This window comes from Streptomyces sp. NPDC104367 (genome assembly GCF_055583825.1).
In genome coordinates this window covers 55764-112291 of sequence record NZ_JBVJND010000016.1, presented here as the reverse complement: position 1 = coordinate 112291, position 56528 = coordinate 55764, and the positions used below count along the sequence as shown (strand labels likewise).

Genomic DNA, 56528 nt, shown 5'->3' with positions numbered 1-56528 from the left:
CCTGCTGCTGACCGACCGCCTCGCGTCCTCGATCCTCCAGTACGTCGGCCACGAGGAGAACGTCCGCGCGATCATGCGCCACCCGGTCCACACGGGCGGCTCGGACGGCATCCTGCACGGCGCGAAACCCCACCCCCGGGCCTACGGCACGTTCCCGCACTACCTCGGCCACTACGTACGGGAGCTGGGCGTCCTCTCCCTGGAGGAGTGCGTGGCCCACCTCACCTCCCGCCCCGCGGCCCGGCTGCGCCTGCCGGACCGCGGACTCGTGCGCGAGGGCCACCGGGCCGACCTCGTCCTCCTCGACCCGCTGACGGTGGCGGCGGGCTCGACCTTCGAGGAACCCCGTCGCCCGCCGGCCGGCATCCCGCACGTCCTGATCGACGGCCGCTTCGTCATCGAGGACGGCCGCAGAACGGACGTACTGGCGGGACGGGCGGTACGCAGAGCATCCCCCTAGGGGCGCCCGCCGCCCCTTACGGCTTGGGCAGCGTGCACGCGCTCGCGCCGAGGTTCAGCACGTTGCCCGTGGTGAAGCACGCCGGGATGTTGTACGTCTCCTCGGCGTAGTTGATGCCCTGCCGGACGGTGACGTTGCCGCTCTCGTCGACCTCGCACGGGTTGTCGACGGTGCACCGCTCGCCGTCCTCGTTGCCCGTGTTGTTGACGGCGACGACCAGACCCGTGCTGGTGTCGATGACCGGCGACCCCGACGTCCCCCCGATCGTGTCGCACGCGGAGGTGTAGCGGACCGAGTCCTTCCAGGTCCAGTCGCCCTCCTTCAGCCGGTACACGAACCCGTCGATGTTGCAGCTGTAGGTCGTCTTCCAGTAGCCGGAGACGACCTTGATGGCGGTGCCGGCGGTCGGGTGCGTGTCGCTGAGGGTGAGCGGGCTGATGCCGTAGGAGCTGTTGATCGCGGCGTACGTCGTGGTGGTGCGGTAGATCGTGACGTCCGTGTCGGTCATCGTGGAGTAGACGACCTGGTTGGCGCGGAGCGTGGCGACGCGCGTGCCGGACGCGTTCAGCAGGCCGAAGGTGCGGCTGGAGGACTGGCCGGTGATGACCTCGCCGGGGTCGGGGAAGCCGGTCTCCAGGCAGTGGCCGTTGGTCAGCACCAGCGCCGGGTCGGTGTCCGCGGAGTTCGGGAAGCGGATGACGGAACCGGAGCAGTTGCTGAGCGAGACCGTGCCCGCGTAGTTCACGGTCACCGCGGCCGCGGCCGCCTCGGCCCGGGGTGCGGCGACCGCCGGTGCCACGCCGACCCCGGTGATGGCCAGGGAGGCGAGCGCGGCGACGAGAGGCTTGTTCATGTGGGGGTCCCCTCTATGCGACGAGGTGACCGGAGATCTTCCGGCCACCCGTTGATTTGTCATGTGCATTGTGAGGGGAGCGGGACGGCTGGGCAAGGAGTTGTTTCAGGACGGGCGTTGGCGCGTTTCAGCGGCCCCGGCCGCCGCCGCGCCCGCGCCCCCACCCGTGCCCGTCGAACGAGGCGCTCACGGAGGGGGCGGCCGTGGTGGCGGCCGTGGAGGGCGTCGCACCGGCGCCGCGCGTGGCATCGGCGTCCGGCGAGGCGCTCGCCGCGGACGCCGACGGCGAGGCCGACGCCGAGGACCCGGCCGCGGAGACCCCGCCGGCCGACGCGGCACCGCCCGCCGACGGCGTCGCCACGGTCGCCGGCACGGCCTTCGACGCGGCCGCGGAGGCGGAGGCGCCGCCCGCGCCTCCCTCGGTCACCGGCGCCGACGCCTCGCCGGCCGTCTGCCGGGTACGGTCCTGGCCGCCCTGGGTGTCGTCGGGCGAGGAGGAGAAGGCGAAGCCGGCGATCAGCGCGGCGGCGGACGCGGCACCGACCGCCCCCACGGCGACCGCCACCTGCTTCGAACGCCGGCCCCCCGCACCCCGCGCGGCCCGCCGCCGCCCCGCCCGCCCGACCCCCGCCTCCGGCCCGCCCGGCACATCCGGCACGGCCGGCCCGCCCGGCACATCCGACACGGCCGGCACGCCCGGCACGATCCGGGGCAGCTCACGCGTCTCGTCGTACGCGTTGAGCCAGCCGTGCGCGGACGCCGGATCCCGGTACTCCTCGTACGCGGGGGCCGGTCCGCCCCGGGCCTGGTAGACGCTGGGCGCCCCGGTCTCTTCCTCGGCAGGTCTCGGCATGAACGCGGATTCTAAGGAGGGAAGGGGCCCACGAGACAGCTACCGGCGATAACAGGTCAAACCATCGGGACACTCCGAGTCTCACGTGGTGGAAAACACCGCCCGTCGGGCGTTATCGCACCGTAAGCTCACCGACATGCAGGTGATCCAGTCGACCAAGCTCGCCAATGTCTGTTACGAGATCCGGGGGCCGGTTCTCGAGGAGGCGATGCGGCTTGAGGCGGCGGGGCACCGCATCCTCAAGCTGAACACCGGGAACCCCGCCGCCTTCGGCTTCGAGTGCCCGCCGGAGATCCTGGAGGACGTGCTCCGCAACGTCTCCACGGCGCACGGCTACGGCGACGCGAAGGGTCTGCTGGCCGCCCGCCGCGCGGTCGTCATGCACAACCAGACCATAGGGATCGAGACCGACGTCGAGCACGTCTTCATCGGCAACGGCGTCTCCGAGCTGATCGTGATGGCGATGCAGGGGCTGCTCGACGACGGCGACGAGGTGCTCGTCCCCGCCCCGGACTACCCGCTGTGGACGGCGGCGGTCTCGCTCTCCGGCGGTACGGCGGTGCACTACCGCTGCGACGAGCAGGCGGACTGGATGCCCGACCTCGCCGACATCGAGCGCAAGGTCACCGACCGCACCAAGGCGATCGTCGTCATCAACCCGAACAACCCGACGGGCGCGGTGTACGACGAGGCGATGCTGCGCGGGCTGACCGACATCGCCCGCCGCCACAACCTGCTGGTCTGCTCGGACGAGATCTACGACAAGATCCTCTACGACGGCGCCACGCACACGCCGACCGCCTCCGTCGCCCCGGACCTGCTCACCCTCACCTTCAACGGCATGTCCAAGGCCTACCGGGTGGCCGGCTACCGGGTCGGCTGGATGTCCGTCTCCGGCCCCCGCGCGCACGCCGACTCCTACATCGAGGGACTGACGATCCTCGCGAACATGCGGCTGTGCGCGAACATGCCCGGCCAGCACGGGGTCGTGGCCGCGCTCAGCGGGCGCCAGTCGATCAACGACCTGGTGCTGCCGGGCGGCCGGCTCAAGGAGCAGGTGGACCTCGCCTACGACCTGCTCACCCAGATCCCGGGCGTGAGCTGTGTCCGGCCCAAGGGCGCGCTCTACCTCTTCCCGCGCCTGGACCCGCAGGTCTTCAAGATCAAGGACGACCGGCAGATGGTCCTGGACCTGCTCCGGCAGGAGAAGATCATGGTCGTCCAGGGCAGCGGCTTCAACTGGCCGGAGCCGGACCACTTCCGGGTGGTGACACTGCCGACGGTCGGCGACCTGCGGGACGCGATCACCCGGATCGGACGGTTCCTGGACGGGTACGGCCAGCCATAGGTAGCCGCCGGGCCACCGTCCGTGAACGCGGTCAACTTTAGACGAGATCTAAGCTAGGATGGCTTCCTGTCACGCACAGGAGGCCATCTCCCATGTACGAACCGATCCGCACCCCTTCTTCCCGCAAGGGGTCAGTCCACAGCACGATGGCCGGCAAGCCCTCCGACTTCCCCCACCGATCGCGCGAGGAGGAGCTGGACATCCAGCTCGCCGGACACCTCGCTGCGCTGCTGGCCGTCACCGACGAACTGCGCGCCCTCACGCCGTCCACCGACCTCGACGCCGCCGCGACCCGGCTGGTCGAGCAGGTGAGCCGGCTGCGGGGCGGGCGTACGCCGGTCCGCACGTCACTGACGGCGGTCCGGCAGCCGGCCGCGCTCCACGAGCGTGCCCACACGCTCGCCGGCCGCGCGCTGGTCGTCGCGGCGTCCCGCGCGGACACCGCGGCGGCGATCCTCGCGGCGGAGCGGATGGACGCCCACGCGTCGGCCACGGAACTCACCACGGCCGGCTGACCCGCCACCTCCAGGAACGGCCCCGGAACGAACCAGGAACGGCCCCGGTCCGCGCTCCCGCAGCGAAGCACGGACCGGGTTGCCATTCCCGGGCCCGGCCCGGCCGCTCCCCGGTCGGGCCCGGGCCCCGCTCCGGCCTCGCCCGGCTCCACCCCAGGGCCCGCCCGGCCCCACCCAGGTCCCACCCCGCAGGCACCAAGCCGCCCCACCCAGGCCCCGCCCCGCCCCGCGTTGTGATCCGGGACGTCCACTTCACTCCCCGTTCACCCGGGTCACCCAGGAACGTGGGGTTCCGCGAGCACGCTGCCCGACGTGAGACGTATCGCTGGAATCGTCCTCGCGGTGCTGCTGATCGGTGGCGTGGTGGCCGCCGTCGTCGCAGGCCGTGACGGGGATGACAAGGGCACGGCAACGAAGACCGTGCGTGGTGTGATCGGTTCGGAGAAGTCGGACTTCTTCGCCGATCCCGATGTGGTGAAGGCCCTCGCCGCCAGGGGCTACACCGTGAAGACGGAGGCATCGGGGTCCTGGGCCATGGAGGACCTGGACCTGAAGGGGTACGATTTCGCGTTCCCTTCGAGCCAGGCCCCGGCCGACGCGCTGGCCGCGAAGTACCACGCCCGCCAGCCGCTCCCCCGGCCCTTCTACTCGCCGCTCGTCGTCGTGGCCCACCGCAGCGCGGCCGACGTGCTCGCGGCGAACGGCCTCGCCGTCCTCGACGGCACGACCAGGGCCAAGGGCAAGGGCACCCTGAAGATGTCCGCCTACCTGGACGCCGCCCGGCACGACCGGACCTGGCAGCAGCTCAAGGGGGCCAAGGCGCACGGGGAGTTGTCCGGGACGCTGTACATCACCAGCACCGACCCGCGGACCTCCAACTCCGGCGCCCTGTACCTGGCCGCCGCCTCCTACGTCGCCAACGGCGGCGAGGTCGTGTCGAGCGACGCGGACGTGGCGCGCACCGCACCGCTGCTGCACCGGCTGGTCAGTGTCCAGGGCGCCCAGCAGCCCAGCAGCGACGCGGTGTTCCGGGACTTCATCAGCGGTGCCGGCAACCCGCTGGTCTTCCTCTACGAGTCGCAGGTGGTCTCGCTGCTCGCCGAACAGCACGGCGCCGCCGACGACCTCGTGGTGCTCTACCCGGACACCACGGTCACCAGCGACCACACGGTCGTCCCGCTCACCGACGCGGGCCGTGCGCTCGGTGAACTCCTCGGCACCGACCCGGCGTTGCGCAGGCTCGCGGTCAGGCACGGGTTCCGCCCGCAGGGCGACTCCGCCGAGTTCGTCAAGGCCACGGCCGACCGGGCCGGCTACCTCAACCAGACACTGACCGGCGTCCGGCAGGCGCCCGTGCCCACCTCCGCGGTGCTGCACGAGATGGCCCGCCGGGCGCGCGGCTGACCGGGGGGATTCCTGTGAACAGCAGCTTCGACGAGATAAGTCCGCGCGGTCACGAACCGACGCTCAGCGGTGACGACGTCTTCACGCTCACCCCGCCCGAGGCCGTCGCACCCGTGCCGCGGGAGAAGGCCGGCGGGCTCGTGCCGGTCGACGACAGCGTCCGTACGGACATGGCGCGCAAGGCCGCCGGCTACGTCGAGGGGCTCGCCGCCCTGGACGCGCGGTCGCCGGAGTTCGCGAGCAAGGTCGGCGAGATCACCGGCCTCGGCGCGGGCGAGATGCGCACCGCCACCGCCCAGTCCAACCGCATGCTGGAGCGGGCCGTGCGCAGCCTGCCCGACAAGGGCGGCGACGCGCAGGCCAAGGTGGCGGGGTCGCTGGTCGAGCTGCGCCGGGTCGTGGAGGACCTGGACCCGCGCGACCTGCCGACGGGCAGGGGACGCAGGTTCCTGTCCCGGCTGCCCGGTGGCAACAGACTTCGCGACCAGGTCGCCAAGTACGCTTCCGCACAGGGCACGTTGAACAGGATCGTCGGGTCGCTGCGCGGCGGCCAGGACGAACTGCGGCGCGACAACGCCGCGTTGCAGACCGAGCGGGTGCGCCTGTGGGAGACCATGGGCAAGCTCCAGGAGTACGTGGTGCTCACCCAGGCCCTGGACACCGCCGTCGAGGGGCACATCACCCGGCTCCCGGACCCCCAGGAGGCCGACGCGCTCCGCGCCGACGTGCTCTTCCCGGTCCGGCAGAAGCACCAGGACCTGCTGACCCAGCTCGCGGTGTCCGCGCAGGGCTACCTCGCGATGGACGTCGTACGCCGCAACAACGACGAGCTGATCAAGGGGGTGGAGCGCGCCGCCACCACCACCGTGTCGGCGCTGCGGATATCGGTGATGCTGGCCTCCGCGCTCGACACCCAGAAGAAGGTCGTCGAGCAGGTCGACGCGTTGCGCGGGACGACCGAGGAGCTGATCCGGGGCAACGCCGAGATGCTCGCCACGCAGAGCGGGGAGATCCAGCGCATCGCCGCCGACCCGGCCGTCGGCGCCGAGACGCTGCGCTCCGCGTTCCAGCAGATCTACCGCGCCCTGGACGCGATCGACACCTACAAGGTCCAGGCGACCGAGGCGATGGCCGGCACCGTGCGGTCCCTGACCGACGAGCTCCAGCAGGCCGGTGCCTACCTGGAGCGCAGCCGCGCGAAGGGCGCGCTGGAGGGCGGCCAGGCATGAGAGGACGTGTGCTCCCGCTCCTGCTGGCCACGGCCGCTGTGCTCACCGCCTGCACGGGCGGGCAGGACCACGGCGGCGGCGTCCCGACGCCCGGCGTCGCCGGATCCGCCGAACCGGGCACCCTGCGGGTGCTCGCCTCCTCCGAACTCAGCGACATGACGGTCGTGTTCGACCGGATCCGCGAGGACACCGGGATCACGGTCCGCCCCACCTACATGGGCACCCTGGACGCGGTCGACATGCTCGCCGAGGGCAAGGTGGACGGCGCGTACGACGCGCTCTGGCTCTCCTCCGACGACTATCTGCGACTGCGCCCGGACGCGGCGAGGAAGGTGGTCTCCGAGACCCCGGTCATGTCCAGCCCGGTCGCGATCGGGGTACGGACGGCCACCGTGAAGGCCCTGGGCTGGAAGGCGGACGACGTCACCTGGTCCCGGATCGAGCAGGCGGTGGTGTCCGGCCGGCTGACGTACGGCATGACGGACCCGGCCCGCTCCAACTCCGGTTTCTCCACGCTGATCTCGGTGGCCTCCGCGCTCTCCGGCGCGCAGTCGGCGCTCACCGACGCGGACGTGGCGAAGGCGACTCCGAAGCTGAAGGAGTTCTTCAAGGGGCAGAAGCTGACCTCGGGTTCGTCGGGCTGGCTGGCGGCGGCCTACGAGCGGCGCGGCGACGTCGACGCCCTGCTCAACTACGAGTCGGTGCTGAAGGGCGTCCCGGGGCTCACGGTGATCCGCCCGACCGACGGCGTGGTCACCGCCGACTACCCGTTCTCCTCGCTCGCCGCCAGTTCCGCGGCCACCCGTGAGGACGTCCGCAGGGTGACGGAGGACCTGCGCACCCCGGCGGTGCAGAAGCTCATCACGGACACCACGCACCGCCGTCCGGTGGTGGCCTCGGTCGCCCCGGCCGCCGGTCTGGACACCACGCGCCGTCGTGAACTCCCCTTCCCGGGCTCCCGGTCGGTCGCCGACGGGCTGCTGGACTCGTACGAGAACGAGCTGCGCCGGCCTTCCCGGACGGTGTACGTCCTGGACACCTCGGGCTCGATGGAGGGCGACCGTCTGGACCACCTCAAGCAGGCCCTCACCGACCTCACGGGTGACTTCCGGGACCGCGAGGAGGTGACACTGATGCCGTTCGGCTCGGGGGTCAAGAGCGTGCGCACGCATGTCGTCGACCCGGCGGACCCGCGGACGGGCCTGGCCGCGATCCGCGAGGACACCGCGGCCCTGGACGCCGACGGCGACACGGCGATCTACACCTCGCTGGAGAAGGCGTACGGCCATCTGGGCGGGGGCGGGGACGCGTTCACGTCGATCGTGCTGATGACGGACGGCGAGAACACGACGGGTGCGAAGGCGGCGGAGTTCGACGGTTTCTACCGGGGCCTGTCGGCCGCCCGGCGCGAGATCCCGGTCTTCCCCATCCTGTTCGGCGACTCCTCCCGTGCCGAGCTCCAGCACATCGCCGACCTGACCGGCGGCCGTCTCTTCGACGGTCGGGAGGGTTCCCTGGACGGCGCCTTCGAGGAGATCCGTGGCTACCAATAGGGCGCTCGCCTGTCTGGAGTCCCGCAAGAACCTCAGCGGCTGCGCGGGCGGTCTGCTCGGTCTGGTGCTGACGTTCGCGGGCGTGGCCGGGCCGTACTGGCCGGTGGTGGTGGCGGGTCTGTACGGCGCGGGCGCGCTGATCGCCCCGCCGGAGCGGCCGCCGCTGCCGAAGTTCCCGACGCCGTCCGCCCAACTGGGCGAGGTGCGGGCCGACTTCCACAAGCTGAGGACCTATCTGGCGGAGGTCGGCCTGCCGGCCTCGGCCGAGGCGCGGCTGGCGGAACTGACGGACCTGCTGACGGCGTTGCTGGATCCCGGCCGGCCGGCCGAGCTGCTCGCCCAGGACCCGGAGGGCGTCCATGTTCTGTCGCGGACGGTACGGCAGGACGTCCCGGAGGCGGTCGACAGCTTCGTCCGCACCCGGTGGTGGACGCGTCTGGCCCCCGGGCAGGAGCCGCCGGAGCGGCATCTGGAGCGCCAGTTGGGCCTTCTGAAGGAGGAGGCGGAACGGCTGGCGGCCGGCCTCAGGGACGTCGAGGCCCGCCGCCAGGAGACGCACACCCGGTACCTGGAGGACCGCAACGGCTGAGGCCGGCCGTGGGCGGCTCAGGGACAGCTGATGCGGCTGTCGCCCGGGCCGGTGGTGCAGGTGTCGAAGCCGGTGCCGCCGTTGGCCGTGTCGTTGGCGAAGACGCCGTCGGTGGTGGTCATCCGGTCGTTGCCCGCGGAGCCGTTCACGGTGTCGTTGCCCGGGCCGCCGTCGAGGGTGTCGGTCAGCGTGATCCCGGTGGCGGTCGCGGTGGAGGCGGTCGCGTTGGTCGCGCGGACGGTGCAGGTGGCGCGGTCGCCGAGGGTGACGGAGGCCGGGCCGGTCTCGGTGACCGAGAGGCCGGCGCTGGGCGGGGGCGGGGTGGAGCCGCCGCCCAGGTGTGGACATGGGCGCCGGCGTCCCGGCGCCGGTCTGCGGGCCTGCTCGCCACGAGCCGCCTTGCGCCCGCCGGCCGCAGGAAATGCCCGGCGGGCGACCGGGGCCGCACCCGCACAGGCGAAGGCCTGCCGTCGCCGGGCCCGTCGGGGCCGACGGGTGGGCGACGGCAGGCCCACGGGCCGCACACGCCGTTGTGCGCGGCCTCGCCGGTTCGCACCGCGGCCGGCCGTGACGATCGCTGGTCAGGGCACATCCCCCAACCGGCCGCGGAGTCTTTCGCGGGGGGCTCAGCCCAGGCGCTCGACCAGCGCCCGGTACTCGTCCCACAGTTCCTTCGGGGTGTGGTCGCCGAAGGTGTCGAGGTGCTCGGGGACCAGGGCGGCCTCCTCGCGCCAGATCTCCTTGTCGACGGTGAGCAGGAAGTCCAGGTCGGAGTCGGCCAGGTCCAGGCCGTCGGTGTCGAGCGCGTCCCGGGTCGGCAGCACGCCGATCGGCGTGCGGACGCCGTCCGCCCGGCCGTCCAGCCGCTCCACGATCCACTTCAGGACGCGGCTGTTCTCGCCGAAGCCGGGCCAGACGAACGCGCCCTCGTCGTTCTTGCGGAACCAGTTGACGTAGTAGATCTTCGGCAGCGAGGCCTGGTCCCTGCCCTTGGCCACCTCGATCCAGTGGGCCATGTAGTCGCCCATGTTGTAGCCGCAGAACGGGAGCATCGCGAACGGGTCGCGGCGCAGCTCGCCGACCTTGCCCTCGGCGGCGGCGGTCTTCTCGGAGGCCACGTTGGCGCCGAGGAAGACGCCGTGGTTCCAGTCGAAGGACTCGGTCACCAGCGGTACGGCGGTGGCGCGGCGGCCGCCGAAGAGGATCGCCGAGATCGGCACGCCCCTGGGGTCCTCCCACTCGGGCGCGATGATCGGGCACTGCGCGGCCGGGACGGTGAAGCGGGCGTTGGGGTGGGCGGCCGGGGTCGTGGACCCGGGCGTCCAGTCGTTGCCCTTCCAGTCGGTGAGGTGGGCGGGGGTCTCCTCCGTCATGCCCTCCCACCAGATGTCGTCGTCGTCCGTGAGCGCGACGTTGGTGAAGACCGCGTTGCCCCACAGCGTCTTCATGGCGTTGGCGTTGGTGTGCTCGCCGGTGCCGGGCGCGACGCCGAAGAAGCCGGCCTCGGGGTTGATCGCGTAGAGGCGGCCGTCCTCGCCGAACCGCATCCAGGCGATGTCGTCGCCGATCGTCTCGACGGTCCAGCCGGAGACGGTGGGCTCCAGCATGGCGAGGTTGGTCTTGCCGCAGGCGGAGGGGAAGGCGGCGGCGACGTACTTCGACTCGCCCTGCGGGGGCGTCAGTTTGAGGATCAGCATGTGCTCGGCGAGCCAGCCCTCGTCCCGTGCCATGACCGAGGCGATGCGCAGGGCGTAGCACTTCTTGCCGAGCAGGGCGTTGCCGCCGTAGCCGGAGCCGTAGGACCAGATCTCGCGCGACTCGGGGAAGTGCGAGATGTACTTGGTCTGGTTGCACGGCCAGGGGACGTCGGCCTCGCCCTCGGCGAGCGGGGCGCCGAGGGTGTGCACGGCCTTCACGAAGAAGCCGTCGGAGCCGAGTTCGTCGAGGACCGGGCGGCCCATGCGGGTCATCGTGCGCATGGAGACGGCGACGTAGGCGGAGTCCGTGATCTCCACGCCGAGGGCGGAGAGCGGCGAGCCGAGGGGGCCCATGCAGAACGGGACGACGTACATCGTCCGGCCCTTCATCGAGCCGCGGAACAGGCCCTTCTCGCCGTTGAAGATCTCCCGCATCTCGGCGGGGGCCTTCCAGTGGTTGGTCGGGCCGGCGTCCTGCTCCCGCTCGGAGCAGATGAAGGTGCGGTCCTCGACCCGGGCGACGTCGGTCGGGTCGGAGGCCGCGTAGTAGGAGTGCGGGCGCTTGATCGGGTCGAGCTTCTTGAAGGTGCCCTTCGCCACGAGCTCTTCGCACAGTCGCTCGTACTCGGCCTCGGAGCCGTCACACCAGACCACGCTGTCCGGCTGGGTCAGTTCGGCGATCTCGTCGACCCACGAGATCAGTTCCTGGTGGTGGGTGGGGATGACGGTGGGAGCCGCGATGTCGCGCGCCACGATTGCTCCTAAATGAGGGATTTTTGTTCTTTTTGGTCCGCTGAGGACCTTGTCGCCCCGTGGGGGCCGCGACCCGGACGCTTCGTAGCCGCTCATCCGGTGCCGACCGCACTCATTTGATCCTCCGACTGGATCTCCCATCTGTCCAGAGGGCGTCACAGATGAGCGACGTGAGGAAGGCCACGGTTTCCGTGTTTTCCTGCGCTTCTTTGCGTCCACATTGAGTTCGGCTGGAGATCTTTTTGCACACCGCCGTCCCCGCGACGGGGGTGCGTGAGATGATGGCCACTGCCGGAATCTCCGTCGGCCTGGACTGACCCGTAACCTACGGTTCCGTAGGTACGATGCGGTGCATGACTGCGTCCGCCCCCGACGCGCCCGCGGACCCGCCGACAACCGGCCGTGGTCCCGCCGCGCTCTCCCTGCCGCACCAGGTCAAGCCCAAGCTGCGCGGCTGGCTGCATCTGGGCATGTTCCCGGCCGTACTCATCGCGGGCCTCGTGCTCACCGCCCTCGCCGACTCCCCGCGCGGCCGTGTCGCCTGCGGGATCTACGTCCTGACGGCGTGTCTGCTGTTCGGCGTGAGCGCCCTGTACCACCGGGGCGACTGGAGTCCGCGCATGGACGGCATCCTGCGCAGACTCGACCACGCCAACATCTTCCTGATCATCGCGGGCACCTACACACCCCTGACCATGCTGCTCCTGCCCGGGGCGAAGGGTCAGTGGCTGCTGTGGAGCGTCTGGGCGGCCGCCGCCGCGGGCATCGTCTTCCGGGTGTTCTGGGTGGGCGCGCCCCGCTGGCTGTACACGCCCTGCTACATAGCGATGGGCTGGGCGGCGGTCTTCTTCCTGCCCGACTTCATGCGCACCGGCGGCATCGCCGTGCTGGTCCTGGTGATCGTCGGCGGCCTGCTCTACAGCGCGGGCGGCGTGGTCTACGGCTTCAAGCGCCCGAACCCGTCACCGCGCTACTTCGGCTTCCACGAGGTCTTCCACTCGTTCACGCTGGCCGCGTTCGTCGTCCACTACGTCGGAATCTCCCTGGTGGCGTACCAGCACGCGTAGTTCCACCCCCCTCTTCCGAGTGGCCACGGCTCCCGAGCCGTGGCCATTTTTCATGCCCTCACAACGGATTCCCATCTTACGGCACCCACTCTCTGTTGACACTCAGTGGTTTTTGAGAGCTACTCTCATTTCATGGCTACTGTCACTCCATCCGTGGAGACGTATCGCAACCCCCGCCGCTGGTGGGCCCTGGGCGCCCTGGTCGCGAGCATGCTGGTGCTCGGCTTCGACATGACGATCCTCAACGTGGCGCTGCCGACCATGGCCGGGCAGCTCGGCGCCACCACCGGCCAGCAGCAGTGGATGGCCGACTCCTACGTCGTCGTCTTCGCCTCGCTGATGCTCCCGGCCGGCCTCCTCGGCGACCGCTTCGGCCGCCGCCGGATGCTCGTCGCCGGCCTCGCCGTCTTCCTGGCCGGCTCTGTCGTCGGCGCCCTCGCCTCCGACGTGGCCTGGGTGATCGCCGCCCGCGCCGTCATGGGCGTCGGCGGCGCCCTGGTGATGCCGCTCGCGATGTCGGTGCTGCCCTCGCTGTTCGGGGCGGACGAGCGCACCCGGGCCGTCGGCGTCATCTCGGCCGCCTCCGCGCTCGGCCTGCCGCTCGGCCCGATCATCGGCGGCTGGCTGCTCAACCACTTCTGGTGGGGCTCGGTCTTCCTGATCAACGTGCCGATGGTCGCCATCGGCGTCGCCGCCTGCGTCTTCCTGCTCCCCGAGACCAGCGACCCCGCCTCCCCCGAGGTCGACACGCTCTCCACCGCGCTCACCGCGACCGGCCTCGGCGCCCTGATCTACGCGATCATCGAGGCCCCCGACCGCGGCTGGGGCGACCCGCTGGTGCTGGCCCTGTTCGCGGCGGCCGCCGTCCTCGTCACCGCCCTCGTGCTGCGCGAACGCCGGGTCGAGCGCCCCATGCTCGACATGCGGCTGCTCACCCACCGCGGCTTCCTGCTCAACACCCTCGCGGCCACCCTGGTCATGTTCGTGCTGTCCGGCCTGATGTTCGTGCTGCCGCCCTACCTCCAGGCGGTCCTCGGCAACGACGCCTTCGGCACCGGCCTGCGCCTGCTGCCCATGATGGGCGGCCTGATCGTCGCCGCCCGCACCGCCCAGCCCCTCGTCGAACGCTTCGGCTCACGCGCCGTCGTCGCCGCCGGCCTGGTCGTCCTCTCCTTCGCCGCCCTCCTCGGCAGCCGTACGACGGTCCACGACGGCTACGGCTTCACCGCGCTGTGGCTGTCCGTCGCCGGACTCGGCTTCGGCTTCTCGGTGGTCCCCGCCATGGACGGCGCCCTCGCCGCCCTCCCCGCGGACCGGGCCGGCAGCGGCTCCGGCCTGCTGATGACCCTGCGCCAGGTCGGCGGCGCCATCGGCATCGCCCTGCTCGGCAGCCTCCTGGCGGGCACCTTCCGCGACCACCTGGACACCACCGGCCTGCCCGCCGCCCTCGGCCACACCGCAGGCGAGTCCGTGGTCGCCGCCCACCTCGTCGCCGGACGGACCGGCTCCGCCCACCTCGCCGCCTCCGCGAACGCCTCCTACGTCCACGGCATGGGCCTGGTCCTGCTGGTGTGCGGCATCGCCGGGCTCGTCACCGCCCTGCTGTCCGCCGCGTTCCTGCCCGACACGCCCACCGCCCGCCGAACCGAAGGGAACGATTCACCGGCCGTGGCCCCCGCCACCGCCGATGCCGGACAATGACCAGCATGACGGCACCGCACACCTCCCCCCAGCTCGGTCTTCGCGAACGGAAGAAGATCAAGACCCGTGAGGCGATCCGCTCCGCGACCTACGAGCTGGTCGGGCGGCAGGGCTGGGACGCCACGACGATCGAGCAGATCGCCGAGCGGGCCGAGGTGTCGCCGTCGACGGTCTTCCGGTACTTCCCGACCAAGGAGGACATCGTCCTCACCGACGAGTACGACCTGATCATCCTGGAGGAGCTCCGGGCCCGGCCCGCCGACGAGCCGTGGCCGGACTCCCTCCGCCACATCATGCACCGGGCGATCCGGCTGGGCGTCAAGGACGACCCGACGGTCTCCCGGCTGCGCACCCAGCTGATGGTCACGGTCCCCTCGGTGCGCTCCCGGATGATGGAGAGCATGTCGTCCACCGGACGCATGTTCTGCCAGGCCATCGGGGAGCGCACCGGCCGCGACCCCGGCAGCCTGGAGGTCCGGGTCTACGCCATGTCCTTCATCGGCGGCCTGATGGAGGTCTCCATGTACTGGGCGGAGCACGAGCACGAGCCCGACTTCGAGGCCCTCCTCGACCGCGCCCTGACCGTCATCGAGCACGGCCTGCCGCCGGGAAACCCCTGAGCCCACGGCCGCCCGCCGTGCCATCCTGACCAGGTGAACGCCTCCGAGATCCACGTCGAAGTCGCCCCCGAGCTGGCCCTGTTCGTCCCGCACGCCCGCCGCGTGGGCAGCCACCCGCTCGCCGTCGACGGCGTCTCGACCCTCGGCCACGTCATCGAGTCCCTGGGCGTCCCCCTCACCGAGGTCGGCACCCTGCTGGTGGACGGCCGCGAGGTGCCCGTCGCCCACATCCCCGCGCACGGCGAGCGGGTGGCCGTACGCCCGGTGGAGCGCCCCCAGCAGGTGCCCGGCGCGCCGCTCCGCTTCCTCCTCGACGTCCACCTCGGCACCCTGGCCCGCCGGCTGCGCCTGCTCGGCGTGGACACGGCGTACGAGTCGACCGACATCGGCGACCCGGCCCTCGCGACCCGCTCGGCGACGGAACGCCGCGTCATGCTCAGCCGCGACCGGGGCCTCCTGCGCCGCCGCGAACTGTGGGCCGGCGCCTACGTCTACAGCACCGGCCCCGACGACCAGCTCCACGACGTCCTCGACCGCTTCGCCCCCCGCCTCGCCCCCTGGACCCGCTGCACCGCCTGCAACGGCCTGCTGAGAAAGGCGACGAAGGAACAGGTGGCGGACCAGCTGAAGGGCGGCACCGAGCGGTCGTACGACGTCTTCGCCCAGTGCGAGGACTGCGGCCGCGCCTACTGGAAGGGCGCCCACCACGACCGACTGGAACACATCGTGGAACGCGCCCTCGCTCTCCGGCGCCGTTGACCTGAGCGCCCCTTCAGGGCGGGGAAGGGCGCGACCGGCCACGGACCACCCGCGCCCGGCTACCGCACATCGGCCCGCCCGCAGGCCACTCCGTCCCGATTGCGGTCAAGGCCCAGCGGATCGTCCTTCCCGTTGACCTCCAGGCGCCCGTACCGGTTCAGCTTCAGCCACGCGCACCGTGCCGCCGCCGTCTTGCGCACCCCCGCCGGAAACGCCGTCGGCACACACACGTTGGCCGACCCGTAGTGCCGATCGCACCCGGACACCGTCGTACCGACCGGCTGCGAGGCCCGCTTCCTCGACGCCCCCGTGGTCGCTCCCGTGAGGGAGTCCGCGAAGGAGTGGACGTGCGCCGAGGCGTCCCCGAGGGCGGCCGGCCCCTGCAGATGCACCCACCTGGCCACCGACGGCACCCCGTTCGCGTCGACCGCGAACAGCATGTACCACCCGGGCGGCGCCAGATTCGGATTGCTCGTGACGTTGAGGTCGACGTCGTCGCCGTCGACGGACAGCGGCAGATCCACCGACCGTTGGTTCGGGTCGGACGAGTGCGTGACCGCCGCCGGACGGATCAGCTCGGCCTTCGCGACGGGCCGGTCGACGGTGATCCGCTGGGTGTCGCCGTACTGCCACTCGGTGTCGATGACGGACGTGATCACCGGCCGGGTGCCCCGGTACAGGTAGGGCGGTGTGTAGATCGACACGTCGTGGTTCCAGGTCCCGTTCCCGGGGTTGTCGCCCGTGGCCATGACCCGCCCGTCGGGCAGCAGGAACGCCGACGAGTGGTAGCCGCGGGCCTCGGGATCCGCGGCCACGGAGTCGAACGTGTCGGTGTCCGGGGCGTAGAGCGAGGACTCGTACACCGGGTCCGCCCGGTTGTGCAGCGCGCCGCCCGTCTCCAGCACCGTGCCGTCCGGCAGCAGTACGGCGGAGACGTACATCTTGCCCTGGCCGCCGGTCTCGGCCACCGGGCCGTTCCCCAGGTCCACCGTGCCCTGCGGCAGCGGCGGCCCGGCGACGTACGACGGGTTCGCGTCCTTCAGGTCGATGACGTCCGTCAGCCGGTTCGCGTCCGGGTTGGAGTCGATGTTGCCGCCGCCCAGCGTGAGGACCTTCTGGTCCTGGGCCGGAGGCAGCAGCACGCTCGCCGACTGGTCGCGCTCGTCCTTGTCCTGGAGCCCGGGGATCTGGGTGATCGTGTTGGCGTCGTAGTCGTAGACCGCGGCCCCGGTCCCGGGGATGTTGTCGCCGAAGACATGGCTGCCGGAGTAGAAGAGCCGCCCGTCCTGCATCAGGATCACCGACGGGTACAGCCCCCAGTACGGCCAGGTCTGGTGCACGTCGCCGAGGCCCAGCCACTTCTGCTGGGCGTCCGACCAGTACTCCGCCGTCACCGACCCCGACGAGTCCTCGCGCAGCCCGCCGAAGGAGATGACGTCGCCGTTGCCCAGCTCGGTCGCCGACGGGTACCAGTGGCCGTCGTTCAGGTCGTCGGTCCTGCTGTAGGTCTCGGTGACCGGGTCGAAGACGTACGAGTCCCTGTACCCCTCGCAGCCGAGCCCGCCGGCGACCGGGTACGCCTTGTCGCCGCTCATCACGAGCACCCGGCCGTCCTGCAACTGGACGTGCCCGGAGCAGAACATGTCCTTCGGCGTCGGGATCACCTTGTACGAGCCGTCGGCCGGGTCGTAGACCGCGCTGGTGAAGCTGCCCGCGGCGAAGTTCTCCTCGCTGTTGCCGGAGCCGGCGATCAGCAGCACCTTGCCGTTGTCGAGGACGACGGAGTGCATGGAGCGGACCGGGTTCCGCGTCGGCAGCACCTCCCAGCTGCCGTCCGCGCACTGCGTCGCGGTCCCGGTGCACCGGGCCGGCGGTACGGTGTCGGCCACCTGTTCCATCGTGTAGTCGTCGGTCGTCACCGAGCCCGAGCGAGACGGCCGCGATGAGGACAGACGTCAGCTAGAGAAGATCCCCCCAGATCACAAACCCCCTGTGCGCAACGGTGAGTTGCCTCCGTCGCGCCCCGTGGGGAGCCCAGGGGGGATCTGTGAAGCCCAGCCGCCGCTCCGATAAATAGCATGTTTCGGAACGGCGGTGCCGCAAGCGGTATCTATCCGAACAGGAGCGCAATTCCGCCCCCTTGTCCCACCCGGTGCCGACCTGCGCTTCTGGTGCTCTCAGCCGCCCAGCGCGGCCTTCAGCCGGTCCGGATCGGTGGTCGGGGCATCGCAGGCGAAGTGACGGCAGACGTACGCGGCCGCCCGGCCGCCGACGAGCGGGCGGTCCGCGAGCAGCGGGAACTCGTCACTCTCCGGAGTCCCCACCGCCACCACCGCACCGGGGGCGGTACCGAGAAGTGCCGTGCGGTGCAGGGCGGTCGCGCTCTCGTCGCCCGGTCCCGGTGCGACGATCGCGATCTCACGCGGCCCGTCGAGCAGCGCCTCGGCGACGGCCAGCCCCCACCCGATGAAGCGCGGCACCCGCGGACCGAGCGTCTTCACGACCCCCGACGCCCTTTCCGCTGCGGTGCGGTGGGGCTCGGAGCCGGTGTGCGCCGCATAGCCGAGCAGGGCGCCCGCGGCCGCGGTCCACCCGGAGGGCGTGGCGTTGTCGGTCGGGTCCTGCGGCCGGCGGATGAGCCGTTCGGCGTCGGAGGCGGTGTCGTAGAGGGCGCCGGTCTCCGGGTCGGTGAAGCGGGCCAGCACATGGTCGAGCAGCAGCCCGGCGAACTCCAGCCAGACGCCCTCGCCGGTCACCGACGCGAGCGCGAGGAAGCCCTCGGCGACGTCGCCGTAGTCCTCCAGCACACCGGAGTTGGCACCGACGCGCCCGTCCTTGCTGGTGCGGGCGAGACGGGCGTGGTCGTCGAGGTGCAGCCGGACGAGGAGGTCGGCGGCGCCGACGGCGGCCTCGACCAGGTCGGGGCGGTCGAAGTAGGCGCCGGTCTCGGCGAGCGCGGCGACGGCGAGGCCGTTCCAGGCGGCGACCACCTTGTCGTCCCGGCCGGGGGCGGGCCGGGCCGCGCGCGCGGCGAGCAGCCGCCGCCTGACCGACTCGATCCGCTCGGCGTCGAACACGCCTTCCTGCTGGGGGAGTTGCAGGACGGACTGACCGTGCTCGAAGGTGCCTTCCGCGGTGACGCCGAAGTACTGGGCGGCGAGGTCGGCGTCCGCGTCGCCGAGCACCTCGGTCAGCTGCGCGGGCGTCCAGACGTAGTACGCGCCCTCGACATGCTCGCCGCTGCCGGTCCCGTCGTCGCTGTCGGCGTCGAGCGCGGAGGCGAACCCGCCCTCGGCGGTGCGCAGTTCGCGGACCATGAAGTCGGCGGTCTCCAGGGCGACCCGGCGGGCGAGCCCGGACCCGGTGGTGCGCCACAGGTGGGCGTAGACCCGGCAGAGCAGCGCGTTGTCGTAGAGCATCTTCTCGAAGTGCGGGACGACCCAGTCGCGGTCGACGGAGTAGCGGGCGAAGCCGCCGCCGAGCTGGTCGTAGATGCCGCCGCGGGCCATCCGCTCACAGGTGTCCGCGGCCATCTGGAGCGCGCCCTCGGCGCCGGTCCTGGCGTGGTGGCGCAGCAGGAACTCGACGACCATGGACGGCGGGAACTTGGGGGCGCCGCCGAACCCGCCGCGCTGCGGGTCGTACTCGCGGGTGAGTCCGAGGAGGGCCTGGGCGAGTTCGTGCTCGCCGGGCGGCCGGGCGCCCTGGTGGCTGATCTCCCGCTCCGCGAGGTCGCGCACGATCTTCCCGGCGACCTCGGACACCTCGTCCCGCCGGTCGGCCCAGGCGGCCCGGACCCCTTCCAGCACCTGCCGGAAGGAGGGCATGCCGTGCCGGGGCGCGGGCGGGAAGTACGTGCCGAAGTAGAAGGGCTCGGCGTCCGGCGTGAGAAACACGGTCATGGGCCAGCCGCCCTGCCCGGTGGCGGCCTGCACGGCCTCCATGTACACCGCGTCGACGTCCGGCCGCTCCTCCCGGTCGACCTTGACACTGACGAAGTGCTCGTTGAGGTACGCGGCGGTGTCGGCGTCCTCGAAGGACTCGTGGGCCATGACGTGGCACCAGTGGCAGGAGCTGTACCCGACGCTCAGCAGGACGGGTCTGTCCGTGGCGCGTGCGGCCTCGAAGGCCTCGGCCGACCAGGGCCACCAGTCGACGGGGTTGTCGGCGTGCTGGAGCAGGTACGGGGACGTCTCATGGGCCAGTCGGTTCACCCTCCCACTCTCCCACGGCGTCCGATGCCGCGTAGAAGCGCAGGTCGGCCCGGCGCGTCCCACCCGGCGCGTCCCGCCGAGGGCGGAGTTGCGGGGCGGCGTTGCGGGGCGGCGTTGCGGGGCGGCGGAACAAGACGGGGGTCGATCGCGTTGGTTCAGTGGACTACGACGAAGGTGCGGCCGATGAAGCGGACGAAGCGGTGGGCACTGATCCTGCTCGGCTCGTCCTCCGTGCTGCTCGTGCCGTGGACGGTGGTGCTGGCGCTCACGCTGCCCACCAGCACCGAGGTGCACCACTGGTCCCTGGCCTGGATCGGCCTGGACGTCCTCATGGCGACCGGCTGCGCGGCAACGGCCCTGCTGGGGCTGCGCGCGGACCCCAGGGCCCGTCTCACCGCGTCGGCGACGGCCTCGGCCGCCGTCCTGGACGCCTGGTTCGACATCACCACGTCGGCGGTGGGCACGCAGCTGCTGGAGGCACTGGCGAGCGCGGTGGCCGAGGCCGCTCTGGCCGCGGCCTGCGTGTTCCTGGCGCTGTCCAACCGGCCCTACCGGGTCTCCTGAGGCCTCCCGCCGGGAAGCCGTCACCGATCCCTCACACGTCGGCTGATCGTCGCCCCCTCGCCATCGCGCCACTTCACAAGGACACTCGTAGGCAGAGGAGTTGCCGCTAGAGGGGGACGGGACATGCGCGACGCCCATCGGGCGGAAGCCGACCGGCTGCTGGTACGAGCCGTGGAGGAGGAGGTCCGGCGCTCGGGCGGTCGCGTCGACGGCCGGATCCTGCTCGCACGCGCCCGTGCCGACATGAACACGATGGCGCAGTCGGCCACCGAGGAGTACGAGGCGTACACCCACGCGCTCGACGAGACGGCGGCAACACGGCAGACCTTCGGCCAGCGCTACGCCAGGGAGGGCGCCGGGACTCCCCTGCTGGTCGCGGCCGTCGCCGCGGTCGCGGCCACCGTCGCCGACCTCTCCTTCGGCACCGGCGCCGCCACCGCGTTCGGCGCGGGCGCGGCCGTCGGTGTCATCGGCGCCGCCGCCACGGTGGTGAAGGTCGCCGGCTCCCATCTGCCGGCCGCCCATCACCACGCCGGCACGGCCGGCCAGCCCGGCGGTCCCGAGCAGCTGCGGCTGCAGTGGCTGACCGCGCTGGAGGTACGGGGCATCCGCCCCTTCCTCGACCAGCAGCGGGTGTTCAACGCCTCCACCGGCCCCAGGAAGCAGGGCCCCGGTCTGCGCGGCGCCGACAAGAGCGCGGCGGCCCGCAGGCGGACGGTGCTGCAACAGTCGTTCGGGCAACTCCCCGACCCGGCGGGCCCGTTCGCCGGCCGGCGGCAGGAGCTGGCGCGGATCCGGCAGTGGGCGCAGTCGGCGCGGGCGACCACGGAGACCCGCCCAACGGTCGTCGTCCTGCACGGGGAGCCCGGCTCCGGCCGTACGACGCTGGCGGTCCGGGCCACCCACGAGCTGAAGGACCACTTCCGGGGCGCGGTCGTGGTGGACCTGCGCGGCGGCAGCCGGGGCGAGCCGCCGCTGACGACCCGGGACGCGCTGCTGCATCTGCTCAACCGGCTGGGCGCGCCGCGCGAGCAGCTGCTGTTCCGGGAGCGCTCCTCCCCCGACCAGCAGGTCAAGCGGCTGAGCGAGCTGTACCACCAGCACCTGACGGGGCTCGCGGTGACGATCGTGCTGGACGACGTCTCGGACCCGGAACAGGTGCGGGCGCTGGTCCCGGAGCGCTCCGACAGCCTGATCCTGGTCACCGCGCGGGAGCGGCTCGACCTGCCCGCGGACCTGCCGGCCTGGGTGCACCGGCTGCCGGTCACGGCGCTGGACGCGGCGGGCACGGAGGAACTGCTGAACTCGGCGGCACAGAACGCGGCGGGCACGGAAGAGCTGCTGAACTCGGCGGCACAGAACGCGGCGGACCCGTACGACGCCCAGTCGGTCGACCGGATCCGGGAGCTGTGCGGCGGACTGCCGCTGGCGCTCAGGGTCGCGGGGTCGTCGCTGGGCACGCGTTCACCGCTGCGGCTGGCCACCGACCTCGACGCGTACGGCACGGTCGAGCCCGTCGAGCGGGCGCTGTGGCTGCGCTACACCGACCAGTCGGAGACCGGGCGCCGGCTGTTGCGGAGGCTGGCGCTGGCGGGGCGGGCCTCGCTGGGCGCGGCAGCGGCCGCGGCACTGCTGGCGACGGACGAGGCCGAGGCGGGCCGGCAGCTGGCCGTGCTGGCGCGCGCGGGACTCATCGACCATGTCCGCGGCAACCGCTACCGGCTGCACGACCTGGTCCGGTCCTTCGCCCGGGCGCGGCTGGCCGACGAGGAGGAGCCGGCCGACCGCGCGTCGGCACAGGAGCGGCTGATCGTGAACTACGCGGAGCTGGCCGACTCGGTGCTGCGGCTGGTGGACGGCAACATGTCGACGCGGTCGGACCGGTTCGGCCCGCACGGCTTCACCTCGCTCGACGAGGCGCTGCGCTGGCTGGACGACGAGTCGAGCTTCATCACGGCGGCGCTCCGGCACGCGGAGGGCGTCGACCAGGCGGTCGTGCAGAACCTGCTGGGCGCGCTGTGCGACTACTGCCTGCTGCGCGGCGACCTCTACCGGCTCGGCGAGATCAGCGAGCTGGCGCAGGCGGTGGACCAGGGGCTGCTGGTGCGCTCGGTGCAGTGGCGTACCGGTATCGCGGCCCGGCAGCTGGGTGAGCTGGACAAGGCGCGCACCACGCTCGCCTCGGTCGTCGACCTCTACATGGAGGCGCACCACGACGCTGGCGCGGCCCGTGCGCTGTGTTCGCTGGGGATCACCCTGCACCACCAGGGCAACCTCACCGAGGCCGCGGCCCGGCTCCAGGAGGCCATGGATCTCCAGGCGGCGCCCGAGCTGGCCACCGACCGGGCGTGGACGATGCACGCGCTGGCTGCGGTGCAGCGCGACCGGGGCCTGCTGGCGCAGGCCATGGACCTGCTGACCCGCTCGCTGGTGCTGCACCGTGAGGGCAACTCGGTGCACGGCGAGGCGTGGGCGCACTTCCAGCTCGGCCAGCTGGCGCTGCGGATGGGCGACGTACCGCGCGCGGAACAGGAGTTGGGGGCCGCGCTGGACCGTTACGGCCGTACCCGCGACGCGCGCGGCGAGGCGTGGGCGCTGACCCAGCTGGCGCGGACGCGGCTGGTGGACGGCGACGCGTCCCCCGCGATCGAGGCGCTGCGCCAGGCGGCCTCCCGGCACCGTGACAACGAGGACGCGCGCGGCGAGGCCTGGACGGTCTACTACCTGGGCCAGGCGCTGGAGGAGTCCGGCGACCTGGATCCGGCGGTGCGGGAGCTGGAGCGCTCGCGGACGATGTTCTCCCGGATGCGGGACGTGTACGGCCTGGCCTGCGCCCGCCACCACTCGGCCCGGGTCACCCGCGACCAGCGGGCGGCGCAGACCGGCTCGCTGCGCAACTCTGGCTTCGCCCGGCAGCTCCTCGTCGACGCGCGCGCGGACTTCCAGCGGATCGGCGTCGTGCACGGCGAGGCCTGGACCTGCCTGGAGCTGGCCGTGGTGGACGCCGGCAACGCGCGCACCGCGCAGGCGCTGGCCCTGTGCGACGAGGCGATCGCCCTGTTCGCGTCGTACGGCGACCGGCGCGGCGAGGACTGGGCCCGCTTCCTGCGCTGCACCCTGCTGCCCTATGCCGCGCCCGGCGGCACGGAGGTGGGCACGGCGGTGGCCCAGGAGGAGCTGGCGCAGCTGGCCCGCACCGCCCACCCGCTGCGGGACGAGAAGCTGACCGAGTACGTCACGGCGTACGGGCTGCTCCTGGAGCGCGGGGTGAGCCTGGAGGCCGGCTGGCAGGCCTGGCGGCTGGGCATGGCACCCAGCCGGCACGCCCGTGAGGTGATGGGAGTGCCGGTACCGGGCGCGGGGTGAGGCCGGTCAGCCCTTGGAGTCGGCCGTGGGAGCGGCGGAGTCCGCCTTGGACTCCGCGGGCTCCTTGAAGTCGACCTTCTGCATGTGCTTGGTCATGGACTTCATCAGCCCCCACACCGCCACGGCCATCACCGCGAAGACGATGAAGCCGAGGACGCCGGGGGTGACCTTGTTCTCGTCGACCTCCTTGGCGAGGGGGACGAGGTTCGACAGTGCCAGACTTGCGCTTGCGCTCATGTCAGGCATTGTCGCGGATGCCCGCAAAGAGGTCGTCCTCGGGGAGGGAGGTATCCACGAGGGACTTCGCGAGCTCGTACTCCTCGGTCGGCCAGACCTCCTTCTGGAGGTCCATCGGGACCTTGAACCAGCCGCCGTCGGGGTCGATCTGCGTGGCGTGCGCGATCAGCGCCTTGTCGCGGATCTCGAAGAAGTCCGCGCACGGGATGTGCGTGGTCAGGGTGCGCTCGGTGCGCTCGAACTCGCTCCACCGCTTCAGCCAGTCCCCGTACGGCGACTCCATGCCGCGCTCCAGCAGGGCGTTGTGCAGCGCCTCGGTGCGCGGACGGTTGAAGCCCTGGTTGTAGTAGAGCTTCCGCGGCTGGTAGACGGGCCCGAACTCGCCCTCGGGGTACTTCTCGGCGTCGGCCGCGCCCTCGAAGGCCACCATCGAGATCTTGTGGGTCATGATGTGGTCGGGGTGCGGGTAGCCGCCGTTCTCGTCGTAGGTGGTGATCACCTGCGGGCGGAAGGCGCGGATCTTGCGCACCAGTTCGCCGGCCGCCTTGTCGACGTCCTCCAGGGCGAAGCAGCCGTCGGGCAGCGGCGGCAGCGGGTCGCCCTCGGGCAGGCCGGAGTCGACGAAGCCGAGCCACTCCTGCGCGACGCCGAGGATCTCGCGGGCCTCGTCCATCTCCTTCTTGCGTACCTCGTGGATGTGCTCCTCGATGTACTTGTCGCCCTGCAGCTTGGGGTTGAGGACGGAGCCGCGCTCCCCGCCCGTGCAGGTCACGACCAGCACGTCCACCCCCTCGGACACGTACTTCGCCATGGTCGCCGCGCCCTTGCTCGACTCGTCGTCGGGGTGGGCGTGGACGGCCATCAGTCGCAGCTGGTCAGTCAAGACTCAATCCTCGGTAAGTCGGCGCCCCGGTGTCTTGGGGTGCAATCCAGAAAGTGTCGTCCCGCAGGGACGTCGATGAGGGGTGGGGGTCGGGCGGCGGGCGGCAGGCTTCTATAGTGACCGAATCGAGAGGCGAATAATTCCGGGGCCCGGGTCTTTCCGGCTCCGGGAGGGTTTCCGCCGGAGAGGACGATCATGAGCGTCGCGAGCACGCGGCTGCCCGAGGGCCGCTACGGCCGTTCCTCCGACGAGCGCGCCGACCGCAAGCTCAGGACCGCGGGTGCCGTGCTGGGCGCCCTGCTGCTCGCCCTCGTCGGCTACTGGGCCTACCTCTACGTCGGACAGAACGAGATCAGCGCCCAGGTCATCACCTTCGACGCCTCCGCCGACGCGGTCAAGGCGCACCTGGAAGTCCACAAGGACGCCGGCGCCTCCGGCTACTGCACGCTGCGCTCCCAGGCGGCCGACGGCTCCGAGGTGGGCCGGGCGGACTTCCGCTTCACCGGCTCCGCGACCCAGATCGACAGGGTCGTCACCCTCCGCACCACGGCCCGGGGCACCACGGCCGAGCTGCTCGGCTGCCACTCCGACTGACGTCATCCTGAATACGTAGGCACTGACCTGCGTTGACGCAATTCTGATGGCTTATGTCCTCCCCCTTCCGCCGTTGAATTGTTAGGCTCGTGGTTTCGCCCTTCCGTGGAGGAACATGCTTCTGGGTAGGGCGATGCTTTGTATTCCCAGTACCGACGAGGAGCACCTGTGACCCAGACCAGCGAGAACGTCACCTGGCTGACCCAGGAGGCGTACAACCAGCTCAGGGCCGAGCTGGAGTACCTGTCTGGTCCTGCGCGCACGGAGATCGCCGCCAAGATCGCGGCCGCGCGCGAGGAGGGCGACCTGCGCGAGAACGGCGGGTACCACGCGGCCAAGGAGGAGCAGGGCAAGCAGGAGCTCCGTGTGCGCCAGCTGACCCAGCTCCTGGAGAACGCCAAGGTCGGCGAGGCGCCGGCGTCGGCGGACGGAGCCGTCGCGCCCGGCATGGTGGTGACCATCGCCTTCGACGGCGACGAGGACGACACCATGACGTTCCTCCTCGCCTCGCGCGAGTACGCCAGCGCCGACGTGGAGACCTACTCCCCGCAGTCCCCCCTGGGCACCGGTGTCATCGGCCACAAGGTGGGCGAGAACGCGGAGTACGAGCTGCCGAACGGCAAGAAGGCCTCCGTGAAGATCCTCAAGGCCGAGGCGTACTCGGGCTGACGACGACCTGCCAAGGCCCCCGGCGTCCGCGTGACGACCGGGGGCCTTGTCGTACCGGGCGTCAGGCGGTGGCGGAGCGGTACTTGCGGACCGCCAGCGTCCGGAATATCGCGACGATCAGGACCGAGTAGATCAGCGAGGCCCAGACCGGGTGCTGCATGGGCCAGGCGCCCGAGACGGACCGGCCGGGGTTGGCGAAGAGCACCCGGCAGGCCTGCACGGTGGCGCTGAACGGGTTCCACTCGGCGATGTGGCGCAGCCACGGCGTCATGTGGCTGGTGTCCACGAACGCGTTCGAGATGAAGGTGACCGGGAACAGCCAGATCAGTCCGCTGGAGGTGGCCGCCTCGGGGGTGCGGACGGACATGCCGATCAGGGCGCCGATCCAGGTGAACGCGTAGCCGAGCAGGAGCAGCAGCCGAAGGCGGCGAGCACCTTGGCGGCGTTGGTGTCGCCGTCGGAGCCGACGCGCCAGCCGACCAGCAGGGCGACCAGGGCGAGGACGACCAGGGTGAGCGCCGTCTGCACCGAGTCCGCGAGCGTGCGCCCGGTCAGCACCGCGCCGCGCGCCATCGGCAGGGAGCGGAAGCGGTCGATGAGCCCCTTGTGCATGTCGTCGGCGATGCCCGCCCCGGAGGAGGCGGTCGCGAAGGTGACGGTCTGCGCGAAGATGCCGGCCATCAGGAAGTTCTTGTAGTCGGCGGCGCTGGTGCTGCCGCCGATCTGCATGGAACCGCCGAAGACGTAGGTGAACAGCACCACGAACATGATCGGCTGGATCAGGCCGTAGATGATCATCTCGGGGATGCGGGACATCCGGATCAGGTTGCGTTTCGCGACGACCATGGAGTCGCGGAAGGACTGGCTGACGGCGTTGGCGGGGGGTGCGACCCGCGTGGCGTCGGTGACGGCACTCACTTCGCGGCCTCCTTGCGGGTGTTCCTGCGGGTGCTCCTGCTGCGGTCCTGGTCGCCGGCGCTCTCCCCCGCGCCCTCGCCGTCACTCCCGCCCCCGGCCTCGGGCCCGTCCTCGGCCAGGTGGCCGGTGAGGGAGAGGAAGACGTCGTCGAGGGTGGGGCGGCGCAGGGCGATGTCGTCGATCTCGATGCCCCGGGTGTCCAGCTCGCGGATGACCTCGGCGAGCAGCTTGGCGCCGCCGGTGACGGGCACGGTCAGCTTGCGGGTGTGTTCCTCGACGGTCGTGTCGCCCTTGCCGAAGCCGCGCAGCACCTCGGCGGCGGTCGCGATGTGCTCGCGCTCGTGCACCACGACCTCGACGCGCTCGCCGCCTGTGCGGGCCTTGAGCTGGTCGGAGGTGCCCTTGGCGATGACCCGGCCGTGGTCGACGACCGCGATGTCGTGGGCGAGGTGGTCGGCCTCCTCCAGGTACTGGGTGGTGAGCAGCAGGGTCGTGCCGCCGGAGACGAGCTGCTTGATGACCTCCCACAGCTGCTGACGGTTGCGCGGGTCGAGGCCGGTGGTCGGTTCGTCCATGAACATCACGGGCGGCGAGACGACCAGGGCGGCGGCCAGGTCGAGGCGGCGGCGCATACCGCCGGAGTAGGTCTTGGCGGGGCGGTCGGCGGCGTCGGTGAGGTGGAACTGCTCCAGCAGCTCGACCGCGCGGGCCTTCGCCTGCTTCGCCCGCATCTGGTAGAGCCGGCCGACCATCTGGAGGTTCTCGCGGCCGGTCAGGTACTCGTCGACCGCCGCGAACTGTCCGGACAGGCCGATGGAGCGGCGGACGGCGTCCGGCTGCCTCAGCACGTCCACTCCCGCGACGACCGCCCTGCCGCTGTCGGGGCGGAGCAGGGTGGTCAGGCAGCGGACGGCCGTCGTCTTGCCCGCGCCGTTGGGCCCGAGCAGTCCGAGGACGGTGCCTTCGGGGACATCGAGGTCGACACCGTCCAATGCCCTTACGTCGCCGAAGGTCTTGACCAGGCCTTCGGCATAGATGGCGCCTGGCATATGGGTCTCCACGTCGTCGGGGATTCACGGAAAAGGCTGGGTATGCGAGCTTCGGCCCGCCTATGGTTTTTCGCCGGGCGACGGAGGGCGGGCGCGCCGGTCGGATGCACAAGCGGTACGGCGGCCATGACGCGGCCACACGACACACCATAACGCGATGTATCGCGTCCGTCGATGGATTTCCCCGAACGAGTGAATGAGCGGTCGCGGGGAACGGCGGGCGGGGACGGGGACGGCGGGGAGGACGGCTGGCCGAACGGAGGTGGTGGGGGAGGCAGCCGGGCAGGGAAGGCGGCGGCCGGGCGGGGGCGGCGGAGAAGGCGGCCGGGTGGGGAGGGCGGACGGGTGAACGGGGGGCGGCGGTTCAGTCGATGACCGTGTAACCGGCCTCGCGCAGGGCGTGCTCGACCTCGGCGCAGTGCACGGGCCCCTTGGTCTCCAGGTGCAGCTCGACCTCCGCCTCCGAGAGCCCGAGCCGGGGGTCGGTCCGGACATGGCTCACGTCGAGGACGTTGGCGTCGACCACGGTCAGCACCCCGAGAAGCGTGGCGAGGGCACCCGGACGGTCGGTCAGCCGCAGCCGTACGGCCAGGTAGCGGCCCTGCGCGGCCATGCCGTGCCGCAGCACCCGCTCCATCAGCACCGGGTCGACGTTGCCGCCGGACAGCACGGCGACGACCGGCCCGTCGAAGGTGCCGGGGTCCCCGAGCAGGGCGGCGACCGGGCTGGCTCCGGCCGGTTCCACGACCAGCTTGGCCCGCTCCAGGCAGAGCAGCAGTGCGGCGGAGAGCTGGTCCTCGCCGACCGTGCGGACCTCGTCGACCAGGTGCTCGACGATCGCGAACGGCACGTCGCCGGGCCGCCCGACCTTGATCCCGTCGGCCATCGTCGCCGGGTTGCGCACCGTGACCGGGTGCCCGGCGGCGAGCGAGGGCGGGTACGCGGCCGCGCCCTCCGCCTGGACACCGACGATCCGCACGTCCGGCCTGAGCGCCTTCACCGCGACCGCGATCCCGGCCGCGAGCCCGCCGCCGCCCATGCCGACGACGATCGTGCCGACCTCCGGGCACTGGTCCAGGATCTCCAGGCCGACCGTGCCCTGGCCTGCGATGACGTCGGGGTGGTCGAAGGGGTGGATGAACACCGCGCCGGTCTCGGCCGCGTACTCCTCGGCGGCGGCCAGCGTCTCGTCGACCACCTGGCCGTGCAGCCGCACCTCCGCGCCGTAGTCCCGGGTGGCGCTGATCTTGGGCAGCGGGGCGCCGTTGGGCATGAACACGGTCGAGTGCACGCCGAGCAGCGACGAGGCCAGCGCCACGCCCTGCGCGTGGTTGCCGGCGCTGGCGGCCACCACCCCGGCGGCGCGCTCCTCGGGCAGCAGTCCGGCGATGCGCACGTAGGCGCCGCGCAGCTTGAACGAGCCGGTCCGCTGGAGGTTCTCGCACTTGAGGTGCACCGGCGCCCCGACCAGCTGGGACAGGTGCCGGCTGCCCTCCATCGCGGTCACCCGCGCGATGCCCGCGAGCATCTTCTGGGCGCCTCGTACGTCGTCGAGGGTGACGTGGCGCAAGGAGTCAGCCGTGCCGTAGCTCATGACTCAAGTCTCGCAGTTCACAGGCCGAAGCCGTGGGTGTGACCAAGCTCCGAGACCGGTTTGCGCAGCGCCGGTACGGCTCGCCCCCTGTCCGCGTACTCTGTCCCCCACTACAGCACTCTTCATGAAGTGAGCCCCCGGCCATGCCCACAACACCTGAAATGTCGATGGACATGACGACCGTCGGTGACAGCGGTCTCCTCGACACGCTGCAGCACGAGGTGGCGGTGTTCGCCCGCCGTGCCGAACAGACCCGGCTCGGTGGCGTCGGACAGGTGCGCAACTCCATGGACCGCGCCGCGTACCTGCTGCTCAACCGTCTCGACAACGAAGGCCCGATGGGCGTGAAGGCGCTCGCCGCGAGCATGGGGATCGACTCCTCGACGGTCACCCGGCAGGTGGCTCCGCTGGTCGACACCGGGCTCGTCAAGCGCACCTCGCACCCCGAGGACGGGCGGGCCGTGGTCCTCCAACTGTCCCCGCGCGGGCTGTCGCGGCTGGAGGAAGTGCGTTCCTCGCGGCGTCAGTTGATGGCCGAGTTGACGCAGGAGTGGGAGCCGGAGGAGCGCGAGACGTTCTGCGCGCTGCTCACCCGCTTCAACAGCGCTCTCTCCGCCCGCATGGCCATGCCGCCGACCACGGAGCCGACGGCACCGACGTCCTGACCTCGCCTGCTGCCCCTGCCTCCTGACCCCGCGTGCTGACACCCGTGTCCTGACACCCGTGTGCTGACGTCCTCGTCCTGGCACCGGCGCGCCGGCATCGGTTCCCTGACACCAGTGCTCTGACCTCGGTGGCCTCCCATCCGCGCCCTCCCTCGCGCGTGCGTGACGGATCGTCCCGGCCGTGCGTCCGGCACGCGCGTGTGTCGCGCGGCTCTTGACCGTGGGCCCGCACCTGTCCTCATATGAGACCGGGCCCCCGTCGAACCCGTGTCCGGGGTCCCTGTGGACGGGGAGGCACGGTGCGTGATCGGCAGGTGTCCCAGGACGCCCGCCGGGCCCGGGAGTTCGAGGCGTTCGTCGCGGGCGCGGCCGGACGGCTGCTGCATGCCGCCACGCTGCTGACCGCCGAGGCCCCGGACGCCAACCCCCGCGCGCGCCGCCTGCTGACCCGCGCGCTCGCGCACACGTACGCGTGCTGGCACCGGCTGCGCGGCGAGGACCCGTACGACCGGGCCCGCCAGTTCCTCGCCCTGCGCTTCGCGAACTCCGCCTGGCACCAGTACGGCGGTCCGCTGAGCCGCACCCGCCCGCACCCCGGCAGCGCCCTCGCCGCCCTCACCCCGCAGGAGCGCCTGATCCTGGTGCTGCGGCTGTACGAGGGGGTGGCCGAGGAACAGGCGGCCGCGCTGCTCGGCATGCCCACGGACCGCGTGCACACGATCTGCGACCGCGCGACGGCCACCCTGCTGCACCCGCCCCGCGACACGGCGCCCACGGTGCTGGGCGCGAAGGTGGCGCCGTCGTGAACCGCGTCGAACGCGAGGCCGCCGCCCGCCGGATCATGGAACGGACCCCGCCCCCGGTACCGCCCGACCTGCACGGCGAGGCGGTCCGCCGGGGCGGCCGTCTGCTGCGGCGCAGGCGCCGGGCCGGCCGCCTGCTGTGGCTGCTGCTGTGCACGGCCGTGGTGGTGTTCACCGTCTGGGCGGTGACGGTGCACCCGTGGGTGGAGCCGCCGTCCACGACGACTCCACCGCTCGTCGGCTGGTGAGCCGGCCGCGCGGACCGCGCCGCACCGGCCCCGCGCGGACCGCACCGTACTGGGCCGCGCAGACCGCGCCATGCCGGGCCGCGCGGACCTCGCCGTGCCGGGCCGCGCGGACCGCTCTAGCCGAGCGCCTGCTGGAGGTCCTCCAGCAGGTCGTCGACGTTCTCGATGCCCACGGACAGGCGCACCAGGTCGCCGGGGACCTCCAGGGCGGAGCCCGCCACGGACGCGTGGGTCATCCGGCCCGGGTGCTCGATCAGCGACTCGACGCCACCGAGGGACTCACCGAGCGTGAACACCTTGGCGCGGTTGCAGACCTCGACGGCCGCCACCTCGCCGCCGGTGACCTGGAAGGACACCATGCCGCCGAAGGCCTTCATCTGCTTGGCGGCGGTCTCGTGCCCCGGGTGCTCGGGCAGACCGGGGTAGAGGACACGCGTCACGCGCGCGTGCCGGCTCAGCATGTCGGCGACCTTCGTGGCGTTCTCGCTGTGCCGGTCCATGCGCACCGCGAGCGTCTTGGTGCCGCGCAGCACCAGCCACGAGTCGAAGGGCCCGGCGACCGCGCCCATCGCGTTCTGGTGGTACGCCAGCTCCTCGCCGAGCGCCTGGTCGGACACGATCAGCGCGCCGCCGACCACGTCCGAGTGACCGCCCATGTACTTCGTCAGCGAGTGCACGACGACGTCCGCGCCGAGCGAGAGCGGCTGCTGGAGGTACGGCGTGGCGAAGGTGTTGTCGACGACGAGCCTGGCGCCCGCGTCGTGGGCGACCTGGGCGACGGCGGCGATGTCGGTGATGCCGAGCAGCGGGTTGGAGGGGGTCTCCACCCAGACCGCCTTGGTCTTCGGGGTGATCGCCGCGCGCACGGCGGCCGGGTCGCTGGTGTCGGCGACGGACCACTCCACGCCCCACCGGGAGACGACCTTCGCGAACAGCCGGAACGTGCCGCCGTAGGCGTCGTTCGGGATGACCACGTGGTCGCCGGGGCTGAGCAGCGTGCGCAGCAGGGCGTCCTCGGCCGCCAGCCCGGACGCGAACGCGAGCCCGCGCCGCCCGCCCTCCAGCGCGGCGAGGTTCTCCTCCAGGGCGGTCCTGGTGGGGTTGGCGCTGCGGCTGTACTCGTAGCCGCCGCGCAGGCCGCCGACGCCGTCCTGTTTGTAGGTCGAGACCTGGTAGATCGGCGGTACGACCGCACCGGTGAGGGGATCCGCCGTGTTGCCCGCGTGGATGGCGAGCGTCTCGAAGTGCTGACTGATGTGCCTGTCGCTCATGGACGACGAGCCTAGTGCTCCGGCGTCCCGAGTGCGTTGTCCACAGGCTGTGGCACCGGTTGTCCACAGGTCACGGGACCGGTTGGCCAATTGTCGGCGCCGTCTGGTTCGCTTGTGGCATGGCGATTCTCTGGGCCCTGATGGCGATGCTCCTGCTGAGCTTCGCGCTGCTTCCCGTGCTGCGGCGGCGGCGCGGCATGATCGAGCGGGTCCACCCGAGCCACCCGGACGCCGCCGACCCGGCGCACTACGGATTCGTGCGCGAGGAGGACCTGGACATCCGCATGCCCGGCCCCGACCAGGACCTGCTCGACGTCCTCGACGTGGTGCAGCGCACCCAGGACTACCGGGCCGCCTCGCAGCTGCTCGCGGGCACGGAGATCACGGGCGAGCTGCGCTGGCAGCGCGTCCAGGCCTTCGCCGGCGCGGCGTCCCTGGAGCTCCAGCAGCGGCCGGGCGGGGTCAGTGAGACGCCGGGCGGGCAGTGGCTGCGGGTGTGGCGGGCCGAGCAGCCCAAGGACGCGGGCGGCGCCGCCGTGCACGCGGAGTTCCTGGTCCAGCAGGCCTGGCGGACGTCCACGCCGGGCACGGACGACTTCCGGATCATCATGGAGGAGGCCAGGGACGCCTGCGGACAGGCGGCGCTGCTGTCCCCCGGCGACCCGGTGCCGTACGTCGTCGAGCTCTCCGTGGCGCGCGGGCTGAACTACCCGCAGCCGGAGTTCGAGAAGCTCTGGCTGAAGATCCTGGACCGCGCGCCGGCCCACATGGGGGCGCATCTGGCGGCGCTGCACTACTGGTGCGAGAAGTGGCACGGCTCGCGCGAGACGGCGTACTCCTTCGCCGAGGCCGCCGCGGCACGCGCCCCGCGGGGTTCGCTGCTGGCCGCGATGCCGCTGTTCGCGGTCTTCGAGCACCTGCCCGAGGTCAACCTGGTGGCGAGCTTCTACCAGAGCGAGGTCGTCACCAAGGCGGTCCACGGCGCGCTGCACGCGGTGCACTCGGCCCGCCAGGACGACCCGATGCTCGCGCACGTCCGGCACCTGCTGGTGTTCTTCCTGGTGCGCTCCGAGCGCTGGGCGGAGGCCATGGGCGAGCTGATACGCGTGGACGGGCACGTGGGGGCCCTGCCGTGGACGCTGTCGGGTGATCCGGCCGCCGAGTTCGCCCTCTTCCGCGCGCTGGCGGTGGCGGGGTACGAGGCGAACGGGGGCAGCCCGGCAACACTGCTCAGCTGACGACACGGCCCGGCCGACGACGCGACTCAGCCGACGACACGGCTCGGCCGACGGCGCAGAAGGGCCGTCAGGGCACGCCGACCGACCGTCGGGGCACCTCGATTGGCGCCCTGACCTGCGGTAGGGCATACTCCGGCATCCCCCCACACCAGTACCACCGCACGTTCTGTCCGTGCTTCCGTGTCGTTGTCGGTTCCCTTTTCTGGGGTCCTGTGGGGGGATCTGCCCGATGGGCGCAACTCTGCGGGCGCTGCGCGCCCTTGTACTGCTCTGCGGTTTCTATCTGTTGAGCCTCGTCCTGCTGGCGGTGGCGGTCGCCGTCGACGCGGCGGCGGTGAGGTGGGCGCCCAGCGCCGTCGCGGGGAAGATCGTGATCGTCTCCCTGCTGCTGGCGATCCCGGTCGTGCGAGGCATGTTCATGCTCCGCACGCCCAAGGGCGAGGGCCTGGCCGGCATCCCGGTCACGGCGGCCGACGAGCCCCGGCTGTGGGCGCTGGTCGAGGAACTCGCCGTGGCCACGGGCACCCGCGCGCCGGAGAGCATCGTGCTCACCGGTGACGTCAACGCGGCGGTCAGCGAGGAGCCCCGGCTGCTCGGCCTGCTCCCCGGACCGCGCCGCCTCTACCTGGGCGTACCGCTGCTGACCGGGCTGACCGAGGCCCAGCTCAAGGCCGTACTCGCCCATGAGTACGGCCACTTCACCGGCGGGGACACCCGGCTGTCGGCGCTCGTCGTGCGCGGCCGGGCGCAGATCGGCCGGACCGTGGGGCACTTCCACGCGAAGGCCGACGGCAAGGAGGCCGCCGAGCGCGCCCGCCAGGAGAAGGCCGCCGCCAAGCGGACCGCCAAGGGCAAGAAGGCCAAGGAGATCGACACCGCGGGCGCCGGGTTCACGTACCGGATGATGGCGGCGATCTACACGGCGTACGCGAAGCTCTACATGCGGGCCACGCTGTCGACGGCCCGCGCGCAGGAGTACTCCGCCGACCTGGCCGCCGCGCGGATCGCCGGCCGGGACGCGACCGCCTCGGCACTGCGCGAGATCCCGATCCTGTCCACGGCGCACGACTTCTACCTGGAGTCGTACGCGACGCTCGGCGTCCCGGCCCGCCGACTGCCGCCGCGCGGGCAGTTCTTCGGCGGCTTCGGCCGGATGCTGACCGCCCGTGAGGCGGAGCTGGCGAAGATGCGGGAGAAGCTGCCGACGGAGCCCCGTTCGCCGTACGACTCGCATCCGCCGATCGCCAACCGGGTGATGCGGATCGAGGAGTTGCCGGCCGACGGCCGTGGCGGGGAGGACGGCGGCCCGGCGCTGGCGCTGCTCGCCGACCCGGCCCGGACGCTGGCCGCGCTGGAGGACACGGTCCTGACCGACGAGGTACAGCAGTTCGAACGGGCGCCGGAGTGGGAGCAGTTGCTGGACGCGTCGATGGCGGTGGGGCTGGCCTCGCTGGACACCCCGCTGCACCGGGCGCTGGCCTTCTACACCAAGGACCGGCCGACGCTGCCCGCGCTGCTCACGGTGATCGACGACGGTCAGCTGTGGCAGCTGGCCCAGCGGCTGCCGCTGTCCGACCAGGCGGCGGCCGCGAAGGGCCGGGCGTTCCGGGAGTTCGTCCGGCCGGTGCTGCGGGACTCGTTGCAGAGCATGGTGCTGGCGGAGTTCAGCGCGCGGTCGCTGCTGCGCTGGGAGTTCTCCTGGTCGCGGCCGGCGACGGTGCGCCTGCCGGGTTCCGCCTCCGACCTGGACGGCGAGGCGGGCACGGAGGAGGCGCTCGACGCCGCCGTGGCGGCCGCGCTGGCCGACCACCCCGACACCGCCCCGCTGCGGGCACTGCTGCCGCCGGCTCCGCAGCCGGTCTGACACGAGAGCGAAAGCCATGACCGTACTGCTGTGGATCCTCGGCGTCCTCGCCGTCCCGACGCTGGCCTTCGTGCTGTGGCTGGCCGGGGTGTTCCTCAAGGAGTTCTTCTCCCCGAGCCCGTCCGACGCCGACGCCGACGCGGAGTCGGACGCCGAGAAGGAGCGGGCCGCCGAGCGGCTCGGACTGCTGCCCGCCGAGCGGCAGAACACGGAGCTGGCCGGGCCGCTGCCCGCCGAGTGGGCGGCGGCGGTCGCGGCCGTGCGCGGCGGCGACTGGCGGTCCGGCGCCACGCTGCTGGAGACCGTCGGCCGGGACTGGGAGCGCCGGTCGGCCGTCGCCTACCTGCTCGCCGAGCAGGCGAAGGAGGAGGACGGCTGGCTGCTGGCCTGGGAGGCGGAACGCCCCGAGGACCCGGACGCGGCGGTGGTGCGGGCGCGCAGCACGGTGCTGCTCGCCTGGGAGCTGCGGGGCGCGCAGCGGGCGCGGAACACGACCGGGGAGCAGTTCGAGGCGTTCCACCGCACGCTGCGGTCGGCCCGGGAGGAGATCGCGCGGGCCGCGGCCCTGAACCCGGACGACCCGACGCCGTACATCACCGAGATATGGGTGGCGCTGGGCCTGGGCTACCCCCACTCCGAGATGGACAGGCTGTGGACGGAGATCACCGCGCGGGCGCCGCACCACTACGAGGCGCACTACTCGGCGCTGCAGTTCTGGTGCGCGAAGTGGCGGGGCTCTCGGCAGCTGGCCACGGAGTTCGCCGAGCGGGCGGCGGCCGCGGCACCGCTGGGCGGTCTGCTGACGGTGCTGCCGCTGGTGGCGCACTTCGAGCACGACGAGTCCGAGGACACGGCGGCCGACAACACGCCGGAGATGGTGGCCCGGGTCGACGCGGGCCTGGCCGACGCGGCCGCGGCCGACCCGGCGCACCCGCGCCTGCCCGAGCTGCGTCACCTCCTGGCCTTCTACCTCCACCTCCAGGACCGCGACGAGGCGGCGCTGGAGCAGTTCAAGCTGGTCGACGGCTATGTGAACGCGCTCCCCTGGCGCTACCGGGGCAACCCGGCGGCGTACTACTGCCGGGTCCGCAACACGACGGCGCAGCTGGCGGCGGAGGCCACCACGACGGCACAGCCGTGACCGGAATTCGCCCGCCGCGCGGCACGTTGCAGGGACAGGCGGGCACGGCCCGCCTGTCCCTCCCGGCCCTCCCCGACCCCCTTCAGCTCCCCTCCGCCTCCCGCCCCCGACCGGCGAATCCGTCCCTCTCCTCCCCCCGACCGACAGGGAGACCCCATGCTCTTCAGCCGCACGCCGCAGCTGCCCACTCCGGAGCAGGCGCTCAAGGGCCGGTCCGCGCCCGCGTTCGAGGTCCCCGAGCGCCACACCGTCCTGCACAACCCCCTCCTCGGCCCCTATCCCGAGGGCCTGGAGACCGCCGACTTCGGCCTCGGCTGCTTCTGGGGCGCCGAACGCAAGTTCTGGCAGCTCCCGGCGGGTGTGTGGACGACGCTCGTCGGCTACCAGGGCGGACACACGGAGAACCCCTTCTACGAGGAGGTCTGCTCGGGCCTCACCGGCCACACGGAGGTCGTGCGCGTGGTCTACGACCCGAAGCTGATCTCGTACGACCGCCTCCTGAAGACCTTCTGGGAGGCCCACAACCCGACGCAGGGTTTCCGCCAGGGCAACGACGTCGGCACGCAGTACCGCTCGGCGATCTACACCCACACCGACGCCCAGGCGGCGACGGCCGGGGCGAGCCGCGACACCTACCAGAAACGCCTCACCGCCTCCGGCCACAGCGGCACCATCACCACCGAACTCCTCCCGGCCCAGGACCGCCCCTTCTACCCGGCCGAGGCCTATCACCAGCAGTACCTCGACAAGAACCCCGGTGGGTACTGCGGGTTGGGCGGCACCGGCGTGTCCTGCCCGATCGGTGTGGCGTCGGCCGAGGGATGAGCCGCGGCCCGGACGGAGAGCGTCTGTCAGCACTGTGGCAGCGCCAGTTCCCGAAGGGGCCCCCGATCGCCCACGAACTGCGCACTGCCTACGGCGATCGCTGGGTGCGCTTCCACAGCCTTCCCGACTCGAAGCGCTACCCGCAGACCGAGGACGAGTACGCCGTCGCCCTCCACCGGTACAACACGGTCCTGGACGAACTCTTCGCAGGCACCGACGTCTACGTCGTCACCGTGGCCTGGTCCTGGGAACCGGACGGTCCGGAACTCCCGCCGGAGCGGCACAAGGTCCACCCCCAAGGCACCCGATGGACGACGCTCGCGTACGACGACGATCCCGACCCCGAACTCCACAGCTACACGCACCTCTACGCCGACCACCGCCCCTGGCGACCAGGCACGGTCGACGGCATCCTCCGTGAAGTGGCGGACGACGTGCTCAGCGAAGTGATCATCACCGACAGCGGACTCACCCGTATCCACCATCCGTACGACGGCGGCGCGGACGTCATCGCGACGAGCCCCGAGGAGCGGGACCGCCTACGCGACGCCCACCGCGCCTGGCTGCCCGGCAACCCGGCCGGCCTCTGAAGCAACAGCGGGCGCGACGCACAACTCGTTGCACGACGGGTGGGCATCCGGAAGACGGGGTACCGAACCGAGTCGCAATATCGAGATCTGCATGTCATGCCTGCAGGCTCCTGGAGATCTACTCGACGATCAGCAAACCCATCACCACAGATCGGGCAATGCCCTTCACCGGAATACTCGCCGTCGTGTCCAACTCCTACGCACAGCCCATCCTGAGAACAGCGGATCTGTCCGAGGGGTTGTACACCGTCGAGAGGCTTCTTGGGATCGCCGACCTCGGAGGCCTTGAAGTCGATTTCGACGTGCGGATCTCCTCGGCCCGCTCGCTTTCGGCGGTGCTGGCCGTGTTGCCGGACGTCGAGTGGTGGGCGGAAGGGGGGAGAGACGGCTCGTCGGAGCGCGGGGATGATCCGTCGGCCCTCCTGCCTGTCCGGCTGCGGCGCTGGGCCGGGGCACCGGACATGGTGCAGCCGTTTCTCCAGGCGGTTGGCGACAGCCCGGCGACGGTGCGGTGGGACTTCAACGCCTGGCCCGAGGCTCCCGAGGTAGGTCTGGGGGCAGGCGGGACCCGCGGAGCGTTCGTCACGCTGTGCGTCCATGCCTGCGACCTCGACCTTGAGGAGCCTGCGGCCGACCACACCGTCTTCGTCCACGTCAAGCAGGTGGAGGCTGAGCGTGCACCGTGGCTGGCAGCCCAAGTCGGGTTGCGGGTGAGCGGCGACTTGGTGATGGCGCCGTACTGAGAGGGCTGTTGCACCGGCGCGTCGCTGCGGGGAGGCGCCGAGCAGCGGAAACAACAGGTGGGAAAAGGCTCGCTCTTCACCAAGTGCTGAACGCGCTTACTGGTGCGAGGGCGACCGAGGAGCAGTCGGCGCGCGGTGCCCGTGACACTGCCTCGGGCGTCCTGCACCGCGAGGCATCCCGGTGTTGGCGCTGCTGCCGCGTTCGTCCGATCCGCGCGGTCGCGTCCCAGACATGGCCGTGACCGGCGTTGCCCAGCGCCGGGGAGCCGCCGGCCTCCGCAGCCGGGTTTCCCTGGCGTAGGGACGCAGGGATCCGTTACGACGCGTTTCCGGGGCGGCCGGAGGAACAGCCGCCCCGGGTGTGGAGCTAGGTGTTCTGCTTCGTGACGTAGGTGACCGCGCCCATGGCTATGCCGAAGCAGCCCGCGATGGTCGCGCCTCCTGCGCATACCGCCGCCAGGGGCGATGCATTGAGCAACGCCACGAGAAGGCCGGCCAGGAACCCTAGGATCACGGACGTCTCGAGAGCGATCAGAACCTCATAGAGCCGGTGGTTGCACGTCTGATAGGGAGCAGACACAACGGTCCTTCCGAGTCCTACGCGAACATCGGCGACCGGAGATGGCTAGGTGGAACACACGAATCCGGACGGCCAATGTCAACGCGGTGAGAACGTTGCCAAGGGGCGCGTGGAGCGCCTTGAAGCCACCACGTGGCCGGGAATTCATGTGCGTCCCCCGATCTGCTGCGCCTTGGGCGCCCGGGTCAGTGAGTTCCAGAGTAGGGCATCGGCCCAACGCTGCGACAGAGCAGAAAAGTTGATCGTTTGCGGGACAGTCCGGACAAAGGCCTGTCGGCGGCGGGTCTCCGACGGCTTCGGGGGCCTCTCACATCGGCGAGGTGTTCTCTCCCGGAGGTCGGCGGAGTCGGTGGAGGCAGATGACCGAGGCGATGACGGTCAGGCGTTCGGAGGCGTCGAGGAGCGGGGTCGTTTCGACGGCGTACTGCTGTAGCCCGATCCACGAGTCGATGGTGCTCACCGTGACCCGGCCGAGGATCTCCGGCGCCGGGTCCCCTTCCGGACCGGCCTCCGTGAGGCGCCATTCGGCGTAGAGGAGACCCAGCCGTGTGAGGAGGAGTTGACGGCCGCGCTCCGTCCGGAGCCTGAGCTGACGTGACTTGGCGACGCGACGGGTACCGGCGGTGCCGATCTCGCGGCCCTCGGCGTCGGTGAAGCGGAACTCCACCGGCCCGGACTGCTCGATACGGAGGAGGAACTCGCCGGAGGCCTTCGTGAGGACGGAGTACGTGTCGTCGGTGTGGCTGACCGAGGCGAGCGGGGTCCCGTCCACGGTGGAGAGGGCCAGGTCGGGGCCCGCGTACCTGCGCCAGTGCGAACGCTTCGGCTGCGCCAGCACGACCGCTCCCCGCTCGAACAGACCGGGTTCCGTCATCGCTCTCCCCTCCCCCACCACGGCTTCCCCTCGGCCGAGTACGTCCAATGTGCCGGAGAAGCGGCCCGGCTCCCACCCCCCGGACGGTCACCCGAAAATCAGTGGCCGACCGACCGGGCCGACCTCACGCTGTACGGCATGGAACAACCGCTCCGCGGGATTCGCGCGACCTACTCCGAGTCCACGATCACCGTCTATCAGGCCTACGCGCCGACCATCGGACTGCCCGCTGTCCGCGAGGGCCGCTTCCCCGGCGTGTGGAAGCGCGACCGGATGACATGGATCAAGCCGTCGTTCCTGTGGATGATGTACCGCTGCGGCTGGGGTGCGAAGGAGGGGCAGGAGGTCGTCCTGGCGGTGGAGATCTGCCGGGACGGATTCGAGTGGGCGCTGCGTCACGCGTGTCTGTCGAGCTACGTACACGCTGCACCCCGACCGGGCCTCCTGGCAGCGTGAGTTGAAGCGGGCGCCCGCTCGTGTGCAGTGGGACCCCGAACGGGACCTGCACCTCCGGCCGCTGTCGTACCGGTCCCTGCAACTGGGGCTCTCCGGTGAGGCCGCACGGCGTTACGCGGACGAGTGGACCGTCGCCGTCCGTGACGTGACCCCGCTCGCCCACGAGATCCGCACCCTCGTCAGCGGTGGTGATCTGGATTCCGCCGCCCGTCTGCTGCCCCAGGAACGCCCCTACCCCGTCGCGGACGAGGAACTTGCCCACCTGCGCGGATGAAGGGGCTGTCCGCCCGGGCGGCCTCCCGTCGGCCCGGGAGCGGCGCACCGCACCCGGGCCGAGAAGCCGCAGGTAGTATCCGCGAACGCTTTGGCCTCCTCAGGCTGCTGGATCAGGTGGGTGGGAGATTCCTCGATGACGTTTCGGCTGCGCGCTGTCCACGCGTTCGCTCTGCTGGTCGGCTTCTTTCTGATGGGCGCGGTTCTGCTGGCGGCCATGGCGGTGCTCGACTGGCTGCTGATGACCCGCCTGTTCACCGCGCAGGCGGCCTGGTTGGAGGGCATGGTCGTGACCGTCACCGTTCTGCTGGCGGTGGCGATCGTGCAGGGCATGCTCACCTTTCTGCGGGCCGGGCGTCTCGGCCCGGTGCCGGACGCGGTTGCGGTCGCCCCCGAGGACCAGCCCGAGCTGTGGGAACAGATACGGATCGCCGCCGAGGCGACGGGGCAGCGGCCGCCGGACGAGCTGTACCTGGACGCCGAGGTCAACGCGGGAGTCGCCGAGCACAGCCGCCTGCTGGGGCTGCTGCCCGGACGCCGCCGTATGCACCTCGGACTGCCGCTGCTCGCCGGGCTGACCGTCCCGCAGCTGCGCGCCGTCCTCGCCCACGAGTTCGGCCACTACGCACACCTCGACACCCGGCTCGGCGGTGTCACGATGCGCGGCCGGAAAGCGGTGGTGCGCACGGTCGAGGCCTTCCAGCAGGGCGGAACCAGGCTGCACTTCGTGATCGGTGCCCTGTACGTCGGTTACGCCCGGGTGTTCCTGCGCACCTCGCAGTCCGTCGCCCGCCACCAGGAGTTCGCCGCCGACCAGATGGCCGCCCGGTACGCGGGGCGTGACACGACGGCCTCCGCCCTGCGCGCCCTTCCGGTGCTCGACGGTGCGTACGCCCACTACCTGGAGACGTACGCAGGAATGGGCAGGTCGCAGGGAGCGCTGCCGCCCGTGGGCGAGGTGTACGGCGCCTTCCGTCGGCTGCTCGCCGCCCGTACCGGGGAGCGGCTCGCCGAGCTCTCCGCCGGGCGGCGGCCGCCGCGGCCGCACCCGTACGACTCGCACCCGCCGACAGCCGAACGGATCGCCCGGATCGAGAACCGGATCGAGAAGCGGATCGAGAAGCCGCCCACTGACGAACGGCCCGCCCAGCCGGCCGACGGGCCGGCCGCGCTGACCCTGCTGCGGGACACGGACCGGGTGTTCGCCGCGCTGGAGGAACGCACGCTGCCGCGGGAGGCGGCGCTCCTGCGGCGCACGAGCTGGGACGACCTCGTCATGGCCCACGCGGTCGAGGACGCCGACGGCTGGTCCCGGCCGCTGCGGGTCGCCGTGGCCAGGGCGCTCCGCTCGGCGGGGCAGGGTGCTGAGGAATCGGCGGCCGTACGACGGGACGCCACGGCCGAGGAGGCGTCGGACGACCGCCTGCCCGGCTTGGAGGAGGTACTCGACGCGATCGACCGCGGCCTGCTGTGGACGGCCGTCGCCGACCGCGTCCCCAAGCCGTACCAGGCGTCACGGCTGACCGGGCCGTCCGCCCGCAACTTCATCCGGCCCAGGATCTTCGACGGACTCGCGGGCCTGGTCCATCTGCGACTCGTCGAGTCGGGAGACGCCGCACCGGACGTCGCCTGGTGGTCGGGGCGGCCTGGACTCTTCCTGCCCGAGCGGTGGGAGCAGGGCATGGACGACGCCATCGACGCGGCCGTCGCCGACACGCCCGACACCGCCCCGCTGCGCGCCCTGCTCACCGCGCCCGGCCCCCACCTCGACCCCGCGCGACCCGGCGGGGCGGATATCGCCCTGTGCCGGGGCCGGTCGGGTCGGGGCGGGTCGGATCAGGGGTGAGCGGGGCGGGCGGTGTCAGTCCTTCGTGCGGGCGGGCAGGCGCCAGCCGGGGCGGGGGAAGTGGCAGGTGTAACCGTCGGGGTAGCGCTCCAGGTAGTCCTGGTGCTCGGGCTCGGCCTCCCAGAAGGGGCCGACCGGCTCGACCTCGGTGACGACCTGGCCCGGCCACAGACCCGAGGCGTCGACGTCCGCGATCGTGTCCTCGGCGATCCGCTTCTGCTCGTCGTCCACGTAGTAGATCGCGGAGCGGTAGCTGAGGCCGATGTCGTTGCCCTGGCGGTTCCTGGTGCTCGGGTCGTGGATCTGGAAGAAGAACTCCAGGATCGCGCGGTAGTCGGTCTTCTCCGGGTCGAAGAGGATCTCGACGGCCTCCGCGTGCGTGCCGTGGTTGCGGTACGTCGCGTTCGGCACGTCGCCCCCGCTGTAGCCGACCCGGGTCTCCGTCACGCCCGGGAGCCGGCGGATCAGGTCCTGCATCCCCCAGAAGCATCCTCCCGCCAGCACGGCCCTCTGCGTCTGCGCAGCCATTCCGGGTCTCCTCCCATGTGTGTGTCTCGCTCGGCTCGGTCACCGGGCCTCCGGCCGGTACGCCGCCGGTGTCCTTGCGTGACCACTCACCTCAACACACGAGGGTCCCGGGCGATTCCTCGGCCGCCCGGCCGCCTACCTGCCGGTACGTGCGGCGGGTCCCTGCGTCCGGTACCCGCAACCGGTACGCGTCGGGGTCGTCGCGGATCGCGCCGGCCCGGAAATCCGGTTGCCGGGGTCCGGTCCAGGCGGCTCAATGCCTGTATGGCCGACATCCATGGGGACTATGACGAACTGTTCGCCGCCGTACCCGCCATGCTCGCCGGGCTGCTCGACGAGGGGGACGTGGGCGGTGCCGTCGCGGTCTTCGTCGACGGGGAGCCCGTGGTGGACGTGTGGGGCGGGTCCGCCGACGCCGGGCGGGGCGTGCCGTGGGAGCGGGACACGATCGTCAACGTGTACTCGGTGACCAAGACGATGACGGCGCTGTGCGCGCTGGTGCTGGCCGACCGCGGCGAGCTGGACACGGACGCGCCGGTCGCCCGGTACTGGCCCGAGTTCGCCGCGGCCGGCAAGGAGAAGGTGCTGGTACGGCACCTGCTCTCGCACACCGCCGGGCTGCCGGACTGGGACGGGCCGGTCGAGGAGCTGTACGACTGGGCGTCGGCCACGGCCCGGCTCGCCGGCAAGGCTCCGCAGTGGGAGCCGGGGACCGCCGCCGGGTACCACTCGCTCACCCAGGGGTTCCTGGTGGGTGAGGTGGTGCGCCGGATCACCGGGCGCGGCCCGGGCCGGTTCTTCGCGGAGGAGATCGCGGGGCCGCTGGGCGCGGACTTCCACATCGGCCTCGGTGCCGAGCACGACCGGCGGGTGGCGCCGACGGTGCCGCCGCCGGGCCGGGACGAGGAGTACACCGCGGGCGCGGCGAGCCGCGACACCACACCACCGGCCACAACCGCTCCGAACGCCGGCACACCAGCCACGACCGCTCCAGACGCCGGCACACCGGCCACGACGGCTTCGGACGCCGGCACACCAGCCACGACGGCTTCGGACGCCGGCACACCAGCCACGACCGCTCCAGACGTCTCCGCGTCGGGCGCCACCGCAGCGGACGCCACCGCGTCGGGCGCCACCGCAGCGGACGTCTCCGGCACGCCCGCCACCCCCGCCACCCCCACCGCCCTCCGTGTCCGCGACGGCAACAGTCTCGCCTGGCGGCGCGCGGAGATCCCCGCGGCCGGCGGCTTCGGCAACGCCCGCTCCGTCGCCCTCGTGCAGTCGCTGCTCGCCTGCGGCGGGAGCGTCGGCGGGGTGCGGGTGCTGTCCCCGGCGGGGTGCGCGCGGGCCCGCGAGCCGCAGTTCGAGGGCGAGGACCGCGTCCTGGGCATGCCGGCCCGGTACGGCCTGGGCTACGGCCTCTTCGGCAACGCCCTCGGGTGGGGCGGCTGGGGCGGCGCGCTCGTCTGGATCGACCCGGACGAGCGGATGGCGATGGCGTACGTGACGAACCAGATGCGCGAGCCCGCCGCCGACACCCGGGGCGTCGAACTCGTCATGGCCGCGCAGGACGGGCTGAGAGGGCTGAAGGGCTGAGAACGGGAGGAAAGCGGGGCGCGGGGGTCAGAGCGGCTTGGCTTCCAGGTGGTACGTGGTGTCGACCCAGAAACCGCCCGTGGACTCCGCCTTGATCTCCAGGACGTACTGGCCGGGGATGAGCGGGGTGATGCCGCCCCAGATCCCCCAGGAGAGGTAGCGGAACAGGCCGATGCGGAACGGGCCGGTGAACTCCTGGAGCGCCAGCGGCACCCCGTTCACGAACGCCGTGGCCTCCCTGAGGCCCAGGGTCCTGGGCACCTTGGAGTGGCTCCTCGGGTGCTGGATGTTGAGCACCGGGAAGAACAGCGGCCGGTCGGAGGGCACGGCGCACCGGCGCACCACGCGGCCGCCGTACGTCCCGGCGAGGAACCACAGGTCGTCCGGCTGCTTCCAGCCGGCGTGCTCACCGGTGGTGTCCCGCACGGGGCTCACCTCGTCCGGCGCGGACAGTGCCCACTTCCACCACCGCCCGGCGAGTGCCCCGCCCTTCTCGTCGTCGAGCCGCCAGGTGCTGCCGACCGCCGACCCCGTACCGCTGCTCACTGGCCCTCCCCCTGGGTGCGCCCTTCCGGACAGGCGCGCGCTTCGAACAGACGGACATTATCCGCCGGAGAGGGGGAGGGAGGCGGACGAGCCCCTGGGTCAGCCGCTGCCGTAGGGGCGGGTGAGGATCTCCAGGCGGTGGCCGTCGGGGTCGTCGAAGTAGGCGCCGCGGCCGCCGTCGTTGGTGTTGATCTCGCCGGGGCGGCGGTGGGACGGGTCGGCCCAGTAGGCGAGGCCGGCCGCCCGGATGCGGCCGAAGATCTCGTCGAAGTCCGCTTCGGAGACCAGGAAGGCGTAGTGCTGCCGCGGGATCTCGCCCGGGGTGTCCATGTAGTCGAGGGTGACGCCGTTGGGGACGGCCACCGGTACGAACGGGCCGTATTCCGGGCTGACTTCGAGGCCGAGGATGTCGGCGAGGAACCTCGCCGAGGCGTGCTTGTCGTGCGCGGCGACGATGGTGTGGTTCAGGTTCACGGTCATCGTGGAGACCTCCTCCCGTCCAACGTACCCCCCGGGACGGACGAGGTGAGGCTTGCCTTGGTTGCCGGCCGGGAGGGTGCTCGTCCGCCCGGCCGGGGTGACTCAGATGGTCGCCGTGTCGATCACGAAGCGGTAGCGGACGTCGCTGTGCACGACCCGCTCGTACGCCTCGTTGATCTGGTCCGCCCGGATCAGTTCGATCTCGGCGCCCAGGTTGTGCTCGGCGCAGAAGTCCAGCATGTCCTGGGTCTCCTGGATGCCGCCGATGTTGGAGCTGCTCAGCGAGCGGCGGCGGCCGAACACCGCGGACAGCAGGATGCGGACCGGCTCCTCCGGGATGCCGACGTTCACCATCGCGCCGTCCAGGCCCAGCAGGGACAGGTAGGCGTCGTAGTCGAGCGGCGCCGACACCGTGTTGAGGATGATGTCGAAGGTGCCCCGGAGGTCCTCGAAGGTCTTCGGGTCGCTGGTGGCGAGGTAGTGCGTCGCGCCCAGCTTCAGGCCGTCGTCCTTCTTTCGCAGGGACTGGGACAGGACGGTGACCTCGGCGCCGAGCGCCGCCGCGATCTTCACGCCCATGTGGCCCAGGCCGCCCAGACCGACGACCGCGACCTTCTTGCCGGGGCCGGCGTTCCAGTGCTTGAGCGGGGAGTACGTGGTGATGCCGGCGCACAGGAGGGGGGCCGCGACGTCGAGGGGGAGGCCGTCGGGGATGCGGACGACGTAGTTCTCGTCGACGACGATCTTCTGCGCGTAGCCGCCGTAGGTGGGCTGCCCGTCCTTGCCGACGGAGTTGTACGTCCAGGTCGGGCCGCCGCCGGTGCAGTACTGCTGGAGACCGGCCTTGCAGTGGTCGCACGTGCGGCAGGAGTCGACCATGCAGCCGACGCCCACCCGGTCCCCCACCGCGTACCTGGTGACGCCGGTGCCGACCTCGGAGACGACGCCCGCGATCTCGTGGCCGGGCACCATCGGGAAGATCGCCGTGCCCCAGCCCTCGCGGGCCTGGTGGATGTCGGAGTGACAGATTCCGGCGAACGCGACGTCGATGAGGACGTCGAACTCGCCGACCGCGCGCCGCTCGATGGTGGTCCGCTCCAGCGGGGCCTTCGCGGCGGGCGCGGCGTAAGCAGCAACAGTGGTCATGAGGGGGGTTCTCTCCTAGGGATGTCTTCGCGCCCGGTCGCCTTCTTCCGCCCCGGGCACGCTTACAGACTCCTCCACGCTACGTCCGCGACCCAGCCCTCGCCTCTGCGTACGACTGCCGTGCCTACCACTGGCGGGGTCAGGTTCCTGTGCGTACGACCGTGAATACTGGATGTATGGAAGACCGTCCCCTGCCCGCCGCCGCGCCCGCCCCGCCGCCGTCCCCGTCCTCGTCGCAGGCGCCGTCCCCGTCGCCGTCCGCGTCGCCGTCGCTGGACCGGCGGGCCGAGCTGAGCGAGTTCCTGCGCAGCAGGCGGGCCCGGCTGCAACCCTCCGACGTGGGGCTTCCCGACTTCGGGCGGCACCGCAGGGTGCCGGGGCTCAGGCGCGAGGAGCTGGCGCAGCTGGCCGGGGTGTCGGTGGCGTACTACACGCGCCTGGAGCAGGGCAACGGGCGGAACGTGTCGGCGGAGGTGCTGGACTCGATCGCCCGGGCGCTGCGGCTCTCCGACGCCGAGCACGCGCACCTCACCCATCTCGCCAAGGGCAAGCAGCACAAGAAGAAGGCGTCGACGCGGCCGCAGCAGGTACGGCCGTCGCTGGCGCAGCTGCTGGACGCGATGGACGGCGTACCGGCGTACATCGTGGGGCGGCGCTCGGAGATCCTGGCGTGGAACAGGCTGGCGGCGGCGCTCTTCGGTGACTGGGCGGAGCTGCCGGTGGCGGAGCGCAACTGGGCGCGGCTGACGTTCCTGCGCGCCGACTACCGCGACCTGTTCGTCGAGTGGGAGCAGAAGGCGATCGACATCGTCTGCCAGCTGCGCATGGACGCGGGCTGCTATCCGGACGACACCCGGCTGTCCGCGCTGGTGGGCGAGCTGTCCGTGAAGAGCGAGGAGTTCCGCAGGCTGTGGGCGACGCACGACGTCAAGGAGAAGAGCCACGGACTGAAGCGGATGCACCATCCGCTGGTGGGCGAGCTGTCGCTGTACTACGAGTCGTTCCGGATGCCTGACGACCAGGAGCAGGCCCTGGTCACGTACCACGCGGAGCCGGGCTCGGCGTCGGCCGGGGCACTGCGGCTGCTGGCCAGCTGGGGCGCGGACGCGACCCGGGTCGCCCCCGCGCCCTGATCCGCCGTGGATCTCGCGGGACGTCTCGCGGGAGATCCCGAGGAAGTGCCCGAGGAAGTGCCCGAGGGAGTGCCCGAGGGAGTTCTCGCACGACGAGAACGGCCCGCCGGAAGCCGCGCTTCCGGCGGGCCGCTCGCTGAAGGTCTACTCGGCGGCCGACGCGCTCACTTGGCGTAGTACGCGTTGTAGAGGGAGATCGTCGACTTGTTGCCCTTCTTGTCGGCGATCTTGGCGTGGAACGAGATGGCCTTGCCCTTGGCCGGGTTCTTGACGGTGATCTTGCCGTGGCTGACCGTCAGCTTCTTCCAGGTCTTGCCGTAGTCGTACGACACGTAGACCGAGAGGGACTTCAGGTTGCGGCCGGCGGCCGAGCCCTCGACGGTGACCGGGAAGGTGGCCTTCTTGCCCGCCGTGACGCGGCTGTCCAGGCCGGTCGTGGCACCGAAGTGCACGGTGGAGGCGGGGAGCTTGGCCATGCCGGACGGCTTCTTGGAGTGGAAGGTCCAGCTGGCGTCGATCCGGGTGGAGGCGGCCGCGACCTTGACCGAGCGGATGACCGAGGTGGTCAGCCGGTACTCGGCGTCACCGGACGGCACCTTGAACGTGTCGCCGCCGAACAGCGGGTCCGTGTTGGAGCCGACCTTGGTGCCGTTGCGGTACAGCGTGGTGTTCACCGACAGGAAGTCCGAGGACCCCGCGTGCTTGCTGCTGTCGGCGAACAGCGGCACCACGCCGTAGATCTCGTTGGCCTCGCGGTACAGGCCGTACTCGGAGTTGAGGTGCGGGCCGAAGACGGCCCTGTTGAACGTCTTCTTGTAGGTCACGCCCGCCTTGAACGTCTGCGGGTCGCCCAGGGTGTAGAAGGCGTCGGCGACCGGCAGGCCCTGGGCGTCGTGGCCCGAGTACTGCGTGACGTCGAAGCCCCACAGGGCGCCGTTGACGGTGGAGAGGTGGAAGGTACGGGTGCCGGGCAGCTTCTGCTCCACCGCGTCGCCCATGACGAAGTCGTCGCCGACGATGCCCCACGGGCTGATCGCGCCGGTCTTGCGGGACGCGGAGGCGCCGACGGCGTTCTTCACCGTGGCCAGCTCGGTGGCCTTGAAGTGCCGGACCTTGCGGCCCTGGATCTTCTTGACCTGGGCGCTGGTGGCGACGTCGTACTCCTCGGTGCCGCCCTTGGTGAACTGGCCGGTCCAGGTCTGGGTCAGACCGCTGGAGACCTCGCCGCCCAGCGCCGCCATCCGGATCTTGTCGAAGCTGTCGAAGCCGACGCCGATGCCGACACCGGCCGGGTCGTACATGTAGTCGACCGCCGCGTAGTGCGGCTTGGCCTTCGCGTCCGGGACGGTGATGTCGGCCGCCTCGGTGGTGCGGGCGTCGACGGTGACCGTGAGGTCCTGGGTGACGCTCAGCTTCGGCTGGACCAGCCAGTCGAGGCCGTCGTCGAAGGTGCTGAAGTCCTTCGCGATCCAGGCGTCCAGCAGGTACGTGCCCTTCGGCACCCGGATCGTGACGGTGCCGGTGTCGGAGGTCGGCACGGTGACGGCGCGGCCCGCGCCGAGGCCGGAGTAGCCGATCAGGCCGGTGTTGTAGACGCCGGTCGGGCTGCCGTCGCGCCCGATGTGCCGGACGGTCACGCTGTACGACTGCACCTCGCGCTGCACTCCGGCCGCCGTGCGCACGGTCTGCCCGCCGCCGGTCGCCGTGACGTACGCCGAGTAGGCGCCGTCGAGGGTGCCGCCCAGCCTGGTGTCGACGGTGACGTCGACCGAGGCCGTGCCGCCCGCCGGGACGGTCACCGTGGTCGCGCCCAGCGTGAAGAAGCCGGCCGGGGCCGCCGCGCCCTTGGGGTCGGTGGCGGACGACTTCAGGGTGAGCGTCACGTCGGAGGTGCCGAGGTTGCGGTACGTCAGCTGCTTGGTGACCGGGGTGTCGTCGGTGTGCGGCCACTGCTGGACCCCGAAGTCGACCGACACCGGGTCGGCGACCACGGTCTGCTCGATGGCCTTGTCGACGGCGATGCGGCCGGCGCCCTGCTCGAACGCCGTGTACGCGCCGCCCTTGGCGGAGCCGGTGAGGGCCCCCTTCAGCTCCTGGTAGCCCCAGTCGGGGTGCTCCTGCTTCAGGATCGCCGCGGCGCCCGCGACGTGCGGGGTCGCCATCGACGTACCGGAGATGGTCAGGTAGCCGGCCGGGTTCTCGCCGACCTCCTGGTCGATGACGCTGCCCTTGGCCGCGGCGGCGGTGATGTCGACGCCGGGCGCGGTGACGTCCGGCTTGATGGAGCCGTCGGCGCTGGGGCCGGTGGAGGAGAAGTCGGCCAGCTTGTCGTTGCCGTCGACGGCGCCGACGGTGAGCGCGGACTCCGCGCTGCCCGGCGAACCGATCGACTCGGGGCCTTCGTTGCCCGCGGCGATCGCGAACAGGATGTCCTTCTCCTGGGAGAGCTTGTTGACCTCGGCTTCCAGCGGGTCGATCTCCGGGGTGTCGGTGCCGCCGAGGCTGAGGTTGACGATGTCGGCGCCCTGCGCGGCCGCCCACTCCATGCCGGCGAGGATGCCGGAGTCGTCACCGGAGCCGGTGTCGTCCAGGACCTTGCCGTTGAGGATCTTCGCGCCGGGCGCGACACCGGTGTACTTGCCGCCCGACTTGGCGCCGGTGCCGGCCGCGATGGACGCGACATGGGTGCCGTGGCCGAAGTGGTCCAGGGCGTCGGCGGCCGAGGTGAAGTTCCTGGACTCGATCACCTGGTCCTTGAGGTCCGGGTGGGTGGTGTCCACACCGGTGTCCAGGACGGCGATCTTCACGCCCTTGCCGTTGTAGCCGGCCGCCCAGGCCGTGGGCGCGCCGATCTGCGGCACGGACTTGTCGAGGCTGGCCTTGCGGACGCCGTCGAGCCACACGTGCGCGATGCCGGAGGCGGCCCGGTCCCCGTCGGTGACCGCGTCCCACAGCTCGGGGGTGTCCTTGACCGGGGTCTGCACGGCGTCGGCGTTGAGCGTCGTGAGGCTGTGGCGCAGGGTGCCCGCGTCCCGCACGTCGGCCTTGGCGGCCGTGGCGGTGCCCTTGTAGCCGACGATGACCTTCAGGCCGTTCTTCTGTGCCCTGCGGGTCGCGGCCTTGTTCAACTCGGTCACGTCGAACAGTCGTTGGTCCAGCTTGCCGGAGGCCACCAGCTGGACGGCGTCACCGGGGACGACGAGGGTGTGCCCGTCGGTCCTGCTGATCCGGAAGGGTATGTGCTCGCGTCCCTCGGCCCGGTCCAGGCCCACGACACGGCCCTTGGTGTCGAGGGTGACGCGGTCGCCGGTGATCAGGGTGACGTGGTGCTTGGCGGTGACCGAAGCGCGGGCCGCCGCGACGGCCGAGGCGGCCCCCTCCTCCGGCTTCGCCGACGCCGGGCTGGTCATGCCCGCGGCGAGGGCGACGGCGGCCGCCGTGGCGACCGTGGCCGCGGCGGCCTTCTTCACTTGTCTGCGCAAGACTCCCCCTGGGAGACGGTGTACCGGGCGAATTCCCCGTTCACCCGGCCGGGGGAAGTCCCGCACACACGTGCGCCAACCCCCCGGGATACGGAGTATGCCGGGGGGTGATCAGCGGGCTCAAGAGATGAGAGACCGGTGAGAAGACTGCGTGAGAACTGTTACTCACCGGCGCGGACACCGTTACACAACCGCGCGGTCGCGCGAACGGCGTCGGTGTTATGCGCCGGCGTTCTCCTTGACGGTGATCTTGCCCTTGCGGATCGTGGCCAGCCGAGGGGCCTTCTTCGCGATCGCGGAGTCGTGCGTGACCATGATGAACGTCAGGCCGTGCTCCTTCCACATGCTCTCCAGGACCTCCATGATCTCGTCGCGCATGCCCTCGTCGAGGTTGCCGGTGGGCTCGTCGGCCAGCAGCACCTTGGGCTGCTTGACGAGGGCCCGGGCGATGGCGACGCGCTGCTGCTGACCGCCGGACAGCTCGGAGGGCAGGTGGCCGAGGCGCTCGCCGAGACCGACCGACGTCAGCGCCTCGGCGGCGCGGGCGCGCCGTTCCTTGGTCTTGACGCCGAGCGGGACGAGGGCGGTCTCGACGTTCTCCTGGGCGGTGAGCGTCGGGATCAGGTTGAACGACTGGAAGACGAAGCCGACGTTCTCGCTGCGGACCCTGGTGAGCTTGGTCTCGGAGAGCTTCGCCAAGTCGGTTCCGTCGAGCACGACTTCACCGGAGGAGGGGCGGTCGAGGCCGCCCAGCATCTGGAGCAGGGTGGACTTGCCGCCGCCGGTGGGGCCCTGGATGACCAGGCGGTCGCCGTCGGCGATGATGAGGTCGATGCCGTCGAGGGCGCGGACGGTGTCCTTGCCGCGCGAGTAGACCTTGGTGACGTTTCTGAGTTCGTACATGGTGGCTCCTGGAAAGAATTCGGGGTGAGGCGGTTCGTTGTCGGCCGCCGACCGGTGGGGCTGGTCGCGCAGTTCCCCGCGCCCCTCGCGGGGCGCTTCAGCCGCGGGTGGGCGCGGTGACACCCCCACCCCAGCCACACCTGACGTCGGCTACTCGACGCGCCTGAGGGCGTCCGCCGGGCGGAGCCGGGACGCACGCCAGCCGCCGAACGCGCCCGCGATCAGACCGCCGGCCACCGCGAGGCCCACCGCGAGGACGATCGTCGTCACGCTGACCGGGGCGGTCAGGGCGACCTCCAGGGTCTGCGCGGTCTGCCGGCCGGGACCGCCCATGCCGCCGCCCATGCCGCCACCGCCGTTGCCGCCGTTGCCGCCGGGGAAGCCGCTGCCGCCACCGCCGTTGCCGCCGCCGCTGCTGCCGAGCGAGGCCTCCAGGGTGGGGCTGATCTCGGTGACGACGTAGGCGCCCACCAGGCCGAGCGCGATGCCGAGGGCACCGCCGACCAGGCCGTTGACCATGGCCTCGCCGATGACCTGCCGGGTGACCCGGCCGGACTTCCAGCCCAGCGCCTTCAGCGTGCCGAACTCACGGACGCGGCGGGAGACCGCCGAGGAGGTGAGCAGGCCTGCGACCAGGAACGCGGCCACGAGCACCGCGATGGACAGCCACTTGCCGACGTTGGTGGCGAGGCTGGAGGCGGTGGACAGGGAGCCGGAGACCGTCTTGGCCAGGTCCGCGGAGGTGGTGACCGTCGTACCCGAGACGTTCTTCTGGATCGTGCTCTTGACGGAGTCGATCTGCTTGGAGTCGGTCGCCTTGACGTAGATCGTGGTGACCTTGTTCTTCTCGCTGGCGAGCGTCTGCGCCCGCTTCAGCGGGATGTACAGGTTGGCCGCCGAGTCACCGGAGTTGGCGGTGGCTATGCCGATCACCTTGAACTTGACGCTCTTGATGGTGACCGTGGAGCCGACCTTGTACTTCTTCGTCTTGGCGTAGGCCGAGTCGGCGATGACGACCTTGGCGTCCGTCTCGCTGGTCTTGAAGGCACGGCCGCTGGTGATCTTCGAGGAGGTCAGCGGGCCGAGGTCGGCGTTGCTGACGTCGGTGCCGTAGATGCTGTAGCTGTTGACGTCGAAGTTGGCGCCACCGCCCTGGACTTCACCCTGCGGCTGGCCGTTGCCGCCGCCCTCGCCGCCGAACCCGCCGCCGTTGCCGCCGCCGGAGTTCTGGTTCTGCTGGAACTGGCCCTGGGTGAACTGACCGCTGATCTTGACGACGTTGAGGCTCAGACCGCCGACCGCGGTCGAGACGCCCTTCTGGCCGGAGACCTTGGTGACGGTCGAGGAGGCGAGGGTGGTGAAGCCCTGCACCATGACGCGGTCGCTGCTCTGCGTCTTCGACGAACCGTTGTTCTGGGCGTCGAAGTTGAAGCGCGGACGCTGCGAGCTGCTCGTCGACGCGGACGCGGCCTTGGTGACCGTCATGTCCGTCCCCAGGCCGTACAGCGACTGGAGGACCTTGTCCTGCGCCTTCCCCATGCCGGAGGACACGGAGTTGACCACGATGACCAGTGCGATACCCAGCGCGAGGCCGGAGGCGACGACGAGAGCCGCCTTTCTGCGGCGGCGCAGTTCGCGCCTCAGGTAGGTGAAGAACATGACCGCAAGTTAGGGACGCAGCGTGATGGCTCGATAAGGCAGAAATAAGAGAAGCATGAGAAGGCTGTGCCGGACCCCAGAAATGACGGTGCCGCCCCTGGGGGCGGCACCGGACTGCTGTGGGGTTGCTGTGCGTCAGACGGCCGAGCCGGCGTTCCAGTCGGCCCAGCTGAGGTTCCAGCCGTTGAGGCCGTTGTCGGGGGCGACCGTCTTGTCGCCGGTGTTGGAGACGACCACGACGTCACCGACGATCGAGTGCGTGTACATCCAGTAGGCGGGCGTGCTGGTGTCGTCGGCGCCCTTGGTGTCGGAGAGGCCGACACAGCCGTGGCTGGTGTTCACGGAGCCGAAGACGGACTTGGCGCCCCAGTAGTTGCCGTGCATGAAGGTGCCGGAGCTGGTGAGGCGGATGGCGTGCGGCACGTCCTTGATGTCGTACTCGCCCTTGCCGTCACTGTCGGTGAAGCCCACGGTCGCGCCGTTCATGCGCGTCTCCTTGAACTTCTCGGACATCACCATGATGCCGTTGTACGTCTTGTTCTCGGGCGAACCGGCCGAGATCGGGATGGTCTTGATGGTCTTGCCGTCCTGGGTGACCTTCATCTCCTTGGTCTTGGCGTCGACGTAGGAGACCTGGTTGCGCCCGATGTGGAAGGTGACCGTCTTCTGCTGGACGCCGTAGACACCGGAGGCGCCCTCGACACCGTCGAGCGCGAGCTTCAGCGTGACGGTGGAGTTCTCCTTCCAGTAGTCCTCGGGACGGCAGTCCATGCGCTGGGTGGAGAACCAGTGGCAGACGACCTCCTGGCCGCTGCTGGAGCTGACCGTGATGCCCTTCTGGACGGCGGCCTTGTTGGTTATCTGCTTGTCGAAGTTGATCGACACGGGCATGCCGACACCGACGGTCGAGCCGTCCTCCGGGGTGAAGGTGCCTATGAAGCTGTTGGTCGGGGAGACCGTGGTGAAGGACGCGTTCTCGTGCGCGACCAGGCCCGCGGAGTCCTTGGCCTCGGCCGCCACCTTGTAGGTGGTGGACCGCTCCAGCTGGGCGGAGGGCTTCCAGCTCGTCTTGTCGGCCGACAGGGAGCCGGCGACCGCGGTGCCGTCGGCGGTGGTCATGGACACGCTGGTCAGGGTGCCCTTGCTGACCGTGACGGCGGCCGAGTTGTTGATGGACGCGTTGTCGGAGCCGTCCTTGGGTGTGATGGTGATGTCGGCCTTGGACGATTTCTTGGCCGCCGCGGCGTCCGCCTGGGACTGCGAGCTGTCGCCGCCGCCGGAGGACGACTTGTCGTCGCTGCCGGAACACGCCGTGAGCACCAGCACACCGCCGAGCAGTGCGGACGCGGCCACCAGGCCCTTGCGCCGCTTACTGTCCGTCATCACACGCTTCTCCATCGTTGCCGAGTCCGCGAACACACCGAGAGTTCCCCGTTGAGAATCTTCAACGCTACGGCCGCTCGGTCCCGTTCCACATTCTTCGGAGGTGTGGGGCACACCACGTCCGCCGGGGCGGCAGGTGCGGGAGGGATCGGTCCGTGCGCTCCCTGAGACGACGAAACCCCGGACGGCGGTTGCCGTCCGGGGTCACAGGTTCCCCGGAACGCTCAGCCGATGCCGCCCTCTTCTTCGTCGTCGTCCTCGTCATCATCATCGTCCAGATCCCAGTCCGGCGAATCCGGATCGTAGGAAATCCGCTCGCTGGACCAGGAGGCCTGCTGGAGCTCGATCCCGGGCACCTCACTGACCAGGTCGAACGGATCGACGAGATAGGCGAGGGCCTCGGCGGTGTCTTCCGTCACAGCCGCCTCGGCGTGCGCCCGCTCCTCGCCCGGCAGCTCGGGGTCGTCGGCGAGCCGGCGCAGCGCGGCCTTGGTGACCGCGTCCGCGTCCTCGACCTCGAGGACCAGCTCCACCCGAAGCCGCACAAAACGTGATGTCTCTGGAGTGCTCATGCCCGGAGCGTACGGCCGAATCGTCCCGTGACTTTCCCGTGACCCGCGATTTTCACTAACATCGCTCCACACGGCCAATTCGCCAGCGTCACAAGGGGATCGATATTCCGTGTCATCCGCACGCCGCCCGTTGCTGACCGCCACCGCCGCAGGCACGCTCCTGTGCGCGCTGTGGTTCGTCCCGTCCGCCAACG

The 56528-nt window shown here is 71.3% G+C and carries 50 protein-coding genes and 2 pseudogenes (2 of these 52 cut by a window edge); 29 read left to right on the top strand and 23 right to left on the bottom strand.

What is annotated here, in order from left to right:
• On the top strand, positions 1 to 460 hold the 3' end of the coding sequence (locus ACZ619_RS24345; protein ID WP_469602588.1) for an N-acyl-D-amino-acid deacylase family protein. Its footprint begins 1151 nt before the window's first position; the window shows 460 of its 1611 coding nt (coding positions 1152–1611); its start codon lies off the left edge, out of view; its stop codon occupies positions 458 to 460.
• 16 nt (positions 461 to 476) lie between these two features.
• Here the strand turns inward: ACZ619_RS24345 and ACZ619_RS24340 are convergent, their stop codons facing one another.
• Together ACZ619_RS24340 and ACZ619_RS24335 are read right to left on the bottom strand one after the other, a co-directional pair.
• The gene (locus tag ACZ619_RS24340; protein WP_469602587.1) at positions 477 to 1313 is read right to left on the bottom strand and encodes a trypsin-like serine peptidase; all 837 of its coding nucleotides are present in this window, start codon (positions 1311 to 1313) and stop codon (positions 477 to 479) included.
• A gap of 127 nt (positions 1314 to 1440) precedes the next feature.
• Positions 1441 to 2166 carry a hypothetical protein gene (locus ACZ619_RS24335; RefSeq protein WP_469602583.1) on the bottom strand — a complete coding sequence of 242 codons (726 nt, stop codon included), beginning with the start codon at positions 2164 to 2166 and terminating at the stop codon, positions 1441 to 1443.
• Positions 2167 to 2302: 136 nt separating this feature from the next.
• Between ACZ619_RS24335 and ACZ619_RS24330 the strand changes: the two genes are divergently transcribed.
• From ACZ619_RS24330 to ACZ619_RS24305, 6 genes are all read left to right on the top strand, one after another.
• Complete coding sequence (locus ACZ619_RS24330; RefSeq protein WP_469602579.1) at positions 2303 to 3514, top strand: pyridoxal phosphate-dependent aminotransferase; 1212 nt, start codon at positions 2303 to 2305, stop codon at positions 3512 to 3514.
• A 92-nt stretch (positions 3515 to 3606) separates the two neighbouring features.
• Positions 3607 to 4029: an SCO4983 family protein gene (locus ACZ619_RS24325; RefSeq protein WP_469602576.1), complete on the top strand. Its 423-nt coding sequence runs from the start codon at positions 3607 to 3609 to the stop codon at positions 4027 to 4029.
• A gap of 312 nt (positions 4030 to 4341) precedes the next feature.
• Positions 4342 to 5433 (top strand): hypothetical protein, encoded by a 1092-nt coding sequence (locus tag ACZ619_RS24320; RefSeq protein ID WP_469602572.1) that lies wholly within the window; start codon positions 4342 to 4344, stop codon positions 5431 to 5433.
• A gap of 14 nt (positions 5434 to 5447) precedes the next feature.
• The gene (locus ACZ619_RS24315; protein ID WP_469602567.1) at positions 5448 to 6662 is read left to right on the top strand and encodes a toxic anion resistance protein; all 1215 of its coding nucleotides are present in this window, start codon (positions 5448 to 5450) and stop codon (positions 6660 to 6662) included.
• Positions 6659 to 8215: a vWA domain-containing protein gene (locus ACZ619_RS24310; protein WP_469602564.1), complete on the top strand. Its 1557-nt coding sequence runs from the start codon at positions 6659 to 6661 to the stop codon at positions 8213 to 8215. Before ACZ619_RS24315 ends, ACZ619_RS24310 begins: the two co-directional genes overlap by 4 nt.
• Positions 8202 to 8804: a hypothetical protein gene (locus tag ACZ619_RS24305; protein WP_469602561.1), complete on the top strand. Its 603-nt coding sequence runs from the start codon at positions 8202 to 8204 to the stop codon at positions 8802 to 8804. Before ACZ619_RS24310 ends, ACZ619_RS24305 begins: the two co-directional genes overlap by 14 nt.
• A gap of 17 nt (positions 8805 to 8821) precedes the next feature.
• On the opposite strand, the gene ACZ619_RS24300 is transcribed toward ACZ619_RS24305, so the two are convergent.
• A complete protein-coding gene (locus ACZ619_RS24300; RefSeq protein WP_469602559.1) occupies positions 8822 to 9319 on the bottom strand; it encodes a hypothetical protein in 498 nt (165 codons plus the stop codon).
• 111 nt (positions 9320 to 9430) lie between these two features.
• Positions 9431 to 11254, bottom strand: a complete 1824-nt coding sequence (locus ACZ619_RS24295) for a phosphoenolpyruvate carboxykinase (GTP) (RefSeq protein WP_469602557.1) — start codon at positions 11252 to 11254, stop codon at positions 9431 to 9433.
• Positions 11255 to 11607: 353 nt separating this feature from the next.
• Here ACZ619_RS24295 and trhA point away from each other — a divergent pair, with 353 nt between their 5' ends.
• The 4 genes from trhA to ACZ619_RS24275 all read left to right on the top strand — a co-directional run bounded on the left by trhA (position 11608) and on the right by ACZ619_RS24275 (position 15401).
• Positions 11608 to 12321: a PAQR family membrane homeostasis protein TrhA gene (trhA, locus tag ACZ619_RS24290; RefSeq protein ID WP_469602555.1), complete on the top strand. Its 714-nt coding sequence runs from the start codon at positions 11608 to 11610 to the stop codon at positions 12319 to 12321.
• A gap of 132 nt (positions 12322 to 12453) precedes the next feature.
• A complete protein-coding gene (locus ACZ619_RS24285) occupies positions 12454 to 14022 on the top strand; it encodes an MFS transporter (RefSeq protein ID WP_469602549.1) in 1569 nt (522 codons plus the stop codon).
• A 5-nt stretch (positions 14023 to 14027) separates the two neighbouring features.
• The gene (locus ACZ619_RS24280) at positions 14028 to 14642 is read left to right on the top strand and encodes a TetR/AcrR family transcriptional regulator (protein ID WP_469602546.1); all 615 of its coding nucleotides are present in this window, start codon (positions 14028 to 14030) and stop codon (positions 14640 to 14642) included.
• A gap of 33 nt (positions 14643 to 14675) precedes the next feature.
• The gene (locus ACZ619_RS24275) at positions 14676 to 15401 is read left to right on the top strand and encodes a Mut7-C RNAse domain-containing protein (RefSeq protein ID WP_469602543.1); all 726 of its coding nucleotides are present in this window, start codon (positions 14676 to 14678) and stop codon (positions 15399 to 15401) included.
• Positions 15402 to 15460: 59 nt separating this feature from the next.
• On the opposite strand, the gene ACZ619_RS24270 is transcribed toward ACZ619_RS24275, so the two are convergent.
• A complete protein-coding gene (locus ACZ619_RS24270; RefSeq protein ID WP_469602540.1) occupies positions 15461 to 17320 on the bottom strand; it encodes a galactose oxidase-like domain-containing protein in 1860 nt (619 codons plus the stop codon).
• A gap of 258 nt (positions 17321 to 17578) precedes the next feature.
• Positions 17579 to 19615, bottom strand: coding sequence for a thioredoxin domain-containing protein (locus tag ACZ619_RS24265; protein ID WP_469602537.1), 2037 nt, complete (start codon positions 19613 to 19615; stop codon positions 17579 to 17581).
• A 183-nt stretch (positions 19616 to 19798) separates the two neighbouring features.
• Here ACZ619_RS24265 and ACZ619_RS24260 point away from each other — a divergent pair, with 183 nt between their 5' ends.
• The gene (locus ACZ619_RS24260) at positions 19799 to 20179 is read left to right on the top strand and encodes a hypothetical protein (protein ID WP_469602534.1); all 381 of its coding nucleotides are present in this window, start codon (positions 19799 to 19801) and stop codon (positions 20177 to 20179) included.
• A gap of 123 nt (positions 20180 to 20302) precedes the next feature.
• On the top strand, positions 20303 to 23545 hold the full coding sequence (locus ACZ619_RS24255) for a tetratricopeptide repeat protein (RefSeq protein WP_469602531.1): 3243 nt from the start codon (positions 20303 to 20305) through the stop codon (positions 23543 to 23545).
• Positions 23546 to 23551: 6 nt separating this feature from the next.
• Here ACZ619_RS24255 and ACZ619_RS24250 read toward each other — a convergent pair whose 3' ends face one another.
• Together ACZ619_RS24250 and mca are read right to left on the bottom strand one after the other, a co-directional pair.
• Positions 23552 to 23791, bottom strand: coding sequence for a hypothetical protein (locus ACZ619_RS24250; RefSeq protein ID WP_469602530.1), 240 nt, complete (start codon positions 23789 to 23791; stop codon positions 23552 to 23554).
• Positions 23784 to 24665, bottom strand: a complete 882-nt coding sequence (gene mca, locus ACZ619_RS24245; protein ID WP_469602527.1) for a mycothiol conjugate amidase Mca — start codon at positions 24663 to 24665, stop codon at positions 23784 to 23786. The genes ACZ619_RS24250 and mca overlap by 8 nt, the downstream gene beginning before the upstream one ends.
• Before the next feature lie 195 nt (positions 24666 to 24860).
• Between mca and ACZ619_RS24240 the strand changes: the two genes are divergently transcribed.
• Both ACZ619_RS24240 and greA read left to right on the top strand, forming a co-directional pair.
• Positions 24861 to 25259, top strand: a complete 399-nt coding sequence (locus ACZ619_RS24240; protein ID WP_469602524.1) for a DUF4307 domain-containing protein — start codon at positions 24861 to 24863, stop codon at positions 25257 to 25259.
• A gap of 168 nt (positions 25260 to 25427) precedes the next feature.
• Positions 25428 to 25928: a transcription elongation factor GreA gene (gene greA, locus ACZ619_RS24235; protein ID WP_046731888.1), complete on the top strand. Its 501-nt coding sequence runs from the start codon at positions 25428 to 25430 to the stop codon at positions 25926 to 25928.
• 61 nt (positions 25929 to 25989) lie between these two features.
• On the opposite strand, the pseudogene ACZ619_RS24230 reads toward greA, so the two are convergent.
• The 3 genes and pseudogenes from ACZ619_RS24230 to ilvA form a co-directional block, all read right to left on the bottom strand.
• Positions 25990 to 26846 (bottom strand): annotated as a pseudogene (locus tag ACZ619_RS24230) (ABC transporter permease).
• Positions 26843 to 27895: an ATP-binding cassette domain-containing protein gene (locus ACZ619_RS24225; RefSeq protein ID WP_469602517.1), complete on the bottom strand. Its 1053-nt coding sequence runs from the start codon at positions 27893 to 27895 to the stop codon at positions 26843 to 26845. Before ACZ619_RS24225 ends, ACZ619_RS24230 begins: the two are co-directional and overlap by 4 nt.
• A 364-nt stretch (positions 27896 to 28259) precedes the next feature.
• Complete coding sequence (gene ilvA / locus ACZ619_RS24220) at positions 28260 to 29489, bottom strand: threonine ammonia-lyase (protein ID WP_469602513.1); 1230 nt, start codon at positions 29487 to 29489, stop codon at positions 28260 to 28262.
• A gap of 161 nt (positions 29490 to 29650) precedes the next feature.
• Here ilvA and ACZ619_RS24215 point away from each other — a divergent pair, with 161 nt between their 5' ends.
• The 3 genes from ACZ619_RS24215 (at position 29651) to ACZ619_RS24205 (ending at position 31205) form a co-directional block, all read left to right on the top strand.
• Complete coding sequence (locus ACZ619_RS24215; protein WP_469602509.1) at positions 29651 to 30154, top strand: MarR family winged helix-turn-helix transcriptional regulator; 504 nt, start codon at positions 29651 to 29653, stop codon at positions 30152 to 30154.
• A gap of 299 nt (positions 30155 to 30453) precedes the next feature.
• Positions 30454 to 30960 carry a sigma factor-like helix-turn-helix DNA-binding protein gene (locus ACZ619_RS24210; protein WP_469602506.1) on the top strand — a complete coding sequence of 169 codons (507 nt, stop codon included), beginning with the start codon at positions 30454 to 30456 and terminating at the stop codon, positions 30958 to 30960.
• Positions 30957 to 31205 (top strand): hypothetical protein, encoded by a 249-nt coding sequence (locus tag ACZ619_RS24205; protein ID WP_469602503.1) that lies wholly within the window; start codon positions 30957 to 30959, stop codon positions 31203 to 31205. The genes ACZ619_RS24210 and ACZ619_RS24205 overlap by 4 nt, the downstream gene beginning before the upstream one ends.
• Before the next feature lie 116 nt (positions 31206 to 31321).
• On the opposite strand, the gene ACZ619_RS24200 is transcribed toward ACZ619_RS24205, so the two are convergent.
• Complete coding sequence (locus ACZ619_RS24200) at positions 31322 to 32476, bottom strand: cystathionine gamma-synthase (protein WP_469602500.1); 1155 nt, start codon at positions 32474 to 32476, stop codon at positions 31322 to 31324.
• Between the two features lie 119 nt (positions 32477 to 32595).
• On the opposite strand from ACZ619_RS24200, the gene ACZ619_RS24195 reads away from it, so the two are divergent.
• The 6 genes from ACZ619_RS24195 to ACZ619_RS24170 all read left to right on the top strand — a co-directional run bounded on the left by ACZ619_RS24195 (position 32596) and on the right by ACZ619_RS24170 (position 38877).
• Positions 32596 to 33714, top strand: coding sequence for a hypothetical protein (locus ACZ619_RS24195; RefSeq protein ID WP_469602498.1), 1119 nt, complete (start codon positions 32596 to 32598; stop codon positions 33712 to 33714).
• 229 nt (positions 33715 to 33943) lie between these two features.
• Positions 33944 to 35578 (top strand): M48 family metalloprotease, encoded by a 1635-nt coding sequence (locus ACZ619_RS24190; protein ID WP_469602497.1) that lies wholly within the window; start codon positions 33944 to 33946, stop codon positions 35576 to 35578.
• A gap of 16 nt (positions 35579 to 35594) precedes the next feature.
• Positions 35595 to 36719, top strand: coding sequence for a hypothetical protein (locus ACZ619_RS24185; RefSeq protein WP_469602494.1), 1125 nt, complete (start codon positions 35595 to 35597; stop codon positions 36717 to 36719).
• Positions 36720 to 36875: 156 nt separating this feature from the next.
• Positions 36876 to 37544 (top strand): peptide-methionine (S)-S-oxide reductase MsrA, encoded by a 669-nt coding sequence (gene msrA / locus ACZ619_RS24180; protein WP_469602491.1) that lies wholly within the window; start codon positions 36876 to 36878, stop codon positions 37542 to 37544.
• Complete coding sequence (locus ACZ619_RS24175) at positions 37541 to 38134, top strand: DUF3885 domain-containing protein (protein WP_469602488.1); 594 nt, start codon at positions 37541 to 37543, stop codon at positions 38132 to 38134. The genes msrA (ACZ619_RS24180) and ACZ619_RS24175 overlap by 4 nt, the downstream gene beginning before the upstream one ends.
• A 185-nt stretch (positions 38135 to 38319) precedes the next feature.
• The gene (locus tag ACZ619_RS24170; RefSeq protein WP_469602485.1) at positions 38320 to 38877 is read left to right on the top strand and encodes a hypothetical protein; all 558 of its coding nucleotides are present in this window, start codon (positions 38320 to 38322) and stop codon (positions 38875 to 38877) included.
• A gap of 367 nt (positions 38878 to 39244) precedes the next feature.
• Here the strand turns inward: ACZ619_RS24170 and ACZ619_RS24165 are convergent, their stop codons facing one another.
• Together ACZ619_RS24165 and ACZ619_RS24160 are read right to left on the bottom strand one after the other, a co-directional pair.
• On the bottom strand, positions 39245 to 39457 hold the full coding sequence (locus tag ACZ619_RS24165; protein ID WP_469602483.1) for a hypothetical protein: 213 nt from the start codon (positions 39455 to 39457) through the stop codon (positions 39245 to 39247).
• A gap of 307 nt (positions 39458 to 39764) precedes the next feature.
• Positions 39765 to 40331, bottom strand: a complete 567-nt coding sequence (locus ACZ619_RS24160; RefSeq protein WP_469602480.1) for a hypothetical protein — start codon at positions 40329 to 40331, stop codon at positions 39765 to 39767.
• 138 nt (positions 40332 to 40469) lie between these two features.
• On the opposite strand from ACZ619_RS24160, the pseudogene ACZ619_RS24155 reads away from it, so the two are divergent.
• Both ACZ619_RS24155 and ACZ619_RS24150 read left to right on the top strand, forming a co-directional pair.
• Positions 40470 to 41061, top strand: a pseudogene (locus ACZ619_RS24155) (DUF4291 domain-containing protein).
• 135 nt (positions 41062 to 41196) lie between these two features.
• Positions 41197 to 42906, top strand: coding sequence for a M48 family metallopeptidase (locus tag ACZ619_RS24150; protein ID WP_469602477.1), 1710 nt, complete (start codon positions 41197 to 41199; stop codon positions 42904 to 42906).
• A gap of 15 nt (positions 42907 to 42921) precedes the next feature.
• Here ACZ619_RS24150 and msrA (ACZ619_RS24145) read toward each other — a convergent pair whose 3' ends face one another.
• Positions 42922 to 43434: a peptide-methionine (S)-S-oxide reductase MsrA gene (gene msrA / locus ACZ619_RS24145; RefSeq protein ID WP_469602474.1), complete on the bottom strand. Its 513-nt coding sequence runs from the start codon at positions 43432 to 43434 to the stop codon at positions 42922 to 42924.
• A gap of 264 nt (positions 43435 to 43698) precedes the next feature.
• On the opposite strand from msrA (ACZ619_RS24145), the gene ACZ619_RS24140 reads away from it, so the two are divergent.
• Positions 43699 to 45030 carry a serine hydrolase domain-containing protein gene (locus ACZ619_RS24140; RefSeq protein WP_469602471.1) on the top strand — a complete coding sequence of 444 codons (1332 nt, stop codon included), beginning with the start codon at positions 43699 to 43701 and terminating at the stop codon, positions 45028 to 45030.
• Between the two features lie 27 nt (positions 45031 to 45057).
• On the opposite strand, the gene ACZ619_RS24135 is transcribed toward ACZ619_RS24140, so the two are convergent.
• From ACZ619_RS24135 to ACZ619_RS24125, 3 genes are all read right to left on the bottom strand, one after another.
• The gene (locus ACZ619_RS24135; protein WP_469602469.1) at positions 45058 to 45576 is read right to left on the bottom strand and encodes a hypothetical protein; all 519 of its coding nucleotides are present in this window, start codon (positions 45574 to 45576) and stop codon (positions 45058 to 45060) included.
• 99 nt (positions 45577 to 45675) lie between these two features.
• Positions 45676 to 46056, bottom strand: a complete 381-nt coding sequence (locus ACZ619_RS24130; protein ID WP_469602466.1) for a VOC family protein — start codon at positions 46054 to 46056, stop codon at positions 45676 to 45678.
• Positions 46057 to 46158: 102 nt separating this feature from the next.
• On the bottom strand, positions 46159 to 47202 hold the full coding sequence (locus ACZ619_RS24125) for an NAD(P)-dependent alcohol dehydrogenase (protein WP_469602461.1): 1044 nt from the start codon (positions 47200 to 47202) through the stop codon (positions 46159 to 46161).
• A gap of 176 nt (positions 47203 to 47378) precedes the next feature.
• On the opposite strand from ACZ619_RS24125, the gene ACZ619_RS24120 reads away from it, so the two are divergent.
• Positions 47379 to 48335: a helix-turn-helix domain-containing protein gene (locus ACZ619_RS24120; protein ID WP_469602458.1), complete on the top strand. Its 957-nt coding sequence runs from the start codon at positions 47379 to 47381 to the stop codon at positions 48333 to 48335.
• Positions 48336 to 48499: 164 nt separating this feature from the next.
• On the opposite strand, the gene ACZ619_RS24115 is transcribed toward ACZ619_RS24120, so the two are convergent.
• The 5 genes from ACZ619_RS24115 to ACZ619_RS24095 all read right to left on the bottom strand — a co-directional run bounded on the left by ACZ619_RS24115 (position 48500) and on the right by ACZ619_RS24095 (position 56334).
• Positions 48500 to 51817 (bottom strand): S8 family peptidase, encoded by a 3318-nt coding sequence (locus tag ACZ619_RS24115; RefSeq protein WP_469602455.1) that lies wholly within the window; start codon positions 51815 to 51817, stop codon positions 48500 to 48502.
• 219 nt (positions 51818 to 52036) lie between these two features.
• The gene (locus ACZ619_RS24110) at positions 52037 to 52720 is read right to left on the bottom strand and encodes an ABC transporter ATP-binding protein (protein ID WP_469602452.1); all 684 of its coding nucleotides are present in this window, start codon (positions 52718 to 52720) and stop codon (positions 52037 to 52039) included.
• 150 nt (positions 52721 to 52870) lie between these two features.
• Positions 52871 to 54379, bottom strand: coding sequence for an ABC transporter permease (locus ACZ619_RS24105; RefSeq protein ID WP_469602449.1), 1509 nt, complete (start codon positions 54377 to 54379; stop codon positions 52871 to 52873).
• A gap of 135 nt (positions 54380 to 54514) precedes the next feature.
• A complete protein-coding gene (locus ACZ619_RS24100; protein WP_469602446.1) occupies positions 54515 to 55762 on the bottom strand; it encodes a L,D-transpeptidase in 1248 nt (415 codons plus the stop codon).
• Between the two features lie 224 nt (positions 55763 to 55986).
• On the bottom strand, positions 55987 to 56334 hold the full coding sequence (locus ACZ619_RS24095; RefSeq protein WP_469602443.1) for a hypothetical protein: 348 nt from the start codon (positions 56332 to 56334) through the stop codon (positions 55987 to 55989).
• Positions 56335 to 56443: 109 nt separating this feature from the next.
• Here ACZ619_RS24095 and ACZ619_RS24090 point away from each other — a divergent pair, with 109 nt between their 5' ends.
• Positions 56444 to 56528: the 5' end (the start) of a hypothetical protein gene (locus ACZ619_RS24090; RefSeq protein ID WP_469602440.1), read on the top strand. The gene runs 233 nt beyond the window's last position; the window shows 85 of its 318 coding nt (coding positions 1–85); its start codon is at positions 56444 to 56446; its stop codon lies beyond the right edge, outside the window.

What these genes read in the sequence shown, in the direction of transcription:
- ACZ619_RS24340 (WP_469602587.1), bottom strand. Translation starts at nt 1,313, where the DNA reads ATGAACAAGCCTCTCGTCGCCGCGCTCGCCTCCCTGGCCATCACCGGG.
- ACZ619_RS24335 (WP_469602583.1), bottom strand. Translation starts at nt 2,166, where the DNA reads ATGCCGAGACCTGCCGAGGAAGAGACCGGGGCGCCCAGCGTCTACCAG.
- ACZ619_RS24330 (WP_469602579.1), top strand. Translation starts at nt 2,303, where the DNA reads ATGCAGGTGATCCAGTCGACCAAGCTCGCCAATGTCTGTTACGAGATC.
- ACZ619_RS24325 (WP_469602576.1), top strand. Translation starts at nt 3,607, where the DNA reads ATGTACGAACCGATCCGCACCCCTTCTTCCCGCAAGGGGTCAGTCCAC.
- ACZ619_RS24310 (WP_469602564.1), top strand. Translation starts at nt 6,659, where the DNA reads ATGAGAGGACGTGTGCTCCCGCTCCTGCTGGCCACGGCCGCTGTGCTC.
- trhA (WP_469602555.1), top strand. Translation starts at nt 11,608, where the DNA reads ATGACTGCGTCCGCCCCCGACGCGCCCGCGGACCCGCCGACAACCGGC.
- ACZ619_RS24285 (WP_469602549.1), top strand. Translation starts at nt 12,454, where the DNA reads ATGGCTACTGTCACTCCATCCGTGGAGACGTATCGCAACCCCCGCCGC.
- ACZ619_RS24280 (WP_469602546.1), top strand. Translation starts at nt 14,028, where the DNA reads ATGACGGCACCGCACACCTCCCCCCAGCTCGGTCTTCGCGAACGGAAG.
- ACZ619_RS24260 (WP_469602534.1), top strand. Translation starts at nt 19,799, where the DNA reads ATGAAGCGGACGAAGCGGTGGGCACTGATCCTGCTCGGCTCGTCCTCC.
- ACZ619_RS24255 (WP_469602531.1), top strand. Translation starts at nt 20,303, where the DNA reads ATGCGCGACGCCCATCGGGCGGAAGCCGACCGGCTGCTGGTACGAGCC.
- ACZ619_RS24250 (WP_469602530.1), bottom strand. Translation starts at nt 23,791, where the DNA reads ATGCCTGACATGAGCGCAAGCGCAAGTCTGGCACTGTCGAACCTCGTC.
- ACZ619_RS24240 (WP_469602524.1), top strand. Translation starts at nt 24,861, where the DNA reads ATGAGCGTCGCGAGCACGCGGCTGCCCGAGGGCCGCTACGGCCGTTCC.
- ACZ619_RS24225 (WP_469602517.1), bottom strand. Translation starts at nt 27,895, where the DNA reads ATGCCAGGCGCCATCTATGCCGAAGGCCTGGTCAAGACCTTCGGCGAC.
- ilvA (WP_469602513.1), bottom strand. Translation starts at nt 29,489, where the DNA reads ATGAGCTACGGCACGGCTGACTCCTTGCGCCACGTCACCCTCGACGAC.
- ACZ619_RS24215 (WP_469602509.1), top strand. Translation starts at nt 29,651, where the DNA reads ATGTCGATGGACATGACGACCGTCGGTGACAGCGGTCTCCTCGACACG.
- ACZ619_RS24200 (WP_469602500.1), bottom strand. Translation starts at nt 32,476, where the DNA reads ATGAGCGACAGGCACATCAGTCAGCACTTCGAGACGCTCGCCATCCAC.
- ACZ619_RS24195 (WP_469602498.1), top strand. Translation starts at nt 32,596, where the DNA reads ATGGCGATTCTCTGGGCCCTGATGGCGATGCTCCTGCTGAGCTTCGCG.
- ACZ619_RS24190 (WP_469602497.1), top strand. Translation starts at nt 33,944, where the DNA reads ATGGGCGCAACTCTGCGGGCGCTGCGCGCCCTTGTACTGCTCTGCGGT.
- ACZ619_RS24185 (WP_469602494.1), top strand. Translation starts at nt 35,595, where the DNA reads ATGACCGTACTGCTGTGGATCCTCGGCGTCCTCGCCGTCCCGACGCTG.
- msrA (WP_469602491.1), top strand. Translation starts at nt 36,876, where the DNA reads ATGCTCTTCAGCCGCACGCCGCAGCTGCCCACTCCGGAGCAGGCGCTC.
- ACZ619_RS24175 (WP_469602488.1), top strand. Translation starts at nt 37,541, where the DNA reads ATGAGCCGCGGCCCGGACGGAGAGCGTCTGTCAGCACTGTGGCAGCGC.
- ACZ619_RS24160 (WP_469602480.1), bottom strand. Translation starts at nt 40,331, where the DNA reads ATGACGGAACCCGGTCTGTTCGAGCGGGGAGCGGTCGTGCTGGCGCAG.
- ACZ619_RS24150 (WP_469602477.1), top strand. Translation starts at nt 41,197, where the DNA reads ATGACGTTTCGGCTGCGCGCTGTCCACGCGTTCGCTCTGCTGGTCGGC.
- msrA (WP_469602474.1), bottom strand. Translation starts at nt 43,434, where the DNA reads ATGGCTGCGCAGACGCAGAGGGCCGTGCTGGCGGGAGGATGCTTCTGG.
- ACZ619_RS24140 (WP_469602471.1), top strand. Translation starts at nt 43,699, where the DNA reads ATGGCCGACATCCATGGGGACTATGACGAACTGTTCGCCGCCGTACCC.
- ACZ619_RS24130 (WP_469602466.1), bottom strand. Translation starts at nt 46,056, where the DNA reads ATGACCGTGAACCTGAACCACACCATCGTCGCCGCGCACGACAAGCAC.
- ACZ619_RS24125 (WP_469602461.1), bottom strand. Translation starts at nt 47,202, where the DNA reads ATGACCACTGTTGCTGCTTACGCCGCGCCCGCCGCGAAGGCCCCGCTG.
- ACZ619_RS24120 (WP_469602458.1), top strand. Translation starts at nt 47,379, where the DNA reads ATGGAAGACCGTCCCCTGCCCGCCGCCGCGCCCGCCCCGCCGCCGTCC.
- ACZ619_RS24110 (WP_469602452.1), bottom strand. Translation starts at nt 52,720, where the DNA reads ATGTACGAACTCAGAAACGTCACCAAGGTCTACTCGCGCGGCAAGGAC.
- ACZ619_RS24105 (WP_469602449.1), bottom strand. Translation starts at nt 54,379, where the DNA reads ATGTTCTTCACCTACCTGAGGCGCGAACTGCGCCGCCGCAGAAAGGCG.
- ACZ619_RS24100 (WP_469602446.1), bottom strand. Translation starts at nt 55,762, where the DNA reads ATGACGGACAGTAAGCGGCGCAAGGGCCTGGTGGCCGCGTCCGCACTG.
- ACZ619_RS24095 (WP_469602443.1), bottom strand. Translation starts at nt 56,334, where the DNA reads ATGAGCACTCCAGAGACATCACGTTTTGTGCGGCTTCGGGTGGAGCTG.